The sequence below is a fragment of the Pseudomonas sp. BGI-2 genome, from assembly GCF_004310295.1.
Classification (GTDB): Bacteria; Pseudomonadota; Gammaproteobacteria; order Pseudomonadales; family Pseudomonadaceae; genus Aquipseudomonas.
The window spans coordinates 173,015-228,176 of the sequence record NZ_SISB01000003.1; the positions used below are offsets into that span (position 1 = coordinate 173,015).

Consider the following 55,162-nt stretch of genomic DNA (forward strand, 5'->3'; position numbering starts at 1 on the left):
CCATTGAACGATGTGAAGGTGCCGGCGGTGGTGGCCGGGTTTGGCCAGGCCAGTGATCAGTTGACGGTGCAGGTGGTGCGTTGGGCGGTTGAGCAAGGGCAGAAAGTCGCTCCGCCTCCCCACCCTTAAAGCCAACACAACCCCAATGTGGGAGCGGGCTTGCTCGCGAAAGCGGTGTGTCATTCAACAGTGATGTCGACTGACACACCGCATTCGCGAGCAAGCCCGCTCCCACAGGGTTTTTCTCCACAGTGGTTTTTGTGGTTAACCGAAGAACCAGTAGCAGACGCCGATGGCGCCTAGAACGCCGGCAAGCTCCGCCAGCAACGCACACCCCACCGCATGCCGTGCCCGCTGAATGCCCACCGCACCGAAGTACACCGCCAGTACATAGAACGTCGTTTCAGTACTGCCCTGAATCGTCGCCGCCACCAGCGCCGGGAAGCTGTCCACCCCGGAGGTCTTCATGGTCTCGATCAACATCGCCCGCGCGGCGCTGCCGGAGAATGGTTTGACCATCGCTGTCGGCAAAGCATCGACGAAGCGCGTGTCCCAACCGGCCCATTCCACCAGATGCCGAATCCCGTCGAGACCAAAATCCAGCGCCCCGGACGCCCGCAATACGCCGACGGCACAAAGCATCGCCACCAGATACGGCAGCAGGTTCTTGGCCACGTCGAAGCCTTCCTTGGCACCTTCGACGAACGCTTCGTAGACCTTCACTTTGCGCAATGCCCCGATCACCAGAAACAGCATGATCAACCCGAACAGCGTCAGGTTGCCGAGGATCGATGACAACCCGGCCAGAGCGGTCGCCGAGAGCGTCGCCAGCAGCGCCATGAAGCCACCGAGAGCCAGGGCACCGGGAATCAGATACGCGAGCACCACCGGGTCCCACAGCCGCAGACGCTGCATGAACGCCACCGACAGCAGGCCGACCAGTGTCGAGCAGCTTGTTGCCAGCAGGATGGGCAGAAACACCAGCGTCGGATCGGGCGCACCTTGCTGGGCGCGGTACATGAAGATCGTCACCGGCAGCAGGGTCAGGGAGGAGGCGTTGAGCACCAGGAACAGGATCTGCGCGTTGCTGGCGATAGTGTCGCTGGGGTTGAGCTCTTGCAGCGACTTCATGGCTTTAAGGCCGATCGGCGTGGCGGCATTGTCCAGGCCCAGGCCATTGGCGGCAAAGTTCAGCGTGATCAGGCCGATGGCCGGGTGACCGGCCGGCACTTCCGGCATCAGGCGCAGGAACAAGGGGCCCAGCGCCCTGGCCAGCCATTCGACGATCCCGGCCTTCTCGGCGATTCGCAGAAAGCCCAGCCAGAGGGTCAGGGTACCGAACAGCAGGACCATGACCTCGACCGATAACTTGGCCATGGCGAAAATGCTTTCCACCATCGCCGCGAAGATTCCGGCATTACCGCCGATCAGCCATTGCGCCAGCGCCGAAACGGCCGCCACGATGAAGAAGCCAAGCCACAGGCCATTGAGCATCAGTTAAATCCCCCGAAGAATGCCGCGAATGATAGCGGGGTAGCCAGAAACGACAAACCCCGGATTTCTCCGGGGTTTGTATTAACGCTATCTATCTGTAGGAGCGAGGCTTGTCCGCGAACGGGACACTGCGTGTATCTAATCAACCGCGTTATCGTTCTTCGCGGGCAAGCCTCGCTCCTACAGGGACCTGCGTCAGTTGCTGGAAATCTCGCCAGCCGGCAGTTTTTCCTTGCTGCGCCAGTGCGGCAACGAGTTCCAGTAACGCTGGCCCTTGGCATCGTCGTACATGCCTTCCCAACGGGAGATGACCAGCACGGCCAAGGCATTGCCGATCACGTTCAACGCGGTACGCGCCATGTCCATGATGCGGTCGACACCGGCGATGAACGCCAGGCCTTCGAGCGGAATACCCACGCTGCCGAGAGTGGCCAGCAACACCACGAAGGACACGCCCGGTACGCCGGCGATGCCTTTGGACGTCACCATCAGGGTCAGCACCAGCAGCAATTGCTGGCTGATCGACAGGTCGATGCCGTAGAGCTGGGCAATGAAGATCGCCGCGATGCTCTGGTACAGGGTCGAACCGTCGAGGTTGAATGAGTAACCGGTCGGCACCACGAAACTGCAAATGGCTTTCGGCGCGCCGTAGGCTTCCATCTTCTCGATCACGCGCGGCAGCACGGTTTCGGAGCTGGCGGTGGAGTAAGCCAGCACCAGCTCATCCTTGAAGATGCGCATCAGCTTGATCACCGAGAAGCCGAACAGCCTGGCGATCAGGCCCAGCACCACGAAGGCGAAGAAGGCGATGGCGACGTAAACCAGGATCACCAGTTTGGCCAGCGGTACCAGGGACGCGAAACCAAAGTTGGCCACAGTCACTGCGATCAGTGCGAAAACGCCGATCGGGGCGTAGTTCATGATCATGTGGGTGACTTTGAACATGCTTTCCGACACGCCCTGGAACATCTTCACCAGCGGATCGCGCAGGTCCGATTGCAGGCTCGACAAGCCGAGACCGAACAACACGGAGAAGAAGATGATCGGCAGCATCTCGCCGCGGGCCATGGCCGCGAAGATGTTCGACGGGATCAGGTTGAGGATGGTTTCGATGAACGCGTGTTCATGCTGAACCTCGGCAGCCGTCGCCTGGTACTTGGAAATATCCACGGTACCCAAGGTGCTCATGTCGATGCCGGTGCCCGGATGGAACACGTTGGCCAGCACCAGACCGACCACGATGGCGATGGTGGTGACGATCTCGAAGTAAATGATGGTCTTGAGGCCGATACGCCCGAGTTTCTTCGCATCGCCTACGCCCGCGATGCCGACGATCAGCGAGGAGATGACGATCGGAATCACGATCATCTTGATCAGACGGATAAAGATATCGCCTGCCGGTTGCAGGACGTTGCTGATCCACCAGGCTTTTTCGGCACTGAAATGGTTGAGCAGTGCACCGATTGCTATCCCCAGAACCAGACCGATGAGGATCTGCCAGGCGAGGCTGAGCTTTGCCTTCTTCATATCTTTACCCTTACTTGCGTTTGACTCAGGCGAATGCAAGAACTGGAACGCTCGTGGCGAAAAAGTCTGTGCATCTGCCCCCGTATAAGGTGCCCCGGAGCGCTTTATTACGGCTCTCTGGCAGGCGAAAAAAGGCGCAACTATTCCGATGCAAGGAAGCAACGTCTAATGCCGTAAACGCCTACCCTATGCCGAATCGGCATGAGCTTTTTTAATTGAAACTCGCGTCCCAACCGGTTCGAATACGACATTTCGGCAGGCATAAGTGCCGTGAACCGGCCATTTCAGAGGAGGTTGGTTGTTTTTTAAACAGTTGAATTCATGGCGAAATTTACGAAAAAGCCTACGTTTGGCAGCGAAAACTCATACGCCGAATGTCGAAGGTTTCTCGATATACGGTCGTAAAGAAACACCGCGAAACGGTTTTGCGGGGAATATGCAACACAGAGGGGAATGAGCGCAGTGCTCTAGATCAACGTTTTGCACGTTGAAGCTCTCCGCAAGTCCGTCGAGCCCCTCGGGGCTGGCGAACCTGCGTCGCAGCTTTATACCTGACCTGGCCCTTGCGCAGACACTCCATGTGCCCGTAGGTCACTCCGCCCCTGAAACAGGCAGAACGTCCCGACCCCTTGGTCATGCGCCTGCCTTCCTCGGGTGGCGCACTGGAAAGGAGCATGCTGCTCCTCTCGTGTTACAAACTCAGTACCAGTTCGGATCTTTCTTGAGTTGCTCCATCAACAGGTCCTGCATGCCCTGATCAGGCTTGCCGAGGAAGCGGTAATCGGCATGTCGCGTTGGCGACTTGTCGGCCGGCAGTCCTGCAGGCACCTCGACCAGCATCGCATAGGCATCCTTTTTGTCGAAGCTGAAGGCCACGATCAGGCGCTTGTTCAGGCACGTCGGTTGCGTTTCGCAAAGCGGCCCGACCAAGTACTTGTCGCCATCCTCTTCAACAGCATTCATTTGCTCGGCATCGCCGGACAGGTTCATCACCCATTCCGGCAGTCGCTCTTCCTTTTTAACGACTTTAGTCCAGGTTTCACGGTACTGCGGGTCCGAATTCAGCAATTCGCTGGCCCGCGTCTGGCCATCATTGGCCGCCATCGCCATGGCACTGCCGCCCAGAAACAGGGCGGCTGCCAGAGTCTTTAACAAAACGCTCATATTCAGCCTCGACCGCGACGGCCAAAGAAGAACGAAGCAATGAACATCACCAGGAACACGACAAAGAGAATCTTGGCGATACCCGTGGCGGTGCCCGCGATACCACCGAAGCCCAGCACTGCGGCGATGATGGCAATGATCAAGAATGTGATTGCCCAGCTCAACATGGTGATTCTCCTTACGCTTCTATATTAGAGATGTAGCTTGTGGTGCTTTTCCCGGCGCATCGAGCGCGCCAAGTTCGTTTGCTCAGAACACCCAACGTTCCTGACGAGGCATTTCATCCACTGGCTGAGCCTGGTCGACGTCCATCATTCGCATCGGGGCGAGATCAGCCTGGTGGCTGCTGACGGCGCTGAAGTGGGTCTGGGTTGCGCGTTGAATCGATACGTGCGGCGCCTCGGGTTGCTGGCTCTGTTCCCACAGAAGGAACCGCTGGCCGGCGATCAGCGTGATCAACAGCGCCAGAATGCCAAACAGTCCTTGTTGAATATGCAAAGGCGAGATGCGCAATGGGGCGACACGTTGGCGATTCATCCTGAAACTCCTCCCACTCTGGTGGTGATCCTGTTAGTGGGCGTCGATTCAAAATGGCCCTGATTACCCAGACTATTGCAGCCTGCATGCCAGCTTTTCAATAGAAAAAAACTGTTATAAATCAATAAGTTAGTTTTAGCTCAGAAATCACGGCGGACGCATCCTGCACGATGGACCGCGCAAGGTCGTGCGTATTGCACGATCAATTCCCGGGGACTTTGATTATTTTTGAATTGAGAGGAGGGCGTAGGTGTCAGAAAAGGACGTGGGAAGTCGCCGTAAAACTATTCTTCTGGTAAAAAACCAAAGAAATCAGCCCATTAGCTAATGGATGAGTAGACAGCTACCCTGCCATGGCTGGAAAGGATCAGAATCAACCATGCAACTTGCCCGATTTTTCCGGGACTAACCAAGATCATTCATTAAAGGAGCGCAGGAACATGGAATCAGCCACTGAGCATCAAGGCCGCATTCTGCTGGTGGATGACGAATCCGCTATTCTGCGAACCTTCCGCTATTGCCTCGAAGATGAAGGCTATAGCGTGGCCACCGCGAACAGCGCGGCGCAGGCCGATGCTTTGCTGCAACGGCAGGTGTTCGATCTGTGTTTCCTCGATCTGCGTCTGGGTGAAGACAATGGTCTGGATGTTCTGGCTCAGATGCGCATCCAGGCGCCATGGATGCGGGTGGTGATCGTCACCGCTCACTCGGCCGTGGACACCGCCGTGGATGCGATTCAGGCCGGTGCTGCCGACTACCTCGTCAAACCTTGCAGCCCCGACCAGTTGCGACTGGCCACCGCCAAGCAGCTGGAAGTGCGGCAGCTCTCGGCCCGCCTGGAAGCACTTGAAGGCGAAGTGCGTAAACCCAAGGACGGTCTGGATTCCCATAGCCCGGCCATGAAAGTGGTACTCGAAACCGCACGCCAGGTCGCCAGCACCGACGCCAACATTCTGATCCTTGGCGAGTCCGGCACCGGTAAAGGTGAACTGTCACAAGCCATTCACGGCTGGAGCAAGCGCCAGAAGAAATCGTGCGTCACCATCAACTGCCCGTCGCTGACGGCGGAATTGATGGAAAGTGAACTCTTCGGCCACAGCCGAGGCGCGTTCACCGGTGCCAGCGAAAGTACCTTGGGGCGAGTCAATCAGGCCGATGGCGGCACGTTGTTTCTTGACGAGATCGGCGATTTTCCTCTGACGTTGCAACCCAAGTTGCTGCGTTTCATCCAGGACAAGGAATACGAGCGTGTGGGCGATCCAGTGACCCGGCGCGCCGATGTGCGAATTCTCGCGGCGACTAACCTGAACCTCGAAGACATGGTGCGCGACGGTCGTTTCCGAGAAGACCTGCTCTATCGCTTGAACGTCATCACTCTGCACTTGCCGCCACTGCGCGAACGCCGGGAAGACATCCTGAACCTGGCCGACCGTTTCCTCGCTCGCTTCGTCAAGGAGTACGCGCGCCCTGCCCGTGGCTTTAGCGATGAGGCCCGTGAAGCGTTGCTGGGTTACCGCTGGCCCGGCAACATTCGCGAACTGCGTAACGTGGTGGAGCGGGCGAGCATTATCTGTCCCCAGGAACGGGTCGAGATCAGCCACTTGGGCATGGCCGAGACTCCGACCAACAACGCGCCGCGTATTGGTGCGGCGTTGAGTCTGGATGAGTTGGAGAAAGCCCACATCGGTGCCGTCCTCGCCACCGCCGACACGCTGGACCAGGCGGCCAAGACTCTCGGCATCGATGCCTCGACCCTCTACCGCAAACGCAAGCAGTACAACTTGTGAGCCTGCGATGAAACTGGCGATGAAGCTGCGGACTCGGCTGTTCCTGAGTATTTCGGCGCTGATCACCGTGGCGCTGCTCGGGCTCTTGCTCGGGCTGGTCAGCGTGATGCAGATGGCCGGCACCCAGGAAGTCCAGGTTCGTAACAACTTCGTCACGCTGGACCTGGGGTTGAAATTGCGTCAGACCCTGGGCGATCAGCTCATGATCATGATCAACGACAAGCCTGATCCCGCGGCATTCGAGGCTGCCAGGAAGCACTACCTCGAGTTGCTCGAAGAAGGCATCACCCTTCAGCAATCCGGCAACGGCAGCTACGGTTTCATACAGTCGAAGGCTGACTACCTCGACTTTCTTCAGGTCTACGATCAGACACAAGCGCCGACGCCTGCGTTGAGCGGCAATGAGGCGCTGACGGAAAAATTCAATATTTTGCGCAACGGTCTGGTCACTGAACAAAAGCGCGCACTGGATAACATCAACGATACCGAGCGTAAGGCCCGTGAACGCGCGTTGTTGATTGCCGGTCTGCTCGGGTTGGTGGGGTTGGCGGTGCTGATCATCGGTTTCGTGACTGCTCACGCGATCGCCCGGCGGTTTGGCGCTCCGATCGAAGCGTTGGTCCAGGCCGCCGACAACATCGGCCAGGGCAATTTCGAAGTGACCCTGCCGGTTTCCTCCGCCGAGGAAATGAACCAACTGACCAAGCGCTTCGGCATCATGGCGCAGGCGCTGCGTGAGCACCAGGCGATGAATATCGACGAGCTGCTCGCCGGTCAGCAACGTTTGCAGGCGGTACTCGACAGCATCGACGATGGGTTGTTGATGATCGACCGCGAAGGCCATTTGGAGCACCTCAATCCAGTGGCCCAGCGGCAGTTGGGTTGGGACTCCGATCGTCTCGGCCAAGGGCTGGGCACAGCGCTCGATCGTCCCGAACTCGATGAGCAACTGCAACTGGTACTGCGCGGCGGGACCCTGGAGCGGGCGCCGGAAGACCTGAGCGTTGAGGTCGATGGTGAATCGAGGTTACTGACTTACAGCCTGACCCCGGTCAGCCACACACAGGGCCATATCCTCGGCGCCGTGATGGTGTTGCATGACGTCACCGAACAGCGTGCCTTCGAGAGGGTGCGCAGCGAGTTTGTCTTGCGCGCCTCCCATGAGTTGCGCACACCGGTGACGGGGATGCACATGGCCTTCGGCCTGTTTCGCGAGCGGGCGAAATTTCCTGAGGACTCCCGCGAAGCCGACTTGCTGGACACCGTGAACGAAGAAATGCAGCGCTTGATGCAGTTGATCAACGACCTGCTGAATTTCTCTCGCTACCAGAACGGATTGCAGAAGCTCACGCTGGCGCCGTGTTCAATCGAAGATCTACTGGGTGAGGCTCAGGCGCGTTTTGCCGGGGCTGCGGCGCAGAAGGGCATCGAGATGCGGGTGGAAGTGCAGGGCCCGTTACCCAGATTGCAGGCTGACCAAGCGCAATTGGACCGGGTGCTCGATAACTTGATCGATAACGCTTTGCGCCATACCGCCCAGGATGGACTGATACGTCTGCAGGCGCGACGCCATGGGGAGCGGGTGATTATCAGCGTCGAAGACAACGGCGAAGGCATTGCCTATGGTCAACAGGGGAGGATCTTCGAACCCTTTGTTCAGGTTGGTCGCAAGAAGGGCGGTGCCGGGCTTGGTTTGGCGTTGTGCAAGGAAATCGTGCAGTTGCATGGCGGGCGGATGGGCGTTTATTCGCGGCCGGGGCAGGGTACGCAGTTCTACATGGCGCTGGCGGTTTAACCCCGGCAGTCTCCTCAGGCTTCATCATCCAGGCGTCGATTGCTCAGTCGGCGACCACGGGTAATCAGTTCGATGAACTGCACGGCGCTCAGTGCATGAGCAAACAGCCAGCCCTGACCGTACTTCACTCCTTCGCTGCTCAGAAATGCCGCTTGGGCTTCATGTTCGATGCCCTCGGCAATCACCCTGAGTTGCAGGGCCTGGGCCATGTGAATGATGTGTGGTGCCACGCCGCTGCTGGCGGCGTCATGGCCCAGCGCATCAATGAACGCCTTGTCGATTTTCAGGCAGTCCACCGGCAGGGTTTGCAGGTAGGCGAGGCTGCAATAGCCCGTGCCGAAATCATCGATCAACACCTGATGCCCGACATCGCGCAAGGCTTGCAGGTTTTCCCTGGCCACCACCACATCGATCAAGCCACGCTCAGTCACCTCAAAGGCAATCTGCTTCGCCGCGACCCGGTGCAAGGTCAGCAGGCGTGCCATCACCTGGCCGATACGCGGCACCATGACGTCGCAAGCTGCAAGGTTGACGGAGATGTACAACTGCGGATTGGCGCGTAGCAGTTGCCCTAGTTGTTCGAGAAGTCGCTGTAATACGAAGTCGGTCATCTGGCGGATCTGGCCGGTGTTCTCGGCCATCGGAATGAACAGGTCGGGGCTGGTCAGCGTGCCGTCCGGCCTTCGCCAGCGCAGCAAGGCTTCGGCCCCGACACAGTTGCGGCTGTCGAGATCGAAGATCGGTTGATACAGCACCTGTAATTCGCCTCGCCGTATGGCGCCGTTCAGTTCGGCGTCCAGTGACTGACGCTGGCGCACCAGCAGAAACACCATGAAACCGACTAAAACACCCAGCGCCAGACTGGCCGGCAGCAGCCACCACCACACTCCTGGCACATGCATGCCCGTGCGCGGGGTGATCAGCACTAATTGGTATTCGGGATTGTTGGTGGGCATACGGTAAATCAAGCGGGTTTGTGTCACTTGCAAGGCGTCGCGGCTTGTCAGGGGCAAGGACTCTTTGGGTGGCCAGGCCTGTGGGACACCCAGCACAGGAATCGCGCGGGTGCCATTATCGAGTACCACCAGCAGGCTGCTTTCCGGCGACAGATCGACCATGTCGGTCAAATGGCCGCGAGAGGTTGCGACCCGAAAATTGCCGCGTCCCAGCATCAGCGCCGCACGGTTTTCATCGGGTTCGGTGGTAGTGTTCAGCCAGAAACTGTAGGTGGGGCCCTTGATGTCCGGGGGGCGAATCATCGACAGCCCTCCCTGGCGAGGGCGATTTGAACAGATCCGCGATGCATCCATGTAAGTGGCTTCATAAACGAATCGGTAGTTGAAGCTGACCTGTTGCAAGGTCGCGATCATTTCATCATCGCAGCCTCGCAGCGGCTGGGCTTCCAGATCGTCGAGGCTTTCGCGTAGCTGCCCGAACAGCTGCTCCAGCCGGGCGAGGAAGCGCTCGCCCTGGGCGTTCATTTCCTGACTTTCCCTCTGCTCGACTTGATTCATCGCTAAAAACAGGCTGGCAGCCATCAATAGCGTTGCGCTCAAGGCAGCAGCCAGCATCGCCAAAAACCAGGGGCGATAAAACCAGCTACGGAGCGTCTCTCGAGCTACAGCCATTATGGATATCCGAAGAATTACCAATGAGTTATAGCTGCTGATTGAGAAAAAGCCCTTACCGTCGGGCGGGCGTCATTATTTTGTCTGATTCAAGACTTGCAGGAGCGCCGCAGTCTGAGCGTCCGGTGTGCCGTCGAATCGGGAGGGGCGAAAATGCATCTGGAAGGCCGCCAGTACGTGACGCGTGGCCACATCTAGCTCGCCCGTTTGTGGTGTGGCATAACCCAGGCGAGCCAGCTGTCCCTGATACCAACTGATGCTCGGCAGTTCTGTTACGAACCGGGCTTGTTGGCGTACGACGGCCTGCTCGTTTGGCCAGACGCCGAGGCCTTCGGCGGCCAGGCGCTTCCAGGGGAACAGCGGGCCGGGATCGAGCTTGCGCAGCGGCGCGATGTCGCTATGGCCGATGATGGAGTGAGGATTGATGTTGTAACGCTTGCTGATGTCCTTAAGTAGAAAGATCAACGACTGAACCTGATCTTCACTGTAGGGGTACCAGAGTCGGCCGGTCGGCGTGTCTTTGAAGCCAGGATTGACGATCTCGATGCCGATGGAGCTCGAATTCAGCCACGTCCGGCCTTGCCATTCGCTTTCGCCTGCATGCCAGGCGCGAAGATTTTCACCCATCAGCTTATAGATGGTGGCGCCCTTGTCGTCACCGATCAGGTAGTGGCTGCTGACTTCGCCGTGGGTCAGCAATTGCAGCGAGCTTTCGAGCGAGGCGGAGGTGTAATGCACCACCACGAACTGAATACGACTGTCGTGATTGGCTGAAGGGTGGCTGGTGTCGATCCGGGGACCGCTGGCACAGCCTGCCAGCAGAAGCAGCGACACGATAAGGGCAAGACATTTCATGGCTAGAAGGAATACACGCAAGACAGTAATGCAACAGTGTAACGTACTGCCTTGCGAGCCGAGGGCAAAAGCGCTGTTTTAAATAAAATGGAACAATTGGCTGTCAGCCTGCCTCCAGTCGATTGCGACCGGCGTTTTTTGCACGGTATAGCGCCTGATCGGCTCTTTTCAGTACCAGATCGCTGTGTTCGCCGGCTTTAAACGCAGTCACACCCATGGAAATGGTGATCGTCACCCGCTCGCCCTTGAAGTGAAAAGGGCAGGCTTCGATTGATGCGCGCAAGGATTCCAGCAGTTTCGCTCCGGCAGCCAATGGCGTAGCGGGCATTAACAGGACAAATTCCTCACCGCCAAACCGCGCAATGAAATCCGTCCCCCGCAGGCGTTTGCGCAGCACGCTGGCGATGATTTTCAGCACCTTGTCGCCTGCCAGGTGGCCGTAGTTATCGTTGATGCGTTTGAAATGGTCGAGATCGAGCATCGCCAGCAACAGGGTGTCGCCGTGTTGCTGCCATTGGTGGACTTCGTGTTCCAGTCGTTCACTCCAGGCTGCTCGATTGGGCAGGCTGGTGAGTGGATCGATCAGGGCTTTCTGGCGCTGTTCTTCAAGGTGCTCACGGTAGCCCAGCGCTTCCTGTTCCATGTGCGCCACACGTTCGGCCAAGCTATGCAAGCGTGCCGCGACTTCCTGCTCACGTTCGTCGCGCTGCTTCTGGTGTTGATCCATGGTGCCGAGCAGGCCTTCGAGATGGTTTTCCAGGACGTGCTTGAGGTCGTCCAGGTCCGCCGCTTCCTGCATGCTGCTCTGCAGGCCATCAACTTGCTCGCGGATCTGTGTATCCATCTCGCGCGCAGCAGATCGGTTGTCGGCATGGCCGTCGCTGGCCGCCTGCAAGTTGCTCTGGAACGACTCGAGGCGTTCGTTGAGTTGCTGCAGATAAGCTTCGAATTCATGCTGACCGCTGTCGGTGATCGCCAGCATCAAAGTCGCCAGATCGTCGAGGATCGGGATTAATTCATACCAGTTCAGACCGTTTTGCAGGCGATCACGCATTGCTTCTGCTTGCGGTCGATGGCGTTCGGGCAGCGTCAGGTCGTCGAGCAGGCCCAGGAGCGTGTCTTCGATGTGCTTGGCAACCGAACTGTAGGACGGCTCGGGCGAGTCGGGCAGGGCGTAGAGAATATGCTCTGGCTCGAAGTGCTCTGCATCGATGGTCGCCAATGCCGGGGTCAGTTCATCAGGGTTGATTGCCTGTTGAATTGGCTCGGCTGGCACGATGTCCGGAAGCGCTGGCTCCTGCAGTTGTTCAATGTTCGGCTGTACGTGTGGCTCTACAGTTTGCGCAGATGCAGTTTTTGGCTGAAGTACAGGCGGGACAAAGGCCACCACTTCAGGAGTGGGTGCCTCTGCGGCTGGTGCCTGCGTCTCCAGGGTTTCAGGAATGGCTGCGGCGGGTTGGGCGTCGAGTACCGTTGGCGGTACGACTGACGGCTGCTCGACCACAGAGGCGAGATCGACCGTTTCATTCGGGGTTGCGGCCAGCGGCGCGGCAACGGGTTCGACAGTCGCCGTTTGCACCGCAGGAGCGGCGATCTGCGGCGCGGCCTCATCCGTTTCCCGGTTACCGAACAGTCGCTGCAGAAAACCAGGACGATCAGGCTCTGGCGGGGTGTCCAGTTGACGCAAGGCTTTGCCTTGCAGGCCACTGAGTTCGCTGAGTAGCAGCGGAATCTCGCGCGCCTGACTGACTCGGCCATCCAGTTGTTTGGCAAAGTTCTTGAGCGGTCGGCTGACTTCGCGAGGCAGCGGCAGTGTTTGTAGCTGAGTCACCAGTGCTGTCAGTGCGGCGCTGGTCTGATTGATCCGGGTTTCCCGGCGCTGCTCGGAATCGAGTACGGCTTTTTCCAGGCGCGGAAGCAGGGCGGCCAGGCCGGCGTCCATGTCATCGGTGCGCACGACTTCGCGCATTTCCTTCATGCACTGGTCAACGGCGCGATCGGTGCCTTCTGCGGCCAGCGTACTGCGCACCAACCCACGACGCAGCAAGTCGAGACGGGCATCCCATCGGCGTTCGAGCTTTTCCTGTTGTTCGATGCTTTTAAGGTATTTCTCTTTCCAGCGCTGTGTTTCGTCGCTCATTCATGGGATCCGCGAAGGGGCAGGAATCAACGCGGGGAATGCATCGGCCGTGAGCGAACCCGGCAGACGAATCTCTACCGCGACGGGCAGGTGATCTGAAATCGGTTGTGCCAGCACCTCGACCTTTTCAAGGGTCAGGGTGGGGCTGAGCAGAATATGGTCCAGGCAGCGCTGCGGGCGCCAGCTTGGAAAGGTCGCTTCCATTTGCGGCGCGAGCAGGCCGAGGTCACGCAACGGGGAGGTTTGCAGCAAGTCACTGGCGTGGGTATTCATGTCGCCCATCAGCACCTGGTGTTTGTAACCGCCAATCAACTCGCGGATGTAAGCCAGTTGCATGGTGCGGGCCCGAGCGCCCAAAGCTAGATGCATCATCACCACTACCAGCGCCTCTGGACCCTCGCCGAAGCGCACCAGAATCGCCCCGCGACCCTTGGGCCCCGGCAGCGGATGATCTTCAATCGCCCACGGGCGCAGGCGGCTGAGCACGCCATTGCTGTGCTGGCCGAGACGACCGAGGTTGCGATTGAGTTGTTGATACCAGTAGGGGAAGGCGCCGAGCTGCGCCAAGTGCTCAACCTGATTGACGTAGCCTGATCGCAGGCTTCCGCCATCGGCTTCCTGCAAGGCGACCAGATCGAAGTCGCCCAACAGATTGCCGATCTTTTGCAGGTTGTCGGCACGCCCGGTGTGCGGCAACAGATGCTGCCAGCCTCGGGTCAGGTAGTGCCGATAGCGCTCGGTACTGATGCCGACCTGGATATTGAAACTGAGCAAACGCAAACGGCTGTCTGCGGGCAAGCCCGTCGATTCCAGATGATGCTCGTTGACCCGCGGATCATGCCGGCCAACGACGCGTTCAGTACCCCAGCGGCGCATGGCAGCCGCCGCGCTTAGTTGGCGGCAGCCTTGTTAGCCGCTCGCTCTTTGTCGACCAGTTTGTCGGCCAGTTGCAAAGCTTGTTCGGCGCCGCCGGCAGAGCCCACGTCAAAGCGATACTTGCCGTTGACGATCATGGTTGGAACGCCGGTAATTTCATATTTCTTGGCAAGCTCGCGAGCCTTGGTGATCTGGCCCTTGATAGCGAAAGAGTCGAAGGTCGCCAGGAACTTGTCCTTGTCTACGCCTTGAGTCGCCAGGAAGTCGGCCATTTCATTTTTGTCGACCAGCTTCTTGTGTTCTTTCTGAATCGCTTCGAACACCGCAGCGTGAACCTTGTTCTCGACGCCCATGGCTTCAAGGGTCAGGAACATCTGGCCGTGTGCGTCCCATGGGCCGCCGAACATGGCCGGAATACGTACGAAGTTCACGTCGGAAGGCAGCTTCTCAACCCAAGGATTGATCACCGGTTCAAAAGCGTAGCAATGTGGGCAGCCGTACCAGAACAGCTCCACGACTTCGATCTTGCCAGGCACGGCGACCGGAACCGGATTGGTCAGTTCGACGTAAGGGGCGGCGGGTGCTTCGGCAGCTTGGGCAGTCATGCCGAACAGGCTGGCAGCGACGAGTGCGGCGCTGATGATCAGATTACGCATGCTTTACTCCTGGACAATTGGGTCGCCTCGCGCGACCTGTTTTCAGACAGGTCCTGGCGGGCTTGAGTTCTGTAGTGTAACGGCAGCGGCCACAAAAAAGGGCGGCCTAAGCCACCCTTTTTATACTTGCTGCGACGGATTAATAGAGCGTTAACGTTGCAGGAGATGTACGCCCCGCGCGACGCCCTATTCGTCGGTCTTAGTGCAGGCCCTGAATGTAGCTGGACACCGCGGCGATATCTTCGTCGCTCAGCTTTTTGGCAATGCTCTGCATCGGTTTGGTATCGCCATCGTTGGCACGACCGCCTTCCTCTTTGCGGAAGTCGGTCAATTGCTTGGCAACATACTGAGCATGCTGGCCGCCCAGATGCGGGAAACCGGCAGCCGCGTTACCCTTGCCGTCCGGCGAGTGGCAGCCGGTGCAGGCTGGCAGGCCTTTGGCCAGGTCGCCACCACGGAACAGTGCTTCACCGCGAGACACGACTTTCGGGTCGGCGGCGCCAACACTGCCTTTCTGGCTGGCGAAGTAAGCGGACATATCGGCCAGGTCCTGATCGCTCAGGTTGGTGAGCAGGCCGGTCATTTCCAGAACGGTACGCTTGCCGGACTTGATGTCGTGCAGCTGCTTGTTCAGATAACGCTCGCCCTGGCCTGCCAGTTTCGGAAAGTTAGGCGCCATGCTGTTGCCATCCGGGCCATGACAGGCGCCACATACTGCGGCTTTCGCCTGACCAGCAGTTGCATCACCTGCAGCATGGGCTATGCCGGAGATCCCCACGGTCAACAGCAGACTCACGATCAATTTGTTCATCAGCTAATCCAACTACGGCTAAGGGTTAAAGAGTTATGGGCCGGGATCACTCGCTCATCCACTGGATGATGGCTCGGTAATCCTCGGCACTGCAGTCCATGCACAAACCACGCGGCGGCATCGCCTTGAAACCCTGGGTCACGTGTTGCACCAGCGTCTCCATACCTTTCGCCAACCTCGGCGTCCAAGCTTCCTGATCGCCCTTTTTGGGCGCCATGGGTAGTTGGCCGGAATGACAGGCACCACAAACACGGTTGTACACAGCTTCCGGATCCTGTGTAGCCTGAGCGCTGTAAAGCGGCATCAAGACACCGGCAGCTAGCAGCCATTTCGTCATAAAACGACCTTTTCAGGGTTGAGAGCGTTCTGCGTTCTAATGCGCAATCAAGGTCAATCGCTCTCGTGAACTTCATCCTACGCTGGGACAAAGCGCACACAAAATCTGCGGCATTATATACTGGCGTCACTGAAACGGAAACGACACCGCTTGCCGCGTCCATTCCCGGCGCCGCCCACATCGGAAATCCCATGCAACTCAAGAACCCCATCCTCGGCCTGTGCCAACAGTCCACCTTCATGCTCAGCGCTGCCAAAGTCGACCAATGTCCCGACGACGAAGGCTTTGAAGTGGCCTTCGCCGGGCGTTCCAACGCTGGTAAATCCAGCGCGCTGAACACTTTGACGCACGCCAGCCTGGCGCGGACCTCGAAAACTCCGGGTCGCACGCAGCTTTTGAACTTCTTCAAGCTAGACGATGATCGTCGTCTGGTCGACCTCCCGGGTTACGGTTACGCGAAAGTACCTATCCCGTTGAAGCTGCACTGGCAGCGTCACCTGGAAGCTTATCTGGGTGGTCGCGAGAGTTTGAAGGGTCTGATTCTGATGATGGACATCCGTCATCCAATGACCGACTTCGACCTGTTGATGCTCGACTGGGCCGTGGCCAGCGGCATGCCGATGCACATTTTGCTGACCAAAGCCGACAAGCTGACCTACGGCGCGGCGAAAAACGTCCTGCTCAAGGTCCAGACAGACATCCGCAAAGGGTGGGGCGATGCGATCAGTATTCAGCTGTTTTCGGCGCCAAAACGCATGGGCCTGGAAGACGCCTACACTGTACTGGCAGGCTGGATGGAACTGGCGGACAAAGGCTCCGAGATTGCCGAGCAATAAATCGCAGGCAAAAAAAACCCCGGACTTCTTATGGGGAGGGGGAAGTTCCGGGGTTCAAGTTCCGGACCGTTAGGGCGGGGTCCAGATATCTGCCAACACTTAACACAACATAGGAGCATCGAAGGGCTTCACCAGCCATTCAGTAACTCTGAGTGGCGGTTCACGGGTTTAGTTCCTGAGTGGGTCAAAATCCATTCGGAATAAGCCCAAGCATTTTTCGAAATAACAGCCCTTCGACCTTTCTGCCGCGGCGCTATGCCGCAGCAGAAAACGCCTTTCAGACGGCTCAGTGAGCCTCATCCCAGTTATTGCCTACGCCAACCTCGACCAGAAGCGGCACATCCAGCTTCACGGCGTCGCTCATGTGCGCGCGAATTTCATCGCGGACCTGGTCGACCAGATCTTCACGCACCTCAAGCACCAATTCATCGTGCACCTGCAGGATGACTTTGGCGTCCAGGCCCGATGAGGTCAGCCAGTTATCCACCGCCACCATGGCTTTCTTGATGATGTCCGCCGCCGTGCCCTGCATCGGGGCGTTGATCGCCGTGCGCTCGGCACCTTTGCGCAGGGCCGGGTTTTTCGCGTTGATTTCCGGCAGGTACAGGCGACGACCGAAGATCGTCTCGACAAAACCTTGCTCGGCCGCCTGGGCGCGGGTGCGTTCCATATATTCCAGAACACCCGGGTAGCGGGCGAAATAACGGTCGATGTACGCCTGGGATTGCTTGCGATCAACGCCGATCTGCTTGGCCAGGCCAAACGCGCTCATGCCGTAGATCAAACCGAAGTTGATCGCCTTGGCGCTGCGACGCTGATCGATGGTGACGTCGGCCAGTTCCACGCCGAACACTTCGGCGGCGGTGGCCCTGTGCACGTCCAGGTCATTGCGGAACGCGTGCAGCAAACCTTCGTCCTTGGCCAGGTGAGCCATGATCCGCAGTTCGATCTGCGAATAGTCCGCCGCCAGCAGCTTGTAGCCTTTAGGCGCGACGAACGCCTGACGAATCCGACGCCCTTCAGCCGTGCGGATCGGAATGTTCTGCAAGTTCGGATCACTGGACGACAAACGCCCTGTCGCTGCGACAGCCTGATGATAAGACGTGTGAATCCGCCCGGTGCGCGGGTTGATCTGCTCCGGCAAGCGATCGGTGTAAGTGCTTTTCAGCTTGCTCATGGAGCGGTACTGCATCAGCACTTTGGGCAGCGGGTAATCCTGCTCGGCCAATTCCGCGAGGACGGCTTCGGCGGTGGATGCCTGGCCCTTGGCAGTTTTGCTGAGGATCGGCAGCCCGAGCTTTTCGTACAGGATCACGCCCAATTGCTTCGGCGAGCCGAGGTTGAATTCTTCGCCGGCGATGGCGAATGCCTCACGCTCCAGAGCGACCATTTTTTCGCCCAGTTCAACGCTTTGAATGCCCAGCAGGTTGGCATCGACCAATGCGCCCTGGCGTTCGATTCGCGCGAGTACCGGCACCAGTGGCATTTCGATTTCGCTCAGGACTTTGCTCAGGCTCGGGATGGCATTGAGCTTTTCCTGCAAGGTTTGATGCAGGCGCAGCGTTACGTCGGCGTCTTCGGCGGCGTAAGGCCCGGCCAGTTCCAGCGAGATCTGGTCGAACGTCAGCTGCTTGGCGCCCTTGCCGGCAATGTCCTGGAAGCTGGTAGTGGTGTGGTTCAGGTACTTCAGCGCCAGGCTGTCCATGTCGTGGCGGGTCGCAGTGGAATCCAGCACGTAGGATTCGAGCATGGTGTCGAAGGCAATGCCTTGCACGGTGATGCCGCAGCTCTGGTCACCACCGATGGCGCAGTTGGCCAGGATGTTCATGTCGAACTTGGCGTGCTGGCCGACCTTGAGTTTGTTCGGGTCTTCCAGAATCGGTTTCAGCGCGCGCAGCACGGTGTCGCGATCGAGCTGATCCGGCACGCCCATGTAGGAATGGGTCAGCGGGATGTAGGCCGCTTCGTTGGCCTGTACAGCAAACGACAGGCCGACCAGTTGCGCTTGTTGCGCGTCAATGCCAGTGGTTTCAGTATCGAAGGCGATCAGCTTGGCGTCGTTGAGCTTCTTCAGCCACAGGTCGAAATCGGCCTGGGTGAGAATCGTGGTGTACTTGAGTTCAGTCTCGACAGCGGCTTCTTCAGCCACCGGAGCGGTGACTTCCTGGCCGGAACGCTTGGCGTCGCGCTGGTTGTCGTCGAACCAACTCTTGAATTCCAGCAGTGTGTAGAGCTCGGCGAGTTTGTCGTGATCTGGCTGACCCATTTGCAAGTCGTCGAGGCCGATATCCAGCGGTACGTCGATCTTGATGGTCGCCAGTTGATAGGAGAGGAACGCCATCTCCTTGTGCTCTTCGAGCTTGGCCGGCAGTGTCTTGGCGCCGCGAATCGGCAGGGTCGGGACGATGTCGAGCTGTGCGTACAGCTCGGTCAGGCCGCCGTTCACACCGACCAGCAGGCCCGAAGCGGTCTTCGGACCAATGCCCGGAACGCCCGGAATGTTGTCGGAAGAGTCGCCCATCAGTGCCAGATAATCGATGATCTGCTCGGGAGCGACGCCGAATTTCTCCTTCACGCCCTCCACGTCCAGCGCGCTACCGGTCATGGTGTTGACCAAGGTAATGTGGCCATCGACCAGTTGCGCCATGTCCTTGTCGCCGGTGGAGATCACCACCGGGCGGTCAGCCGCCGCGCTGCTGCGGGCCAGTGTGCCGATCACGTCATCGGCCTCGACGCCTTCGACGCACAGCAGCGGGAAGCCCAGCGCGATCACGCTCTGGTGCAGTGGCTCGATCTGCACGCGCATGTCATCTGGCATGCTCGGACGGTTGGCCTTGTATTCGGCGTACATGTCATCGCGAAACGTCCCACCCTTGGCGTCGAACACCACGGCGAACGGACTGTCCGGGTACTGCTTACGCAGACTCTTGAGCATGTTCAACACGCCTTTGACCGCACCGGTCGGCAGGCCTTTGGACGTGGTCAGTGGTGGGAGGGCGTGAAAGGCGCGGTACAGGTAAGAAGAACCGTCCACCAGGACGAGGGGGGCTTGGCTCATGAGCAGGATCAACCTTTTCGGCGGGTCCGGCGCTAGAATAGCGGGACCGTTGACGACAAAGGGACAAGGTTATCATGCGCACACTAAATCGCCTGTTGCTGGCTGGCTTGTTTGCAACCGTTCCCCTGGCTGTCATGGCGGCGGACGATGCGCCGACACCGGAGCCGGAAGTCACGATCCGCACGGAAGGTGACAAGGTCATTCAGGAGTACCGCCAAAACGGTTTCCTGTACGCGATCAAAGTCACGCCGAAGGGTGCACCGCCCTATTTTCTGGTGCGTGCGGACGGTACCGATGCAAACTTCATCCGCTCGGATCAGCCGGATATGCTGATTCCGTCATGGAAAATTTTTGAGTGGAAGTAGTTTCTTAATTTCAATCGGCGCTGGCTCAAGCAGCGGCGCCCGTACTGGCAGTTTAAACATGTCTGTGTTCACCCCGCTGGCTCGGCCCGAGCTGGAAACCTTTCTCGCCCCATACGGGCTCGGCCGCCTGCTTGATTTCCAGGGGATTGCCGCCGGTAGTGAGAACACCAATTTCTTCATCAGCCTGGAGCAGGGCGAATTTGTCCTGACTCTGGTTGAGCGCGGTCCGGTTCAGGAGATGCCGTTCTTCATCGAACTGCTCGACGTGCTGCACGAAGCCGATCTGCCGGTGCCGTACGCGTTGCGAACCACCGACGGCGTTGCCTTGCGCGAACTGGCCGGCAAGCCTGCGCTGTTGCAGCCACGTCTGGCCGGCAAGCACATCAAGGTCGCCAACGCGCAGCATTGCGCTCAAGTCGGCGAGCTGCTGGGCCATCTGCACCTGGCGACCCAGGCCAACATGATCAAGCGCAAAACCGATCGTGGCCTGGACTGGATGCTGGAGGAGGGCACGCAGTTGCTGTCCCACCTGAATGCCGAGCAAAGCGATCTGCTGCAACGGGCGCTGGACGAAATCACTCAGCAGAAAACGAAAATTCTGGCGTTGCCACGGGCCAACATCCACGCCGACCTGTTCCGCGACAACGCGATGTTCGAAGGCACGCACCTGACCGGGCTGATCGACTTCTACAACGCGTGTTCGGGGCCGATGCTCTACGACGTGGCGATTGCCTTGAATGACTGGTGTTCAGGCGATGACGGTCTGATCGACGGACCGCGAGCGCGAGCATTGCTCGGGGCTTATGCGGCGTTGCGGCCGTTCACGGCAGCCGAAGCCGAGCTGTGGCCGACCATGCTGCGCGTGGCGTGTGTGCGGTTTTGGTTGTCACGGTTGATCGCCGCGGAATCTTTCGCCGGGCAGGACGTGTTGATTCACGATCCGATGGAGTTCCAGCAGCGCTTGGCGCAGCGGCAGAAGGTCAGTACGCCGCTACCGTTCGCCCTCTAAAAGCTTCGCGGGCAAGCCTCGCTCCTACAGGTTGGTGTGATCTGTAGGAGCGAGGCTTGCCCGCGAATGGGGCGCCGCAATTCTGGAATTACAACGACTCCAGACACCCCGCCAAATCATTCCCCAACTTCTCCAGCACCTGCTCATATCCCTGAGCAGTCGCTGGCGTGTACCCGCCCAGCGCATCCAGCTCCGCCAACTTCACCGGCAGTCCGGCCACCAGCGTTTCCGCCAGGCGCGGACGCAACGGCGGCTCACTGAACACGCAAGTCTTGCCAACTTCCTGCAAGCGTGTGCGCATGGCCGCGACATGTTGAGCGCCCGGTTGCACTTCGGCTGCGACGCTGAATACGCCGGTGTGCTTAAGGCCGTAAGAATCTTCGAAATAATCGAACGCCTCGTGGAACACAAAGTACGGTTTGCCCGCGATACCCGCAAGGCGCGCCTTCAATCGCAGATCCAGAGCATCCAGACGCTCATCGAACGCCTTGAGGTTGCTCTGATAACGCGCCGCATTGGCTGGATCGGCTGTACTCAGGTCAGCAGCCATTTTGCTGGCGATTACGCGGGCGTTCACCGGGGACAACCACAAATGCGCGTCCAGGCTGCCTGGACGATGATCGTGGTCATGTTCGTCGGCTTCTTCCGCGTGGGAAAGGCTGTCTTCGGCGAAACGGCGCAGTTTCAGCCCCGGCAAATCCTGCACGGCGACGCTCGGCAGCGTACGACCGTTCAACACGCGAGGCAGGAAACCTTCCAAGTCCGGACCGATCCAGTAAACCAGATCCACCGATTGCACCTTCCGTACGTCGGAAGGGCGCAAGGCATAGTTATGCGGCGAAGCACCGGGCGGCAGCAGCACTTCCGGAATCGCCACGCCGTCCTGCACCGCAGCGGCAATCAGCTGTAGCGGTTTGATGCTGGTAAGGACTTTGACGTCAGCCTGGACCGAACCAATCAGCAGAAAACTTGCGACAAATGCGACAAAGATAGAAAAAAGTCGGGACACGATGACCACTCGAAGAGGTGAGAACGGGTAACATAATAACGTCTCTCACAAAACTCGTCGCCGCTCATGCCTAAAACACCGATTGCCAGCCGTCCCCACGATCACTCTCATTGCGTGCATAGCGCTCTGTCGGAGGCCGATGCCTTGTGCGCACGTCAAGGCTTGCGCCTGACCGCTTTGCGTCGGCGGGTGCTGGAACTGGTGTGGCAAAGCCACAAACCGCTGGGTGCCTACGACATCCTCGCGGTACTCAGCGAGCAGGACGGCCGCCGCGCCGCGCCACCAACCGTGTACCGCGCGCTGGATTTCCTGCTGGAAAACGGCCTTGTCCACCGCATCTCCTCGTTGAACGCCTTCATTGGCTGCAATTACCCGGAGCATGCCCATCAGGGTCAGTTCCTGATTTGCCGCGAATGCCACGCCGCCATCGAACTCGAACAGAAATCCATCAGCGATGCCATCGTCAGCAGCGCCAAGGATGTCGGGTTTGTCGTCGAAGGCCAGACCGTTGAAGTCGTCGGTCTCTGCTCGGGTTGCCAGGGGGCTTGATGAGCAACGCGCTGATCCGCCTCGAGCAGGTTGCCGTCACCTTTGCCGGGCAAAACGTGCTGGATAACATCGAGCTGAGCGTCGAGCCGGGGCAGATCGTCACCCTGATCGGCCCGAATGGTGCGGGCAAAACCACGCTTGTGCGCGCCGTGCTCGGTCTGTTGAAGCCGGACAGCGGCAGCGTCTGGCGCAAGCCGAAACTGCGGGTCGGTTATATGCCGCAAAAACTTCACGTCGATCCGACGCTGCCGCTGTCCGTGCTGCGCTTCTTGCGTCTGGTGCCGGGCGTGGACCGGGCCAGGGCCTTGGAAGCACTCAAGGAAGTCGGCGCCGAGCAGGTGATCGACAGCCCGGTGCAAAGTGTTTCCGGTGGCGAAATGCAGCGGGTGCTGCTGGCTCGGGCCTTGTTGCGTGAGCCGGAATTGCTGGTGCTCGACGAACCGGTGCAAGGTGTCGACGTGGCCGGTCAGGCCGAGCTCTATAGCCTGATCACACGCCTGCGCGACCGTCACGGCTGCGGCGTGTTGATGGTCTCCCACGATTTGCACCTGGTCATGAGCACCACCGACCAGGTGGTGTGCCTGAATCGTCATGTCTGCTGCTCCGGGCACCCGGAACAGGTCAGCGGTGATCCGGCGTTCGTCGAGCTGTTCGGGAAGAACGCACAAAGCCTGGCGATTTATCACCACCACCACGACCACGCCCATGACCTGCATGGCTCGGTAGTCAGCGCGGCCCCGGCGGCCCACACCCATGTCCATGGAGATAGCTGCAAGCATGGCTGATTTTCTGCTCTACGCCCTGCTTGCAGGTCTGGCTTTGGCACTGGTCGCAGGACCGCTGGGTTCGTTTGTGGTCTGGCGGCGCATGGCCTATTTCGGCGACACCTTGTCCCACGCCGCCTTGCTCGGCGTGGCATTGGGCTTTTTGCTGGATGTCAGCCCGACCGTGGCTGTCACCGTCGGCTGCTTGCTGTTGGCGGTGCTGTTGGTGACGTTGCAACAGCGTCAACCGCTGGCGTCCGACACGCTTTTGGGAATTCTCGCACCGAGCACGCTCTCTCTGGGCCTGGTCGTACTAAGCTTCATGCACGAAGTGCGGATCGACCTGATGGCTTATCTGTTTGGCGACTTGCTGGCGATCAGCCCGACCGATCTGGCCTGGATACTCGGCGGCAGCGCTGCCGTTCTGGCTTTGCTGGTGACATTGTGGCGGCCATTGCTGGCAATCACGGTGCACGAAGAACTGGCCAGAGTGGAAGGTTTGCCAGTGCCGGCGTTGCGCCTGACCCTGATGTTGCTGATCGCTGTGGTGATCGCTGTGGCGATGAAAATCGTCGGTGTGTTGCTGATTACTTCGTTGTTGATCATCCCGGCAGCTGCGGCACAACGTCACGCCCGCTCGCCGGAGCAGATGGCACTGGGCGCGAGCCTGCTGGGCATGCTCGCGGTCTGTGGCGGCTTGGCACTGTCGTGGTTCAAGGACACACCGGCAGGCCCATCGATTGTTGTGACGGCCGCCGCACTGTTTCTGCTGAGTTTTGTCCTGCCCCGTCGAGGGGTGTAGACTTGCTCGTTTTTTGCGCAAATAGAGAGTCGCAGGAATGAAGCTGTTAGCCTCCCGTTATCTGCTCCTTGTCGCATTTTCGCTGCTACTGGGCGCTTGCCAAAGCACGCCATCGGCCACCACTGAGGCGACCGATGCACGGGCTGCGGCCATCGCGCAGCTGGAGCAAAACCTGGCCAGCAGCGAGCTGGCCACCGCCGAAGATCAACTGGCGACCTTGCAGGCCCAGTCGCCCGACGACCCGTCCCTTGTGCAATATCAGCGGCAATTGGCCGAAGCCTACCTGCGCCGCAGCCAGATCGTGTTGCAAAAGGGCGATGTGAATGCGGCCGCCACGGCGCTGGCTCGGGCTCGGGCGTTAATGCCAAAGGCTCCGGCGCTGACCGGTGGGGTCAACAACGCCATCGTTAATGCGCGTAAAGCCGAGCTGGACAGGGCCGAAGCGGCGCTGTTGGCTGCTGAGGCTAAACCGCAGGCGAAAGTGATTGATCCGACCGCCGAAAGCACCACGATTGCATTGAACCTCACCGATATGACCAAGCTTCGCCGCCAACTGGATGCGATCGCCGCCGATGTGGTGAATTACCAGTGCGACGTGAGTATTCAGGCGCCGCGCACCCAGGATTACCCTTGGTTGGCTACGTTGCTGACCAAGCGGGTGAAGAAGCTGGACTCGGGGTTTGATTTGAACCTGGAAAAACAGATCCTGCGCAACATTCCAGCGCAGATGGTACTAAGTCCTCGCAAGCCCTAAAAGCTTCGCGGGCAAGCCTCGCTCCTACAGGGTCGCGTCGTTCATCACACAAGCGAACGACTCGATACTTGTAGGAGCGAGCGGTGCGGCGGTCCGACTTGCCCGCGAAGGCGTCCTCTCTAAATACTCAAATCCTTAAGCCGGAATCGCCTTGGCCTTAGGCTCCCGATCCCAAACCCGATGCTGCCCGATCGCCGCAAAAAACGGTTTGATCAACGTGGCATCAGTCCCCACGATCAACCCGGCATCCACCTCAAGCTTCAACACATCCAGCAACTGCTTCGCCTCGCCATGCAGCGCAATCGCCTTCAAGTGCTTGTACGCCTCCAACAGGTAATGCAGCGCCACGCCATCGGTGCTCAACGCCTTGATCGACGCCGCGCCACCGGGCACGAACACTGCGTCAAAGGCCACCGAAGGTAACCCTTCCATCGACGCATCCACCGGCAGTGTTTTGCCATCGGCGGTGGTCACGGGTGCGGAGATCGGGCCGAGCAACTTGGCGTGTGCCCCTTCGGCCTTCAACGCCTTCTTCATTGCATCAATCGCAGCACCATCGACACCGTTGGCCGCAAGAATCGCCACTTTTCGGGTTTTGATATCCGCCGGCAGCAGGTTGGCCTGGCTCAAGGCCGGTGAGCGGTCCGGCGAGGTTTTACGCACTTCGACGGTGCCAGCCTTTGGCGCCGGCAAGCCGAGGTTCTGTGCCACGCGCTTGGCCAGTTCCAGATCGATATTGGCCAGGATCTCATTCACCTGACGCGCCCGGATGAACTCACGCTCGACCTTGCCCAGCTCAAAGCTGTAAGCCGAGATGATGTGTTCCTGCTCGTGCTTGCTCATGCTGTGGAAAAACAGGCGCGCCTGGGAGAAATGGTCGCTGAACGACTCGCTGCGCTGGCGAATCTTGTTGGCGTCAATGCGCTCAGGGTAGCTCTCGAACCCACCGTCCTGCGCGGCGGGCGGCGTTTCTTTTGGCCAGCCGCCATCGATGGAGTTCGGTTCGTAGGCCGCGCGCCCCTTGTCGATGGTGGTGCGATGCAACGCATCCCGTTGGCCGTTATGGAACGGCGCCACCGGACGGTTGATCGGAATCTCGTGAAAGTTCGGCCCGCCGAGTCGGCTGATTTGCGTATCGGTGTAGGAAAACAGTCGACCTTGCAGCAAAGGATCGTTGGAGAAGTCGATTCCCGGCACGATATGGCCTGGGCAGAACGCAACCTGCTCGGTTTCCGCAAAGAAGTTGTCGGGGTTACGGTTGAGGGTCATTTTGCCCAGCGGGGTGATCGGCACCAGTTCTTCCGGGATCAGCTTGGTCGGGTCGAGGATATCGAAGTCGAATTTATGTTCGTTTTCTTCCTCGATGACCTGCACGCCCAGTTCCCATTCCGGGTAGTCGCCCATCTCGATCGACTCCCAGAGATCACGACGGTGATAGTCGGTGTCTTTACCGGTGAGCTTCTGCGCTTCATCCCACACCAGCGAGCAAGTACCGGCGGTAGGGCGCCAGTGGAATTTGACGAAGCGTGATTTCCCTTCGGCATTGATCAACCGGAACGTATGCACACCAAAGCCTTGCATGCTGCGCAGGCTTTTAGGGATCGCCCGGTCGGACATGGCCCAGATCACCATGTGCGCTGATTCCGGCACCAGTGAAACGAAGTCCCAGAACGTATCGTGGGCCGAGCCGCCGGTAGGAATCTCGTTATGCGGCTCGGGCTTCACGGCGTGCACGAAGTCGGGAAACTTGATCGCATCCTGAATGAAAAACACCGGCATGTTGTTGCCCACCAGGTCGAAGTTGCCTTCGTCGGTGAAGAACTTTACGGCGAAACCGCGTACGTCCCGCACGGTATCGCCCGACCCGCGAGGTCCCTGCACCGTGGAAAAGCGCACGAACACCGGGGTTTTCTTGCCCGGATCCTGTAGGAATCCGGCCTTGGTCAGGACCGAATGATTTTCATAGGTCTGGAAGTAGCCATGGGCGCCCGTGCCGCGGGCGTGAACGATGCGCTCTGGAATGCGTTCATGGTCAAAGTGCGTGATCTTTTCACGCATGATGAAGTCTTCCAGCAGCGACGGTCCGCGGGCGCCGACCTTCAAGGTGTTCTGGTTGTCCGAAACCTTCACGCCCTGATTGGTGCGCAGGGCCTGTTCGGTGGCATCGGAGCGGAATTTTTCCAGGCTATCGAGCTTGGCATTGGTGTTGCCGCGGTCCAGGGAATCGGTCCCGGCCATTGCGCTTTTGGGGGCTGCAGGCTTTTTAGTACTCATCAGTCGTAAACTCCTCGTTGCGATCCCGTAGCCAGGACTCATATGCATTCCCCAGGCACGGCACCGGGGGGCGTTTTCGAGTTGCCTTATTAGTGACTGATGAGCTTTTTAGCCGTTCCTTTTTTCTAACCTTTGATCGCGTTATTGCCAAATGGAAGGTTGAATGCGGAATAAATGCTAATAACCTCTATACGGACAGGCTAAAATGCGCGCCCGGCTAACCGCTGACCCTATTCCAACGCGCCCCACAAGGTTCGCTACGTGATCGAGTTTCAAAACGTCCACAAAACCTACCGCGTCGCCGGTAAGGATATCCCCGCCCTGCACCCGACCAGTCTGACGATTGAGAACGGTCAGGTCTTCGGCCTGATCGGTCATTCCGGTGCGGGAAAAAGTACCCTGCTGCGTCTGATCAATCGCCTGGAAGAGTCCAGTGGCGGCAAGATCTTCGTCGACGGCGAAGAAGTCACGGCGCTCGACGCCAACAGCCTGCGACGCTTCCGCCAGCAGGTCGGGATGATTTTCCAGCACTTCAACCTGCTGGCGTCCAAGACCGTGGCCGACAACGTCGCGCTGCCACTGACCCTGGCCGGTGAACTGTCGCGCAGCGAGATCGACCAGCGTGTCGCCGAGTTGCTGGCGCGGGTCGGTCTGTCCGACCACGCCAGGAAATACCCGGCGCAATTGTCTGGCGGTCAGAAGCAACGTGTCGGCATCGCCCGCGCCCTGGCAACCAAGCCGAAAATCCTGTTGTGCGACGAAGCCACTAGCGCACTGGACCCGCAGACCACTGCATCGGTCCTGCAATTGCTGGCCGAGATCAATCGCGAACTGAAGCTGACCATTGTGTTGATCACCCACGAGATGGACGTGATCCGCCGGGTCTGCGACCAAGTGGCGGTGATGGACGCTGGCGTGATCGTCGAGCAAGGTTCGGTGGCCGAGGTGTTCCTGCATCCGAAGCACCCGACCACCAAGCGCTTCGTGCAGGAAGACGAGCAGATTGACGAAAGCGAACAGCGCGACGACTTCGCTCACGTGCCGGGCCGCATCGTGCGTCTGACCTTCCAGGGCGAAGCGACCTACGCACCGTTACTGGGCACCGTCGCTCGGGAAACGGGTGTGGACTACAGCATCCTGGCCGGTCGTATCGACCGCATCAAAGACATCCCCTACGGGCAATTGACCCTGGCCGTCACCGGTGGCGACATGGAGGCGGCGTTCGCCCACTTCACCGCGGCTGACGTCCACATGGAGGTCTTGCGCTGATGGAAGTCCTGACAAGTTTCTTCGTCAATATCGACTGGTTTGAAATCTGGCTGGCCACTGGCGACACCCTGCTGATGCTCTTCGGTTCGTTGTTGTTCACCGTTTTGCTCGGCCTGCCCCTGGGCGTGCTGTTGTTCCTGTGCAGCCCGCGTCAGTTGCTGGAAGCCAAAGGCGTCTACGCGATGCTGTCGCTGATGGTGAACATCCTGCGTTCGCTGCCGTTCATCATTCTGCTGATCGTGATGATCCCGTTCACCGTGTTGATCACCGGCACGTCCCTCGGGGTCGCCGGTGCCATTCCACCGCTGGTGATTGGCGCTACGCCATTCTTCGCGCGACTGGTGGAAACCGCCCTGCGTGAAGTGGATCGCGGCATCATCGAGGCCACCCAGGCCATGGGCGCCACGACACGGCAGATCATCACCAATGCCTTGCTGCCGGAAGCTCGCCCGGGCATCTTCGCGGCGATTACGGTGACAGCGATTACACTGGTGTCCTACACGGCGATGGCCGGTGTGGTTGGCGCTGGTGGTCTGGGCGACCTGGCGATCCGTTTTGGTTACCAGCGTTTCCAGCCTGATGTGATGGTCGTGACCGTGATGTTGCTGCTGGTGCTGGTGCAAGTGCTGCAAACCGTTGGCGACAAGCTGGTTGTCCACTTCTCTCGTAAATGACAATTGAGCCGGCCATTCGCTGGCAGGCGCCGAAGACAGGCGCCTCACAAGGAGTTAGCTGAATGAAAAAACTACTCGTCGCGTTCGCTACCGTTGCAGCGTTTTCCGCACACGCGGATACCCTGACCGTCGCGGCCACCCCGGTTCCGCACGCCGAAATCCTCGAATTCGTTAAACCGGCCCTGGCCAAAGAAGGCGTGGACCTGAAGGTCAAAGTCTTCACCGACTACATCCAGCCGAACGTGCAAGTGGCCGAAAAACGTCTGGACGCCAACTTCTTCCAGCACCAGCCGTACCTCGATGAATTCAACAAGGCCAAGAGCACTAATCTGGTTGCCGTTGCCGGCGTGCATCTGGAACCACTGGGCGCTTACTCCAGCAAGTACAAAGCACTGACCGAGCTGCCAGGCGGCGCCAACGTGGTGATCCCGAACGACGCCACCAACGGCGGCCGTGCGCTGTTGCTGCTGGCCAAGGCTGGCTTGATCAAGTTGAAGGATTCGAACAACATCCTGGCGACCGTGAAGGACATCACCGAGAACTCCAAGGACCTGAAGTTCCGTGAACTGGAAGCCGCGACCATCCCGCGCGTGCTGACCCAGGTCGACCTGGCGCTGATCAACACCAACTACGCGCTGGAAGCCAAACTCGACCCGTCCAAGGACGCGCTGGTCATCGAAGGCAACGACTCGCCTTACGTGAACATCCTCGTTGCCCGTCCGGACGACAAGGATAGCGAAGACATGAAGAAACTGGTTGCTGCGCTGCACAGCCCGGAAGTGAAAGCCTTCATCCTCGAGAAGTACAAAGGCGCGGTACTGCCGGCGTTCTGATCTGCCGCTTGAACGAAAAATGGGGCGCATCGAATGCGCCCCCTTTTTTTGTGCCTTGAAACACCGACCCTGTAGGAGCCAGGCTTGCCGGCGAAGGCGTCCATGAAATCGCCTTCGCCGGCAAGCCTGGCTCCTACGGGAAAGGGGTGCTTATTTGCGTTTGAGCATCACCGGCAACTGCGCCACCAGTTTCTGGTTGTTCAACGGTGCGCGAATGAACCCACGCTGTGTCCCGTCCGGTCCGATTACCGCCAGGTTGCCGCTGTGATCGACGGTGTAGTTCGGCTTGCTGGTGTCCGCCGGAATGAACGGAATGCTCACCGCGTTGGCCAGTTTCTGGATGTCTTCAACCGACGCCGCCGTCAGTCCCTGGAACTGCGGATCGAAGTAACCCAGGTACTGCTTGAGCTGCTTGGGCGTGTCGCGATTCGGGTCGACGCTGACCAGGATGATCTGCAACTTGTCCACAGCCTCTGGCGGCAGTTCGCTTTTGATCTGGCGCAGCTGGGCGAGGGTGGTCGGGCAGATGTCCGGGCAGAAGGTGTAGCCGAAGAACAGCAGTGACCATTTGTCTTTCAGCGCGTTGACCGCCACAGGCTTGCCGTCCTGATCGGTCATTGTCACGTTCGGCAAGTTGCGGCTTTGCGGCAGCAAAATGATCCCGGCGTCGATCAGGGCCGTCGGATCGCCCTGGCCTTTGCCGGACAGCACTTTATTGATGGTCAGGCCCAGAACCAGCGCGATCAGGGCGACGAGGATAAAGACGGTTTTCTGAGTTCGAGTCATAGGTTCAACAGTAAGTAGTGGTCTACGAGCAGCGCGATAAACAGCAGGAACAAGTAGTAGATAGAGTACTTGAAGGTGTTGATCGCCGCGTGCGGCCGAGTGCCACGGTACAGCACCACGGCCCATTGCAGAAACCTCGCGCCCAGTCCCAGCGCGCAAATCAGGTAGAGCATGCCGCTCATGTGGATCACGTAAGGCATCAGGCTCACGGCCAGCAGCGCAAAGGTATACAGCAGGATGTGGACCTTGGTGTAGTGCTCACCATGGGTGACCGGCAGCATCGGAATGTCGGCCTTGGCATATTCCTCTTTGCGATGGATCGCCAGCGCCCAGAAGTGCGGCGGGGTCCAGGCGAAGATGATCAGCACCAGCAACAGTGGTTCGGCGCTGACGTGGCCGGTGGCGGCGGTCCAGCCGAGCAGCGGCGGCGCAGCGCCAGCCAGGCCACCGATGACGATGTTTTGCGGCGTCGCGCGTTTCAGGAAACCGGTGTAGACCACCGCATAGCCGAGCAGCGAGGCCAGGGTCAGCCACGCCGTCAGCGGATTGGTGAAGGCCAGCAGTATGGCTTGCCCAAGCACCGCCAATACCAGGGCAAATGTCAGTGCCGCCGTCGGCGAGACTCGACCTTCTGCCAAGGGACGTTTGTGAGTTCTGGCCATGACCGCATCGATACGCCGGTCCACCACATGGTTCACCGCCGCCGCACCGCCCGCACACAAGGCAATTCCCAGATTGCCGAACACCAGCACCGTCCACGGCACCCCGGCGCGGGTCGCGAGAAACATCCCCACCAGCGAGGTGATGAGCATCAGCACCACCACTTTCGGCTTGGTCAGCTCCAGGTAGTCACGCCAGATCGCCTGGCTGTGACGTTCGCCGATCAGAGTCGCCATGGCATCTCTCCTTTTATTGTTATGGGCCCGGCTGAATGTTTACGCGGGCTGAACCGCCAGCGTGCAGGGTGTTGCTGTTTGACCCGAACCAGGCTGGTCCGCGCGTGATAATTGACCAGCACCATTGTCAGTAGCAGCGCTGCGCCGCCGGCGTTATGCGCGACGGCGACTGGCAGCGGCAGGTGAAAGAGAACGTTGCTGATGCCCAGCGTGATCTGCGTCGCGAGGGCGATCAGCACCAGCCCCGCCAGACGTGTCATGCCGACCACTTTCAGTTGCCAGGCCAGACCCAGCAGCACGAGCGTCACCAGCAATGCCCCGATACGGTGAGTCAGATGAATGGCCGTGCGGGCATCGCTGTCCAGTTGCCCGCCGAGGTAATTGGGGCCGATGTGTTGCGTCAGGTGAAAACCGTTGGCGAAATCAGCCGGTGGCAGCCATTCCCCGTGGCAGGTCGGGAAGTCAATGCAGGCCACCGCCGCGTAGTTGGAACTGACCCAGCCACCGAGGGCGACTTGCAGGATCACCAGCAGCAATCCGGCCGTCGCCCAGTGCTGCAAGCGCCGTGGCACGGTCAGCGCCGGCAGTACGCCGGACAGGCGCAAGGTCAGCAAAAACAGCAGGCTCAAGGTCGCAAAACCGCCGAGTAAATGGCCGGTCACGACTTGCGGCCAGAGCTTGAGCGTTACCGTCCACATGCCGAACGCTGCTTGGGCGATCACCACCGCCAGCAGAAACAACGGCAACTTCACCGGTTGGCCCGGATGACGACGATGCACCCAGGCGCGACCGGCCAGCACCGAAATCAGCAACCCCAACGTGCCGGCGAAGTAGCGGTGGACCATTTCGTTCCAGCCTTTGTGGGCTTCGACGGGCGCATCGGGAAAGTGCAATTCGGCATGGGCCAACTGGGCTTCACTTTTCGGCACGCTGATAAAACCGTAGCAACCCGGCCAGTCCGGGCAACCGAGGCCGGCATGGGTCAGGCGGGTGTAGGCGCCGAGCAACACCACAATCAGTGCCAGCAAGGTGGCAAACAGCGCGAGGCGAAATCCAGGTTTGGCCATGACGATGCCCTTATCCGATGTTCGACAGTTTCAGCAGGTGACGCAGGTCGTTGAGCAGGTCCTTACCCTTGACGGTCGGGTCGTAGCGCAGCACCAGATTGCCGTGGGGGTCGATGATCCACAGTTGCGGCGCGGTCTTGTCCCCCGATGTTTTGGTGAAGGTGGTCAGGTCCATGGGATAGCGCTGCAATTGCGGGTATTCGCGGGTCAGCTTGGCGTCGTAATCGGCCGTCAGCGGTTGGGCCGCGGCCAGGGCGTGACTGGCACGCCCGGCATCGCGGCCGAGACCGATCTGGATCTGCCGCGCCAGATAAACCAGCTGCTGGCAGTCCACCGAACATTCCTTGGGCGCCGTGACCAGCAATTGCCAACGCTCCTCTTGCGCCTGCACGCCAAGGTCCGCACGGGTCTGGCCGTTGCCGATCAGTTCTCCGTGATAACTGCGGCCCTCCGGCACCCAGAACTGCAATTTGTACATGCCGGTGGCGAGGATCATCGGACCGATCACCCCAAGCAGGATCAGCATTAACTGCAAGCGGCCTTTGCGCCGACTTGCCGGCGTTTTCGCCTCAGACATGCTGGGTGGATTCATGGCCGCTCCCATGGTGTTTCTCCTTTGCGTTGTGCCAGCCGAGATAGAGATAAAGGCCGAACAGGGCGATCGACATGGCGAACCACTGCACGGCATAAGCGATGTGTTTTTCCGGCCCCATGGCCACCACCGGCCAATCGGCCTGGTAGGACGCGGGGCCGGTTTCTGCGCGTAATTCGTAGGCGAAACCTTCGCGATCGAGGGACTTCCATAGCTTGGCCGGTTCGACGGCAGTGATCAGTTGTGGCCAGCTGGTGGAGCTGGGGTCGGCGTGCAATTGGAAGGTGGCGCCGGGGGAGACGTAGACCCAGGCATCGAGACTCAACGCCTCTTTGGGTGTAGTGAATTGCGGCGGGTTGCGCCGATCCGGCCACGGCAGCCAGCCGCGATTGACCAGCAGCCAGAGCCCGGTCGCCTGATCCTGAAACGGTTGCAGCAGCTCGACGCCGACTTTGCCGTCACGCTGACGGTTATCCAGCAACAGGCTGTGCGCGGCATCGAACTGGCCGTGCAGTCGGACCCGGCGAAAGGCCGGATCCTCGGTGTGTGGCAGCTCGGTGCTGGCCATCGGTTCAGCCGCCCGGCGCTCGGTGTAGCTTTGCAACAGCGCACTTTTCTCCGCGCCCCGGCTCAATTGCCAGAACCCGAGTGACACCAGCATGGGCAGCAACAACGCGACCACCAGGGTCGGCACGATGCCCGGCCGAAAGCGCTTCATGGCGTCGCCAGAAAGTCAGTAATCGCGATAGCTATACTCAAGTGCATCGCCTTTCCCCCGGAGTCTCACCATGCTCAAAGCAGCCATCGTCCTGATGCTGATTGCCACGGTTGTCAGCCTGTTCAGCGGCCTGTTTTTTCTGGTCAAGGACGACAGCAGCTCGAACCGCCTCGTCATTGCCTTGAGTGTTCGTGTTGCGTTGGCCGCCATCACCGTCGGGTTGATCGCCTGGGGTTTTTTCAGCGGCCAGCTGGTTTCTACTGCGCCTTGGTAAAGCCTCAGAGTACGTAGACGAAAACGAACAACCCGATCCACACCACGTCCACGAAGTGCCAATACCAACTCGCCGCTTCAAACCCGAACTGGTGCTCGTTATCGAAGTGCCCGCGCATGATCCGCATCAGCATCACAAACAGAATGATGGTGCCGATGGTGACGTGGGCGCCGTGGAATCCGGTGAGCATAAAAAACGTTGCGCCGTAAATGCCGGAACCCAGGGTCAGGCCCAGTTCTTGATAGGCGTGGATGTATTCTTCGGCCTGGAAACCAAGAAATGCGCAACCGAGCAATACGGTCAGCGCCAGCCAGATTTTCAGCGCGCCGCGATGGCCCTTTTTCAAAGCGTGGTGAGCGATGGTCACGGTGACGCTGGAACTGACCAGCAGCACGGTATTGAGCAGCGGCAGGCCCCACGGGCTGATAACGTCCTTGGGCGCCGGAAAGAGTTTCGGGTCCGGGTTATTCAGCAGCGGCCAGGCGAACTGGAAGTTCGGCCAGAGCATGTGCGCCAGGCCTTTCGCGCCTTCACCGCCGAGCGCCGGACCGGACACGTGCCGCACATAAAACAGGGCGCCGAAGAACGCGATAAAAAACATCACCTCCGAGAAGATGAACCAGCTCATGCCCCAGCGAAACGAGCGATCCATCTGCGCGCTGTACAACCCTTGGCGACTTTCCTTGATCACCGTTCCGAACCAGCCGAACAGCATGTACGCCAGCAGCAGGCTGCCGACGAAAAAGATCAGCGGGCCGTGGGATTCCGGCCGCGCAGCCTTCAGGTCGTTGAACCAGGTGGCCAGGCCCAACACCGTGACGAACATACCGACGGTGGCGATGATCGGCCATTTGCTTTGGGCCGGTACGTAATAGTGTTCATGAGTTGCCATTTATTGTTCTCCTTATCGGGCACGCTCAGCCGCCAGTGTTTACAGCCACCGGTGGATGTCGGGCGGTGATATCGAACAGCGTGTAGGACAGCGTCAGGTGCTTCACTTCCTTGGGCATGTCGCGGTCAACGATGAAACGTACCGGCATCTCGATCCGTTGACCGGGCTGCAGCACTTGCTGGGTAAAGCAGAAACATTCCGTCTTGTGGAAATACGCCGCTGCATTGCTCGGCGCGATGCTCGGCACCGCTTGAGCGCTCATCGGGCGATCGGTCGGGTTATGCGCGATGAAAATCATCTCGCTCACGGCTCCCGGGTTGGCCGTCAGTTCGTCACTTTTGGGATAGAAATCCCAGGACATGTCGGCGGCATTGGTCGTCAGAAACTGCACGCGAACCTGCCGCGAAGTGTCGACCGTTTGTTCGCCATCGTACTGCCCGCCGGTCTTGCCATTGATGCCGAACGCCTTGCACATCACGTCGTAGATCGGCACCAGGGCAAACCCGAAGACAAACATCGCCACCACCACCAGCAGCAGTCGGGTGACCAGCTTCTTCATCGAAATCGAATCAGCCATCGCACGAACACTCCACCCCGAATCCTGACAAGGAAGAACACTGCCCTGTGGCGAGGGGATTTATCCCCGTTCGGCTGCGCAGCAGTCGTAAATCTATCCAACACGGTGTGCCTGATACACCAGGGTTGCAGGTTTTGGGGCCGCTTCGCAGCCCAACGGGGATAAATCCCCTCGCCACAGGGATCGCGCCAGCCGAGAGGTGTTTCATTTCACTTCCGGCGGCGTGGTGAAGGTGTGATACGGCGCCGGTGACGGAATGCTCCATTCAAGGCCTTCCGCTCCATCCCACGGTTTGGCCGGTGCTGGCGCGCCGCCGCGGATGGTCTTGATCACGATGAACAGGAAGAAGATCTGCGTGGCGCCGAACATGAATGCGCCAATCGAGGACACCATGTTGAAGTCGGCGAATTGCAGGTTGTAGTCCGGAATCCGCCGCGGCATGCCCGCCAGCCCCACGAAGTGCATCGGGAAGAACGCCATGTTCATGCCGATGAACGAGAGCCAGAAGTGCAGCTTGCCGAGGGTTTCGTCGTACATGTGGCCGGTCCATTTCGGCAGCCAGTAATAGGCCGAAGCGAAGATCCCGAAGATCGCCCCCGGCACCAGCACGTAGTGGAAATGCGCGACCACGAAATACGTGTCCTGGTACTGGAAGTCCGCCGGGGCGATGGCCAGCATCAGCCCGGAGAAGCCACCGATGGAGAACAGAATCACAAACGCCACCGCGAACAGCATCGGCGTCTCGAAAGTCAGCGAGCCCTGCCACATGGTGCTGGCCCAGTTGAACACCTTGACCCCGGTCGGTACCGCGATCAGCAGCGTGGCGTACATGAAGAACAACTCGCCCACCAGCGGGATGCCGACCACGAACATGTGGTGCGCCCAGACGATGAACGACAGGAACGCAATGCTCGCCGTCGCATAGACCATCGAGGTGTAGCCGAACAGCGGCTTGCGCGAGAAGGTCGGGATGATCGAGCTGACGGCACCGAAGGCCGGCAGGATCATGATGTACACCTCGGGGTGACCGAAGAACCAGAACACGTGCTGGAACAGCACCGGATCACCACCACCCGCGGCACTGAAGAAACTGGTGCCGAAGTGGATGTCCATCAGCATCATCGTCACGCAACCGGCCAGCACCGGCATCACCGCGATCAGCAGGAATGCGGTGATCAGCCAGGTCCAGACGAACAGCGGCATTTTCATCAACGTCATGCCGGGTGCGCGCAGGTTGAGGATGGTGGCGATCACGTTGATCGCGCCCATGATCGAACTGATCCCCATCAAGTGGATGGCGAAGATGAAGAACGTCACGCTTTCCGGTGCGTAGGTCGTCGACAGCGGAGCGTAGAACGTCCAGCCGAAGTTCGGACCGCCGCCGGGGGTGAACAGGGTCGACACCAGCAGAATGAACGCCGCCGGTAACAGCCAGAAGCTGAAGTTGTTCATCCGCGGCAGGGCCATGTCCGGCGCGCCGATCATCAGCGGGATCATCCAGTTGGCGAGGCCGACGAACGCCGGCATCACCGCACCGAAGACCATCACCAGACCGTGCATGGTGGTCATCTGGTTGAAGAATTCCGGCTGGACGATCTGCAACCCAGGCTGGAACAGCTCGGCGCGAATCACCATCGCGAACGAACCGCCCAACAGGAACATGGAGAACGCAAACCACAGGTACAGCGTGCCGATGTCTTTGTGATTGGTGGTCAGCACCCAGCGCATCAGGCCTTTGGCGGGGCCGTGGGCGTGGGTGGTGCCGGTATGAACATGGTCATCGACGACAGCAGTCATGTCCTGTCTCCTGCAAACAGATGGGCTGGGCAGGCCAGGGCGCGTAGCCCCGACCGGTTCCTTACGTGCGCAATAGACCGGGTCATTTGCTTTCCGCCTGTTTCAGCTCCAGCACTTCTTTAGGAGTGACCATGTCGCCTTTGTTGTTGCCCCAGGCGTTACGTTCGTAGGTCACGACCGCCGCGATATCGACTTCCGAGAGCTGCTTGCCGAACGCCGCCATTGAGGTGCCGGGCTTGCCGTGGAAGACAATGTTCAAGTGATCCTTGATCGGTCCGGTGGCGATTTTCGAGCCTTTGAGTGCCGGGAACATCGGCGGCAGGCCCTGACCTTCGGCCTGGTGACAGGCGACGCAGCTGGTGTGATAGACCTTGTCGCCGCGCTCTTTGAGCTCGTCGAGGGTCCATTCCTTGCTGGTCAGCTCTTTAAGTTGCAGGGCTTCGGCCTTGCGCTCGCCCAGCCATTTTTCGTAATCGGCCTTTTCCTTGACCTCGACCACGATTGGCATGAAGCCGTGATCCTTGCCGCACAATTCGGCGCATTGCCCGCGGTAGATGCCGGGCTTGTCGACGCGGGTCCAGGCTTCGTTGACGAACCCCGGAATCGCATCACGCTTGACCGCAAAGGCCGGCACCCACCAGGAGTGGATGACGTCGGCGGAAGTCACGAGGAAGCGCACCTTGGCACCAATCGGCAGCACCAGCGGCTTGTCGACCTCGAGCAAGTAATGCTCGCCCTTGGTTTCCTTGTTGTGGATCTGGTCGGCGGGGGTCGTCAAGTTGCTGAAGAACTCGACGTCCTGGCCCAGGTATTTGTAATGCCACTTCCACTGATAACCGGTGACCTGGATATCGATATCCGGCTCACTGGCGTCGTACATCTTGATCAGGGTTGCCGTCGCAGGAACCGCCATGGCCACCAGGATCAGGAAGGGCACGATGGTCCAGAGGATTTCAACGGTGGTGCTTTCATGAAATTTTGCGGCCACCTGCCCTGTGGAGCGGCGGTGGACCATCATCGACCAGAACATGGCGCCGAAGACGATGATGCCGATCACTACACAGATCCAGAAAATGGTCATGTGCAGGTCAAATACTGCGTGACTGATTTCAGTCGCTCCCGGCGCCATATTCACAGCCCATTCGGCGTGTGCCGGACTGAAAATCGACCACAACAGGAGGCCCATCCAGACGTGTGGATGTCGCATCATTGCGGGTTCCCCTTATCGTTCTTGTTATCCCGCCGGCTTTCACCTGCGGCAAGGGAGCGGCTTTTTCAGACTACGAACTTGAATCGCCGAGCCTTGCTGCGTGTGCAGTCGGGCGTCATCAGCTAACTCCATTCCCACCCGAGTATAGACAGCGACTGCTACCTCGCAACGTGATGGCGTAAATGATCTGAAACAGCTGGGACTTGCGTTCAAGGTCAAGAAAGGAGAAGGATGCAGACGAGTGGCGGCAAATCGATATAACGGAGGCGTCTCAAGGATGAAACAATTATGACAAATGCGTCTTAGCATTTTTCATAAGCAAGCTAAGTTATGTCTTCCCTATTTCATTGCCTTTGTTTCCTGGAGTTTTCATGAACACCGCCGCATTGCGCGAGCAGATCCAAAAAGCCCAACAACACGAGGCCGAGACCGGCCTGCTGACTCGTCAACTGGAAAGCAAACTGCCTCATCTGCACCCGTCGATCCAATTGCCGGAGGCTGATGCCAACGGCGTGCTGACGCGTTTTGTCGCCGCCTACATCGAAGAAGTTCCTGATCTGCTGGATGCAGCCAATGAAGTCGCCAGGGAAGCGGGTATCGAGTCACAGATCAAACCGGTACTGAAAATTGCTGAACAGTACTTTCTCCAGCCGCCGACGATCATGGCGGGGCACATCGGGCTCGACAGTCTGCTGGACGAAGCCTATCTGGCGCATCGGTTTGTCGAAGAGGTCAATGACCTGTACATCAAGCACTTTGGCCAGCCACTGATCCCATTGGACATGACTGTCGCCAACCTGATTGCTCACCAGCTCATCGGTGAGGAGTTCGCCAACCAACTGGATGAAGTGGTGCACCACGCGGTGGACAACATGCTCAACGATGAAAGCTTTGCGCTGGAGTCGGTGGAAATCTACCGTGAAAAGCTCAGCAGCCCGGACACCGGGGCCGCGTGGAAACGCTGGCCGTGCATGTCCCGCCGGTTAGGCGTGGGCCTGGAGCTGGATCAGCCCGCCGCCTGACGCAACATCCCCCTGTAGGAACAGGCTTGCCCGCGAAGGCGTCCTCAAGTACGCCAGAAGCTTCGCGGGCAAGCCTCGCTCCTACAGGGGGGCCGATCTACGCGGCTGAACCGACTCCGGTCGTCGTACGTAATCGCCCTTCAAGCCTGCGCTTCAACCCCCGCGCTTCAATCAGCAGCTTCGACCCCTTGGCCGCATTGGCCCGGCCCCACTCCTCAAGCAATTCCAGGCACGAGTGATCGATGTAGCTCAGGTTATTGAGCGGCACATGCACCGTCGCGCCTGCGGGAATGGTCCCCAACACCTGGGTCAACGCCGGCACCTTGAGAAAGGTCGCTGCACCGGTCAGTCGCAACTCCATCTCACCCTCCGCCGGCAGGTCGATCAGGCTGATTTTCAGCCGTGAAGCCTTCCAGGCCAATTTGGCCAGGGTCAGCCCGAAGCCGATCAGCACGCCGGTCAGCAGGTCGGTGAAGATGATTGCCAGAGCAGTCGCCGCGTAAGTGAACATCGGCATCCGGCCATAACGGCCCAGGCCGCGAAAGGCCTTGAGGTCGACCAGTTTGAAACCGGTGTACACCAGAACACCCGCCAGGCTCGCCACAGGAATGCTTTGCAGCACGCTGGACAGCAGCAATACGAAAGCCAGCAACCACAGGCCGTGGAAGATCGCCGACATTCGTGTGGTGGCGCCGGCCTGGACGTTGGCCGAACTGCGCACGATCACGCCGGTCATGGGCAGCGCACCGAGCAGACCGCAAAGCATGTTGCCGACGCCCTGTGCTGACAATTCCCGATCAAAGTCGGAACGCTGGCCACTGTGCATGCGGTCCACCGCTGCTGCTGAGAGCAAAGTTTCAGCGCTGGCGATGAAGGCTACAGCGAAAGCAGCGATCAGCAAGGTCGGGTCGGCGAGATTGAGCAAGTCGGCAGGCTTCAGCCAGTCGATGGCCTCCGCCAGATTGGCCGGGACTTCCACGCGTTTGACCTGCAAGGCGAGCATCAGGCTGGCGACGGTCGCCAAGCCTACGCCAAGCAGCGCGCCGGGAATGAAACGCAGGGAATGAGGGCGGAATTTCTCCCACAGCCACATCACCGCAATCGTCGACAGCCCCAGCAAACCGGCTTGCCAGCCCAGGGAGGGCAAGGCCTGAATCACGGCCGCCGGGAAGGTTGCCAGGTTATCCAGTCCCGAGGGTTTGGGCACGGCGTCGAGCATCACATGCACTTGTGAGAGCACGATCAATACGCCAATCCCGGCGAGCATGCCGTACACCACCGCAGGCGCCGTGACCCGAAACCAGCAGCCCAGCTTCAAGCGCCCGGCCACCAGTTGCAGAAAACCCGCCAGCAGCAAAATGGGCCCGAGCATGGCAATGCCATGCTGGCGCACCAGTTCGAACACCAGAACCGCCAGACCCGCCGCCGGGCCACTGACTTGCAGCGGTGAGCCGGCAAGCCAGCCCACCACCAGACCACCGATGATCCCGGTGATCAAACCCTTGGCCGGCGGCAGGCCCGAGGCAATGGCGATGCCCATGCACAAGGGCAGGGCGACCAGAAACACAACCACGGACGCCAGCAGCTCCCGTGGCAGAACAGCTTTAAGTTGAGCAGCACGCATGGTGACTCTCCCGAAGTTTTCTTCAGGCGTGGCAAAGCCAGGCTGCTTGATCAGCAGCCCCGGCTAAACCACACAAGGATTTAGGAGGATTTAGAAGCGCGCTTTAGGCGTCGCCACCGGAATCGGATGGCTGCCATCGAGCGGCAGGAAACACCCTTTGTCGGCGTCGTAAGCTTTGATTTCGCTGGTTTCGATGCTGTAGACCCAACCATGGATAAACAGCTGACCGTTGGCCATGCGCGAGGCCACGGAAGGGTGGGTGCGCAAATGCTGAAGCTGGGCGATCACATTCTCTTCGGTGAGGACGTGCATGCTTTCGCTTTCGTCAGCGCAATGGCAGTTTTCCTGGACCATGGTTTTCGCCACTTCGGCATGACGCAGCCAGGCTTTGACCGTGGGCATTTTTTCCAGGCTTTGCGGGTTGAGCACGGCGCGCATCGCGCCACAGTCGGAGTGCCCGCAAATGATGATGTGCTGAACGCCGAGGGCCAGGACCGCGTATTCGATGGCCGTGGAAACACCGCCGTTCATTTGCCCGTAAGGCGGCACAACGTTGCCGACGTTGCGGGTCACGAACAGGTCGCCGGGGGCGCTTTGAGTGATCAGTTCAGGAACGATGCGCGAATCGGCGCAGGCGATGAACATCGCTCGGGGGCTCTGGGCCGTGGCGAGTTTTTTGAAGAGTTCTTCCTGCTGGGGGAAAACCTCGTGATGAAAATGCAAAAAGCCGTCAACGATATGCTTCAGCGCTGCATCGGCGGTTTCCGCCTCGGGTTGGGCTGAAGCCGACGCAGCCAACGGCTGTTTATCCTTGTCACTCATGATTCATCCTCTTTGGCGGAGTCAGGGAATTGTCCCGTTTTGTCCGGTGTGAAGCCAGTGGCTGTTTAAAAAACATCCAGGCCGAACATCTCGACCCATCAGTCACTCGATGAACAAGGTATCTGCCGAAACTTAACTCAAACTGAATCAAGCGCTCTAGGACATGTGTTCCAGGTCACGAAAAACGTGACCAGCCTAATGGCCAAGCGCTTTCCCACTACTCAACAATAGGCCAATTGTCTTCAAATCAAAGACATCTGGCGACCCGGCGGACAGAAGGCATTGCAGTCCAGGTCGAATCCTTCCCGACGATTGAGCCCCAAACGTTTGATGGCTTTGGCAAAGCGTTGCGCCAACAGATCGGCAAACGGCCCTTCACCGCGCATCCGCGCGCCAAACCGACTGTCGTAGAGTTCCCCGCCACGGCTCTGGCGGATCAGGCTCAACACATGGGCAGCCCGCTGCGGATAGTGGGCGGCCAGCCATTCTTCGAACAACGGCGCCACTTCCAGCGGCAGGCGCAACATCATGTAGGCCGCACTCTGGGCGCCGGCGGCATGCGCCTCGGCGAGCAGGCTTTCGAGTTCGCTGTCGTTGATCATCGGAATCATCGGCGAACACAGCACGCCCACCGGGATCCCGGCTTCGCGCATCACACGAATGGCTCGCAGCCGGGCCTTGGGCGTAGCCGCGCGCGGTTCGAGAATGCGTTTGAGTTCATCGTCGAGGGTGGTGAGGCTGATCATCACCGCCACCAGCCTTTGCTCGGCGAGTTCGGCCAGCAGGTCCAGATCCCGAAGAATCAGCGAGCCCTTGGTGATGATGGTCACTGGATGGCGGTAACGCAGCAGCACTTCAAGGGTCTTGCGGGTGATTTTGTGTTCGCGCTCGATCGGCTGATAGGGATCGGTGTTGGAACCCAGGTTGATTGGCGCGCATTGATAGCCGCGTTTGGACAGCTGTTCTTCCAGCACATCGGCGGCGTTAGTCTTGGCGATAAGCTTGGTTTCGAAATCGAGCCCGGGTGACATGTCCCAATAGGCGTGGCTGGGGCGCGCATAGCAGTAGATGCAACCGTGCTCGCAGCCGCGGTAGGGATTGATCGAGCGATCAAAAGGCAAGTCCGGGGAGTTGTTGCGGGTGATGATGGTTTTCGCCGTTTCGATGCGCACTTCCGTGCCCTGCGTGACCGGCGCTTCCTGATACCAGCCGTCATCCTCGGCCACCGAGCGATTCGGGGCGAAGCGGTTGTGCGGGTTGGTTGCGGTGCCGCGGCCGCGAGGGGGCAGAGGGATAGCCATCGACAGGATCCTTGAGCTGTATGTTCATACAGTATAGGGGCGCAGCCGGATAGGCCAGTGCCGTTCGGCGCCTGAAAATTGTTAATTATTGTCTAGTTGTTCGTTACTGGTGAGCTCCTTGTAATTATGAGAAACAGATAGACAGTCGCTTAGTTGTTATCAGTCGGTAGTATGCGCTGCACACGAAGTTGTCGTGTTCTAACTATTAAAAGGATTTAATCAATGTCGAATTACAATCAGCGCGGTATCTTTCTTCAACGGTTGCCCCCGTCTATCGTTAGTCCGAAAGAGGTTCGGGTTTCCATGCAGTTTGCTTTGAAGGAAGAGGGTTTCGACCCGGAAAACCGCAGCGCCACTCACTCCCTGCTGGATTCGACCTTCCGCGAGGCTGTGTCGAATGACGGCGGCGTGACCTTCACAATGGGAAACACCCCTGATGTGGACGGTGATGGTGATATCGACGCGCAGGACAAGACTGTTCTGATTGCGCTGGCGAAAGCGTATTCGAAAATCACCAATCCTTGATGACTATCGAGCACATGCAACTTTGAAGTATGGGTATGAGTGTGCCTGACTTGGGTTGAATTAAGCGGTACGGAAATCCGTATCGCTTTTTTGTTGCTCGTTACTTGCCCCTGAAAAAACAAGGTGTAAACGGCCCAGTTCACGATTCTTTGACAGCTGACTCACAGGACTTTGACTGTTTAGTGTCGAAACTATGTGGCATCTAACCACCTTCTCCCCATACGGTCGTCCGAGCATGTCCCGATTGCGCCTTTTACCTGCGACATTCCTGTTGTCGCTGGCCGCCCTTTTCAATCTGACACTGGCCTGCGCAGATGAAACCGGCCCACCCCGCCCGGCGGAATGGGCTCAATCGGTCGAGGTGCAATACAACCTCTATCAAATGTCCCCGACGCTTTACCGCAGCGCTTTGCCCGACGCCGGTGCCGTACCGTTGTTGAAGAAACTCAACGTTGCCACCGTGATCACTTTTCTGCCCGAGTCGGATTCAAGCTGGTTGTCCACGCCAGGCATTGCTCAGGTGCAGCTGCCTTATCGCACCAATCACGTGGACGACGCACAAGTACTCAAGGCCCTTCGCGCCATCCAGACCGCTGAATCCAATGGCCCGGTGCTGATGCACTGCAAACACGGTTCGGACCGCACCGGCCTGATGGCGGCGATGTATCGGGTGGTGGTGCAAGGCTGGAGCAAGGAAGACGCTCTGAACGAAATGACCCAGGGTGGCTTCGGTGACAGCATCCATTTCAAGGATGGCGTGCGTTACATGATGCAGGCCGATGCCGAAAAACTTCGGACCGCGCTAGCCAACGGCGATTGCAGCACCAGTCCGTTTGCGGCCTGCTCGATGAAGAGTTGGTTCAAATCTGCCCACGTTGAATAAGCATTGGCTCAACTGGCAGCGGTGGCTGGCACAGACACGAAAAAATTGTCGGCGATCGGCCGTCCGAGGAATTCTTCCAGGGCGACCAGCAGTGAGCGCGAATCGCCCGGTGAAAAAAAGGCTTCGCGAAAGGCCCTGCCTGTTTGCGGGTTGAACACCCACTCGTGCTGAAACCGTTTGAACGCCTCGGTCGCCAGTACACCCGACCATTTGTAGGCGTAAACCGACGCCGCGTATCCGGTCACCATGTAATCGAAGCTGTTGGCGAATCGACAGTAGGGCGGCAGTTGCAGGTGGGGAATCTCGCGCAGCACGTCGTCGAAGATTTGCTCAACGCTGCGTCCATCACCTTGGCTGCGGTGCAATTCGAAGTCGAATAATGCGGTCATTAACAGCTCGGCGGTTTGCCGAGTGGTCTGGGTGTGAATGGCGGTCAGCGCTGCGTCGACTCGCGCTTCGCTCAGGCGCTCGCCGGTCTGGTAATGAGCGGCCAGCCACAGCAGAAACTCACCCGACAGGCACCAAAGCTCGAACAATTGCCCCGTGAACTCTGCGGTGTCGCGTCCCAGCTGTGTAATACCCGACAGACGATGGTGAGGTGAGCGGGTAAGAATGTGCTGCAAGCAATGGCCGAACTCATGGAACAAGACGCGCAGGTCCTGATGGGCGAGAAGGCAAGGATGCTCAACATTCCCGGGCGTGAAGTTGCCATGAAGCACAGTGATCGGCAGCGTCAATCGACCTTCGGCGTCCAACCGCCGATTGCGTGGTGTGGCGGTCCAGGCGAAGTCCGGCGCTTCATCCCGATGAAAAGGGTCGAGGTAAATGTGCCCGACGACTTGGCCATGCTCGCTGATCTCGAACAGGCGCACGCTGTCATGCCAGTGGCTGAATACCGACTGCTCGACGATCTGTATGCCAAACATGCGCTCGCTGAACAGACAGAGCCGTTGCAATGTCCCGTCCAGCGGGAAGTACGTTCGCAGGTTTTTCAGCGCCCCGCCGAGACGTTGCTGGCGCAATTGCTCGGCGAGAAATTCATGGTCCCAAGGGTGGACCTCAGTCATACCGCGCTCAAGAGCTAACGCCTTGAGCGCCTGTACCTCCTGTTCGAAGTCGGGTGTCACCTGCATGATTTGCCGCCGCAGGAAACCGGTCACTTGCTCGGTGGATTCTGCCATTTCCGTTACAAGGCTGAGTTGCGCGAAGTTCTCATACCCCAGCAACCTGGCTTTCTGGTGACGCAGCGACAACAGGAACTCCAGCACCGGACCATTATCGAATTGCCCGGCGTGGGGGCCTTGATCGGAAGCTCGCGTGGAGTAGGCGACAAAGTATTCTTCGCGCAGGGATCGGTCTTCGGCATACGCCATGACTCGAGTGTAGGTGTCTTGGTCCAAGCGCATCAGCCAGCCTTCATGCCCTGCCTGTTGTGCGTTGAAAGCCAGACGCTCCAGTGTCGCCGCGGACAAACCGTTCAATTGCGTGACGTCGTCGATGCGCTTGCTCCAGGCTGCGCTGGCGCGTTCTAGGTTGCTCAGGAACATGCTTTGCAGCACACCGATGTCGCGATTCAGCCGACCCAGCTTCTGCTGTTGTTCGATGGGCAAGTGGATGCCGGACAAGCGAAACCGGCGCAGAACTTTGTGCAAAACCGCTTTGCGCGGCTCATCGTAATTCACCGCGGCCGGACTCTGCGCCAGCCGCTGATAAACCCGGAACAGTGCCTGATTGCTCATCTTTTCAGACTTGTACTGCGCGGCGGCATCGCTGCAAGTCGCGCTGGCCAGGTCCCAAGCCTTGCCCTCGCGTTTCACCATTGAGAGGGTTTCGATCACGCTCATGATCTCATCGAGGCGCGCATCGGTTTCATCAACGGCCAATACCAGATCGTCCCAGTTCGGGATTGCGGATTGGCTCGCGACAATCTCGGCAATGGCCTGGCGATTGTCAGCAATGAGGGTGTCGATGGCGGGCACCAGATGCTCGGCACGGATGTCCGTCCAAGGCGGCAGGTCCCAGTGCTGCAGCAGCGGATTGGTATCAGGCATGGCGTCTTCCTTGAATAGGGCTGAAGGAATCAGCCTAAGGAGGAAGCGCAGGGGAAGGGTGGTAAATAGATACCACCTTCCACCCCGTCAAAGGGTGGAAGGTGGCGTTGACTCACTGTTGCTCGTCAGGCTTTTTCTTTAGCTTCGGGTTCGGGAAGAACTGCACGGCCTGAACCTTGGCGTCCGGCACCTTCAGCGCCGACGTATTGACCCGCGTGCCCAATTCCTTGGGCACCGACAGGCCTTGTTCATTGAGCGTGTCCGAATAACCGCAGGCCACGCATTCGCGATGCGGGACCTCGTCTTCGTTCCACATCATCAACTTGTCCGGTTCGCTGCATGCCGGACAGACCGCCCCGGCGATAAAGCGCTTTTTCGTGATCACAGGCCCCTCACTCATGCTGCCGCGTCCTCACTCAGGCCGCTATGGCGCAAGAGTGCGTCAATCGATGGCGCACGGCCCCGGAAGTCGACGAACAGCACCATCGGCTCCTGAGAACCACCGCGCGCCAGGATTGCTTCGCGGAACGCACGACCTGTTTCGGCATTCAGTACGCCGTCTTCTTCGAACTTCGAGAAGGCGTCGGCCGACAGCACTTCAGCCCACTTGTAGCTGTAGTAACCCGCCGCGTAACCGCCGGCGAAAATGTGGGCGAAGCTGTTCGGGAAACGGTTGTAGGCCGGAGGACGCATCACCGACACCTCGTCACGCACACCTTCGAGCAGTTGCAGCACGCTGCGGCCGTCGCCGTGGGTGGCGTGCAGTTCGAAGTCGAACAACGAGAATTCCAGCTGACGGACCATCATCAGGCCGGACTGGAAGTTCTTCGCCGCGAGCATCTTGCCCAGCAGGTCCTGCGGCAGCGGTTCGCCGGTTTCGTAGTGACCGGAAATCAGCGCCAGACCTTCCGGCTCCCAGCACCAGTTCTCCATGAACTGACTTGGCAACTCGACCGCATCCCAAGCCACGCCGTTGATGCCCGATACGCCAGCGTGTTCAACACGGGTCAGCAGGTGATGCAAGCCATGACCGAATTCGTGGAACAGGGTGGTGACTTCATCGTGAGTCAGCAGGGCCGGTTTGCCACTGTCGGCCGGGGTGAAGTTGCACACCAGATTGGCCACCGGGCTTTGCAGCTCGCCGCTGATCGTGCGGCGACGGTCACGGGCGCCGTCCATCCAGGCACCACCACGCTTGTTGGCGCGGGCATAGAGATCGAAGAAGAAGCGGCCGACGTGCTGGCCGTTTTCCTTGATTTCAAACAGGCGAACATCCGGGTGCCAGGCGTCGAAGCCTTTGAGTTCGGCAATCTCGATGCCGTACAGGCGCTGAACGATCGCGAACAGGCCGCCCAGCACTTTGTCGATCGGGAAGTAAGCGCGCAGTGCTTCCTGGGCAACGCTGTAACGTTGTTCGCGAAGCTTCTCGCCATAGAAACCGCTGTCCCAGCTTTGCAGGTCCGGGCAGCCTTGTTCGGCGGCGTAGGCCTTGAGCTGTTCCAGGTCCTGAGCAGCGAACGGTTTGCTGCGTTTGGCCAGGTCGCGCAGGAAACTCAGCACCTGATCGCTGGATTCGGCCATTTTGGTGGCCAGGCTCAGTTCCGAGAAACTGGCGAAGCCCAACAGTTTTGCAAGCTCCTGGCGCAGGTCGAGGATTTCTTCCATGACCGGGCCGTTATCGTTCTGACCGGCGTTCGGGCCTTGGTCCGACGCGCGGGTGCAGTAGGCGGCGTAGACTTCCTCGCGCAGGGCACGGTCCTGGGCGTAGGTCATCACCGCGTAATAGCTCGGGAATTCCAGGGTGATCAGGAAACCGTCCAGATCTTTGGCCTGGGCCGCGGCGGCCATTTGCGCCTTGGCCGAGTCGGTAAGACCGGCGAGGGTGGCTTCGTCGGTCACGTGCCTGGTCCAGGCTTGGGTCGCGTCGAGCAGCTGGTTGGAGAAGCGGCTGCCCAGCTCCGACAATTTGCTCTGCACTTCGGCGTAGCGCTTTTGCTCTGCTTCCGGCAGGTCGATACCCGACAGACGGAAGTCACGCAGCGAGTGTTCCAGGATAGTTTTCTGCGCCACGTCGAAACCGGCGGCTTGCGGGCTGTTAGCCAAGGCTTCGAAGGCTTCGAACAACTCACGGTTCTGGCCCAACTCGGTGGAGTAGGCGCTCAACGCTGGCAGGCAGGACTCGTAGGCTTCGCGCAATTCAGCGCTGTTGCACACGGCATTCAGGTGGCTGACCGGGCTCCAGGCCGCGCCCAGACGATCGTTCAGTTCGTCCATCGCCAGCACCAGTCCGGCCCAGGTCGGTTGTTTGCCCTGGGTGTCGAGGATCTCGATAATGGCGGCGCGGTTGTCAGCCAGGATCTGTTCAATGGCCGGTTGCACGTGTTCGGCACGGATCGCCGAGAACGGCGGCAGGTCGTAGGACTGCAAAAGAGGGTTGTTCACGCTCACGGTTGGCACCTTGGCTGGAAGAAACATGCGGCCATCTTAATTACAATCGACGCTCACCGCAGCAATCGGCAACAGAGAGAAACCCTATCGTGACCCTTCGCAAGTATCAGAACCACACGCCACTGCTGGGCAAAGGCGCTTTTGTCGACGGCTCGGCGGTGGTGATCGGCGACGTCGAAATCGGTGAAGACAGCTCCGTATGGCCGCTGACGGTGATTCGTGGCGACATGCACCGCATCCGAATCGGTGCGCGCACCAGTGTCCAGGATGGCTGCGTGCTGCACATCACCCACGCCGGGCCGTTCAATCCCGATGGCTTTCCCTGCTTGATCGGAGACGACGTGACCATTGCCCATAAAGTCATGCTGCATGGCTGCAGCGTCGGCAACCGGGTTCTGATCGGCATGGGCAGCATCGTCATGGACGGCGCGGTGATCGAGGATGATGTAATTGTCGGCGCCGGCAGCCTGGTGCCGCCGGGCAAGCGTCTCGAAAGCGGCTTTCTGTATGTCGGCAGCCCGGTGAAGCAGATCCGTCCGCTGACAGACAAGGAAAATGCCTTTTTCACCTACAGCGCGGCGAACTACGTGAAGCTCAAGAATTTGCACCTGGCTGAAGGCTACGACCAGCTCTGACCCGCGCCCTTATTCAGGATTCAACATGCATTACCAAACCGTTTTGTTTGACCTCGACGGCACCCTGACCGACCCGCGCGAAGGAATTACCCGTTCGATCCAGTTCGCCCTGAGCAAACTGGGCATTGATGAACCCGACCTGACCAGGCTCGAACACTTCATCGGCCCGCCATTGTTGCAAGCGTTCATGCAGTTCTACGACTTCGACGAGCCCAAGGCCTGGGAAGCGGTGAACCTCTACCGCGAACGCTTCAAGGTCACCGGCCTGTACGAGAACCGTGTGTTCGACGGCGTCACACCGCTGCTGGAAACCCTCAGCGGGCAAGGTCGGCAGTTGTACATCGCAACCTCTAAACCATGGGTTTTCGCCCGCGAAATCGCCCGGCACTTCGACTTTGCCCAGCACTTCAAAGTGATTTACGGCAGCGAACTGGACGGGACACGCACCAACAAGGTTGAGTTGATTGCTCACCTGATCGCCGAAGAAGGTCTGGACCCGGCCAACACCCTGATGATCGGCGACCGAAAACACGACCTGATCGGCGCGCGCAGTAATGGGCTCGATGCGGCGGCGGTAGGTTATGGTTTTGGCAGCCGGGAAGAATTGAGCGCAGAAGCGCCGGCCTTTCACTTCGAAACGCTGGACGAGATGCATCAGGCGTTTTTGCAACGCTAATTAGATCGCCTTCGCGGGCAAGCCTCGCTCAGGTCGATGTGATCTGTAGGAGCGAGGCTTGCCCGCGAGAAGGCGTCCTTCCAGACACATCCTGAGCAACAGTTATCACTCCAATTCCTTCTAATCGTCCTAGCCTCAAAGACTAAGGCCACGATCAAGGAGGATCATCTTTGCCAGGGTTAAAAAATGCTCATCGATTGCGCACTGGGCGATATTCGGAGTCCGGACAGATCTACCTGCTGACCGCCGTGGTTTTGAATCGGGAACCGTTATTCCGCGACTTCAAGAGTGGGCGATTGGTAGTAGACGCTCTGAGAACTGCCGAGCGAGAAGGGTTTGCGACGTCACTGGCCTGGGTCGTCATGCCCGATCATTTCCATTGGCTGATCGAGTTGCATAATACTCAGTTACCCAAGTTGATGGCTCGAACCAAATCACGCATCGCAGTGACGCTAAATCGCTCGTCAGGACGCCAAGGTCCGGTTTGGCAACATGGTTATCACGATCGAGCCGTTCGTAAGGAAGAAGATCTACAGGCGGTTGCTCGCTACATCGTCGCCAATCCGTTGCGAGCGGGCCTGGTCGAGAAGGTAGGGGATTATCCGCTGTGGGATGCGATCTGGTTGTGAAGTTTGAAGACGCCTTCGCGGGCAAGCCTCGCTTCTACAGGATTATGTAGCCTCACCCAGCTCCTGTAGGAGCGAGGCTTGCCCGCGAAGAGGCCCGCTCAGCCACCGAAGTTTAATGGTCCAGCCAATGCCTTCAAAGCTACCTTGCGCTCAATCACCGGAAACGCACCAAGCTGCTCGACGGCCGCATAAAACTTCAACCAGTCCCCACCGACCTGCTTGAACAGCGCCGCAAACGCCGGTACCCATTGGTCGTACAAACCAAACGGCAACAACCGGGCATTGTTCATCGGTGCATTGATCCACGCGTCGTAGCGCTTGTCGCCGGCCCATTGGCTGTCGCGCAGTTGTCGATACTCATGGCGCAGCTGTTCGAACTCCGCCGCTTTGCGTTGGCGCATCTGGTCGGCGGGTATCGGCAGGGCGTAGAGCTTTTCAAGCCGAGTGCGAGTATCCAGAACCAATTGAATGAACTGGTCCCGTTGCTGCGCCTGCGCACCGTTGTCGGGTGCCAGACCGCGCGATGCACGCCATTGCCGGGTGCCTTCCTGTTCGACGAAGGTGGCGAAAGACTCGTTGAACTCCGTGTCGTCTTTTACATAGAAGCGCTGATGGGCGAGCTCGTGGAAGATCAACGTCGCCAGCCGCTCGTCGCCCCAACCCATCATTGAGCTGATAATCGGATCATTGAACCAGCCGAGCGTCGAATAGGCCTCGACGCCGCCAATCGACACGTCCATACCTTGCAAACGCTGCAAGGCAGCCTCGCCGCGGGCGGCACTCTGGCTGTAATAACCGCGGTAGGCAACACAGCCAGCGACGGGGAAACAATGGTTTTGCGGTGTCAGGGAAAATTCCGGCGTGGCAAAGACGTTCCAGACCACGAACGGCCGGCCAATGTCGGCGTATAGGCGGTAGCTCTGGTTATCCGGCAGATGCAGCTGCTGGCTAGCGAATGTCCGGGCCTTTTGCGACTGGGTCAGATGCGCACGCAGCATCGGATCGCGAGACGGATCGGCAAGCACCTCGGCCACCGGCTCCCTGGCTCGCAGCAGTTGCAACTGACCACTGGCCAATTGGCTGTAATAGCTGACGCCCGCGCAACCGCTGAGCAATAAAAGCAATACACCCGGAAACAAAACGCGCAAAACGCGATCAAGTAACCCAAGGCTTGGAAGCGGCCTGATCAAAATAAAATCATCCCTGGAGAGTCTGCCCGCAAGACTATCCCGCCTGACTGGAGCTCCGCCATGCGCAAATTGATGCTAACGGGAGACTTGTTGATGCTGACCGGCTGTGCCGGATTTGGATTACCCCACCATGATCCGGCTCAAGCGTGGATCGACCTGGAATCACAACAAGAAGACACCGCGTTGCAAGCGCTGGAAGTCGATGACAAGAGATCCACCGACAAGCGCTATTTCGAGGTTCATCCGGGCAGTCATGAGCTGACGGTTCGTTACCAGTTCCCGGTCCAGCCCACCAACATCGGCCCCGACGCGCAGCCTCTATGGCGTGACTGCCAGTTGAATGTGAAATTCAACGACTTCAACGCCGGTGAGCGGTATCAGCTGCAAGCGGGGAATATCGGTTTCCGGCCGTGGGCAAAGCTCTATGATCAGCAACGGAAAGTGATTGGCCAGGGTACACCGGCGGGCTGCCAACGCAGCTGATCAGCGCTATGCTGAATGACCATCCTTTGGGACATTCATCATGCGCAGGTTGATGCTGTTGCTCGCTGCAAGTGTGGTTGCAGGCTGCCAGAGCCCGTTACCGGCGGTAAATCCGCAGATGGCCTGGGTCGAGTTCTCGACGCCATTCCCCAACGATAAATTGCTGATGGCTGAGCGACTGGACAAGCAACGAATGCGCGACGGGCGTTTTTTCCAGGTCACGCCCGGCAGCCATGAGCTGGTGGTCAGATTCGACTTTGAAGTGCCCGGTGGTGGGGGCATGGGCATGATGAGCTCCCCCGTGGAACGGCTGTGCTACCTGACCGTCAACTACGATCATTTCGAAGCCGGCCAGCGCTATGTGCTGGAGGGCCGTTCAATGGCATTCACCCCCGGCGCCCGATTGTTCAACGCCAAGCGGGAGATCGTCGCTGAAGATCGGCAGGCCTATTGCGTCCCGTGAGGTGAATCAGCGGTCGTTTTTCTGGTAGATGATTTTCTTGGTGCCGTTTTCGCAGCTGCCGACGACCATGTTCTGATCGTGCACTTCGTCATTGGTGACGATTTCCAGGGTGTAGGACGAGACGTTATTGGCCTGGATCTTGGCCTCGATCTCGGCCTTGAGCTCTTCACAGGATTTCGGTGCCGCCAGGGCCGAAGTGGCCAGTGCGCAACAGATAATCGCCAAGGCAAAACGTTTCATGGTTGAAGCTCCATTGAGGCAGCGCGCAGGGTACTGCATTTCGGCTGCTGTCATTTATTCGACCACAATTTTGCGAGGCGAGTTCTGACATCGCTCACAAAGCTTATGTTTTTTGCCGTAGGTATTGAGTCGTTTACAAGATCGCTTTCGCGAGCAGGCCCGCCCCCACATTGGGTACTTGTTTCAAAGGTGGGAGCGAGCTCGCGAAAGCGTCAGTGCATTCAGCGCCTGATTATCAGCTGACCAACGTCGCATCCAGACTGATCTTCGCGTTCAGCACTTTGGACACCGGGCAGCCTTCTTTGGCCTTGTTGCTCAGTTCCTCGAACTGCGCCTGTGTGGCCCCGGGGATTTTCGCCTTGAGGATCAATTTCACCGCAGTGATCGAAAAACCACCGTCGACCTGATCCAGGGTGACTTCAGCGTTGGTATCGATGCTGTCAGCCTTGAGACCGGCATCGCCCAGGATCATCGAAAACGCCATGGAGAAGCAGCCCGCATGGGCTGCGCCGATCAGCTCTTCCGGATTGGTGCCTTTGCCGCCTTCGAAACGTGCCTTGAAGCCGTAGGGCGCTTCTCTGAGTACACCGGTTTCAGTGGAGATCGAGCCGATACCGGTTTTCAGGTCACCTTCCCAATGAGCCGATGCTTTCTTCGTAATAGCCATGTCTGCCTCCTCAAGATCCGGTGCGAACGTCGCACCTTCGTGGTTTTCGGTTGCTAGGGTTCTGAGGATAGACGGTGGTGCAAAGTTCACCTGATCTCATTAGTCCTACCATTTCCGTAGGAAATTTAGTCCTGGCTATTGAAACTCGGGTATATGCCCTCATTGCATGAAGCACGCTTATAGATTCGGCAGGTTTTCGTTCGCGAGAAAAAACCTGCGCCCTCAATTGGAGAAGCAGGCATATGAAACGACTGTCCGATATCAAGTTCTCGACCCTTGATCTGGTGCCCGTGCGAGAGAACGGCAGCGCGGCCCAGTCGCTGCGCAACTCCCTGGACCTGGCGCAGCACGTCGAAAAACTCGGCTATAACCGCTTCTGGGTTGCCGAACACCACAACATGGATGGCATCGCCAGTTCGGCAACCTCGGTACTGCTCGGCTACCTGGCTGGTGGCACTTCGACCATTCGTGTCGGGTCGGGTGGCGTAATGCTGCCCAACCACGCGCCGCTGGTGATCGCGGAGCAATTCGGCACCCTCGAAAGTCTGTATCCAGGGCGGATCGATCTGGGGCTGGGCCGCGCCCCCGGTTCCGATCAAATGACCGCCCGTGCCTTGCGTCGTGAACGTTCCGGCAGTGCCGACGAGTTTCCGGAAGACGTCGCCGAGCTGATGCGTTACCTCGGCCCGCGCACGCCGGACCAGCGGATCATCGCGATGCCGGGCACCGGCACCAACGTCCCTGTCTGGCTGCTGGGCTCTAGCCTGTTCAGTGCTCAACTGGCCGGTGAGCGCGGTTTGCCCTACGCCTTCGCTTCCCATTTCGCACCGCGCTTCATGCATGAGGCGATTCGCGTCTACCGCAATCACTTCAAGCCTTCAGCGGTGTTGG

The 55,162-nt window shown here is 59.0% G+C and carries 56 protein-coding genes (2 of these 56 cut by a window edge); 23 read left to right on the top strand and 33 right to left on the bottom strand.

Annotated features, from left to right (window positions below):
* Positions 1–129, top strand: the end of a protein-coding gene (locus EYC95_RS03255; RefSeq protein ID WP_131059082.1) for an ABC-type transport auxiliary lipoprotein family protein. The gene continues 498 nt to the left of window position 1, outside the view; only the last 129 of its 627 coding nucleotides appear in the window; the start codon falls outside the window, past its left edge; its stop codon occupies positions 127–129.
* Positions 130–264: 135 nt separating this feature from the next.
* Here the strand turns inward: EYC95_RS03255 and EYC95_RS03265 are convergent, their stop codons facing one another.
* From EYC95_RS03265 to EYC95_RS03290, 5 genes are all read right to left on the bottom strand, one after another.
* Positions 265–1,494: a nucleoside recognition domain-containing protein gene (locus tag EYC95_RS03265; protein ID WP_131059083.1), complete on the bottom strand. Its 1,230-nt coding sequence runs from the start codon at positions 1,492–1,494 to the stop codon at positions 265–267.
* A 195-nt stretch (positions 1,495–1,689) separates the two neighbouring features.
* The gene (gene gltP / locus EYC95_RS03270) at positions 1,690–3,021 is read right to left on the bottom strand and encodes a glutamate/aspartate:proton symporter GltP (RefSeq protein WP_131059084.1); all 1,332 of its coding nucleotides are present in this window, start codon (positions 3,019–3,021) and stop codon (positions 1,690–1,692) included.
* Positions 3,022–3,720: 699 nt separating this feature from the next.
* Complete coding sequence (locus EYC95_RS03280) at positions 3,721–4,185, bottom strand: inhibitor of vertebrate lysozyme family protein (RefSeq protein WP_131059085.1); 465 nt, start codon at positions 4,183–4,185, stop codon at positions 3,721–3,723.
* A gap of 2 nt (positions 4,186–4,187) precedes the next feature.
* Positions 4,188–4,352: a DUF1328 domain-containing protein gene (locus EYC95_RS03285; RefSeq protein WP_003177151.1), complete on the bottom strand. Its 165-nt coding sequence runs from the start codon at positions 4,350–4,352 to the stop codon at positions 4,188–4,190.
* 82 nt (positions 4,353–4,434) lie between these two features.
* Positions 4,435–4,722, bottom strand: coding sequence for a hypothetical protein (locus EYC95_RS03290; RefSeq protein WP_131059086.1), 288 nt, complete (start codon positions 4,720–4,722; stop codon positions 4,435–4,437).
* 440 nt (positions 4,723–5,162) lie between these two features.
* On the opposite strand from EYC95_RS03290, the gene algB reads away from it, so the two are divergent.
* Both algB and EYC95_RS03300 read left to right on the top strand, forming a co-directional pair.
* On the top strand, positions 5,163–6,509 hold the full coding sequence (gene algB / locus EYC95_RS03295; RefSeq protein ID WP_010465602.1) for a sigma-54-dependent response regulator transcription factor AlgB: 1,347 nt from the start codon (positions 5,163–5,165) through the stop codon (positions 6,507–6,509).
* A 7-nt stretch (positions 6,510–6,516) separates the two neighbouring features.
* Entirely contained in the window at positions 6,517–8,304 is a 1,788-nt protein-coding gene (locus EYC95_RS03300; protein ID WP_131059087.1) for an ATP-binding protein, read from the top strand.
* 14 nt (positions 8,305–8,318) lie between these two features.
* On the opposite strand, the gene EYC95_RS03305 is transcribed toward EYC95_RS03300, so the two are convergent.
* From EYC95_RS03305 to EYC95_RS03340, 7 genes are all read right to left on the bottom strand, one after another.
* Positions 8,319–9,932 carry an EAL domain-containing protein gene (locus tag EYC95_RS03305; RefSeq protein WP_131059088.1) on the bottom strand — a complete coding sequence of 538 codons (1,614 nt, stop codon included), beginning with the start codon at positions 9,930–9,932 and terminating at the stop codon, positions 8,319–8,321.
* A 75-nt stretch (positions 9,933–10,007) separates the two neighbouring features.
* Entirely contained in the window at positions 10,008–10,787 is a 780-nt protein-coding gene (locus tag EYC95_RS03310; protein WP_131059089.1) for an N-acetylmuramoyl-L-alanine amidase, read from the bottom strand.
* 103 nt (positions 10,788–10,890) lie between these two features.
* Positions 10,891–12,927, bottom strand: a complete 2,037-nt coding sequence (locus EYC95_RS03315) for a GGDEF domain-containing protein (protein ID WP_131059090.1) — start codon at positions 12,925–12,927, stop codon at positions 10,891–10,893.
* On the bottom strand, positions 12,928–13,803 hold the full coding sequence (locus EYC95_RS03320; RefSeq protein ID WP_131059091.1) for an endonuclease/exonuclease/phosphatase family protein: 876 nt from the start codon (positions 13,801–13,803) through the stop codon (positions 12,928–12,930).
* 14 nt (positions 13,804–13,817) lie between these two features.
* Entirely contained in the window at positions 13,818–14,459 is a 642-nt protein-coding gene (locus EYC95_RS03325; protein WP_131059092.1) for a thiol:disulfide interchange protein DsbA/DsbL, read from the bottom strand.
* Between the two features lie 199 nt (positions 14,460–14,658).
* Entirely contained in the window at positions 14,659–15,270 is a 612-nt protein-coding gene (locus EYC95_RS03335; RefSeq protein ID WP_131059093.1) for a cytochrome c4, read from the bottom strand.
* A gap of 46 nt (positions 15,271–15,316) precedes the next feature.
* On the bottom strand, positions 15,317–15,607 hold the full coding sequence (locus EYC95_RS03340) for a cytochrome c5 family protein (protein WP_128874650.1): 291 nt from the start codon (positions 15,605–15,607) through the stop codon (positions 15,317–15,319).
* Positions 15,608–15,798: 191 nt separating this feature from the next.
* Between EYC95_RS03340 and yihA the strand changes: the two genes are divergently transcribed.
* The gene (gene yihA, locus EYC95_RS03345) at positions 15,799–16,443 is read left to right on the top strand and encodes a ribosome biogenesis GTP-binding protein YihA/YsxC (RefSeq protein WP_046055303.1); all 645 of its coding nucleotides are present in this window, start codon (positions 15,799–15,801) and stop codon (positions 16,441–16,443) included.
* Positions 16,444–16,729: 286 nt separating this feature from the next.
* On the opposite strand, the gene polA is transcribed toward yihA, so the two are convergent.
* On the bottom strand, positions 16,730–19,501 hold the full coding sequence (polA, locus tag EYC95_RS03350) for a DNA polymerase I (RefSeq protein WP_131059094.1): 2,772 nt from the start codon (positions 19,499–19,501) through the stop codon (positions 16,730–16,732).
* 74 nt (positions 19,502–19,575) lie between these two features.
* Here polA and EYC95_RS03355 point away from each other — a divergent pair, with 74 nt between their 5' ends.
* Both EYC95_RS03355 and EYC95_RS03360 read left to right on the top strand, forming a co-directional pair.
* Positions 19,576–19,866, top strand: coding sequence for a DUF2782 domain-containing protein (locus EYC95_RS03355; RefSeq protein WP_034149452.1), 291 nt, complete (start codon positions 19,576–19,578; stop codon positions 19,864–19,866).
* Between the two features lie 58 nt (positions 19,867–19,924).
* On the top strand, positions 19,925–20,875 hold the full coding sequence (locus EYC95_RS03360; protein ID WP_131059095.1) for a homoserine kinase: 951 nt from the start codon (positions 19,925–19,927) through the stop codon (positions 20,873–20,875).
* An 88-nt stretch (positions 20,876–20,963) separates the two neighbouring features.
* On the opposite strand, the gene EYC95_RS03365 is transcribed toward EYC95_RS03360, so the two are convergent.
* Positions 20,964–21,884 (bottom strand): zinc ABC transporter substrate-binding protein, encoded by a 921-nt coding sequence (locus tag EYC95_RS03365; RefSeq protein ID WP_131059096.1) that lies wholly within the window; start codon positions 21,882–21,884, stop codon positions 20,964–20,966.
* Between the two features lie 66 nt (positions 21,885–21,950).
* Here EYC95_RS03365 and zur point away from each other — a divergent pair, with 66 nt between their 5' ends.
* Genes zur through EYC95_RS03385 form a run of 4 tightly spaced genes read left to right on the top strand, consistent with a single transcriptional unit; the run spans position 21,951 to position 24,753 of the window.
* Positions 21,951–22,433, top strand: coding sequence for a zinc uptake transcriptional repressor Zur (gene zur / locus EYC95_RS03370; protein ID WP_131059097.1), 483 nt, complete (start codon positions 21,951–21,953; stop codon positions 22,431–22,433).
* Complete coding sequence (gene znuC, locus EYC95_RS03375; protein WP_131059098.1) at positions 22,433–23,218, top strand: zinc ABC transporter ATP-binding protein ZnuC; 786 nt, start codon at positions 22,433–22,435, stop codon at positions 23,216–23,218. The genes zur and znuC overlap by 1 nt, the downstream gene beginning before the upstream one ends.
* Positions 23,211–23,999 carry a zinc ABC transporter permease subunit ZnuB gene (gene znuB, locus EYC95_RS03380; RefSeq protein WP_017341765.1) on the top strand — a complete coding sequence of 263 codons (789 nt, stop codon included), beginning with the start codon at positions 23,211–23,213 and terminating at the stop codon, positions 23,997–23,999. The genes znuC and znuB overlap by 8 nt, the downstream gene beginning before the upstream one ends.
* Positions 24,000–24,036: 37 nt before the next feature.
* Complete coding sequence (locus EYC95_RS03385) at positions 24,037–24,753, top strand: PA5502 family lipoprotein (RefSeq protein WP_131059099.1); 717 nt, start codon at positions 24,037–24,039, stop codon at positions 24,751–24,753.
* A gap of 135 nt (positions 24,754–24,888) precedes the next feature.
* On the opposite strand, the gene katE is transcribed toward EYC95_RS03385, so the two are convergent.
* Positions 24,889–27,027, bottom strand: a complete 2,139-nt coding sequence (gene katE, locus EYC95_RS03390) for a catalase HPII (protein ID WP_131059100.1) — start codon at positions 27,025–27,027, stop codon at positions 24,889–24,891.
* A gap of 261 nt (positions 27,028–27,288) precedes the next feature.
* Between katE and EYC95_RS03395 the strand changes: the two genes are divergently transcribed.
* From EYC95_RS03395 to EYC95_RS03405, 3 genes are all read left to right on the top strand, one after another.
* A complete protein-coding gene (locus EYC95_RS03395) occupies positions 27,289–28,296 on the top strand; it encodes a methionine ABC transporter ATP-binding protein (RefSeq protein WP_131059101.1) in 1,008 nt (335 codons plus the stop codon).
* The gene (locus EYC95_RS03400; protein WP_131059102.1) at positions 28,296–28,970 is read left to right on the top strand and encodes a methionine ABC transporter permease; all 675 of its coding nucleotides are present in this window, start codon (positions 28,296–28,298) and stop codon (positions 28,968–28,970) included. The genes EYC95_RS03395 and EYC95_RS03400 overlap by 1 nt, the downstream gene beginning before the upstream one ends.
* 62 nt (positions 28,971–29,032) lie before the next feature.
* Positions 29,033–29,803: a MetQ/NlpA family ABC transporter substrate-binding protein gene (locus EYC95_RS03405; RefSeq protein WP_131059103.1), complete on the top strand. Its 771-nt coding sequence runs from the start codon at positions 29,033–29,035 to the stop codon at positions 29,801–29,803.
* A gap of 150 nt (positions 29,804–29,953) precedes the next feature.
* On the opposite strand, the gene EYC95_RS03410 is transcribed toward EYC95_RS03405, so the two are convergent.
* The 5 genes from EYC95_RS03410 to EYC95_RS03430 are packed head-to-tail and all read right to left on the bottom strand — an operon-like array spanning position 29,954 to position 33,862.
* Positions 29,954–30,589: an SCO family protein gene (locus EYC95_RS03410; RefSeq protein ID WP_131059104.1), complete on the bottom strand. Its 636-nt coding sequence runs from the start codon at positions 30,587–30,589 to the stop codon at positions 29,954–29,956.
* On the bottom strand, positions 30,586–31,485 hold the full coding sequence (gene cyoE, locus EYC95_RS03415; protein WP_131059105.1) for a heme o synthase: 900 nt from the start codon (positions 31,483–31,485) through the stop codon (positions 30,586–30,588). The genes EYC95_RS03410 and cyoE overlap by 4 nt, the downstream gene beginning before the upstream one ends.
* Entirely contained in the window at positions 31,473–32,552 is a 1,080-nt protein-coding gene (locus EYC95_RS03420; protein ID WP_131059106.1) for a heme A synthase, read from the bottom strand. The genes cyoE and EYC95_RS03420 overlap by 13 nt, the downstream gene beginning before the upstream one ends.
* Positions 32,553–32,562: 10 nt before the next feature.
* Positions 32,563–33,156, bottom strand: a complete 594-nt coding sequence (locus tag EYC95_RS03425; protein WP_131059107.1) for a hypothetical protein — start codon at positions 33,154–33,156, stop codon at positions 32,563–32,565.
* Positions 33,122–33,862, bottom strand: a complete 741-nt coding sequence (locus tag EYC95_RS03430; RefSeq protein WP_131059108.1) for an SURF1 family protein — start codon at positions 33,860–33,862, stop codon at positions 33,122–33,124. Before EYC95_RS03430 ends, EYC95_RS03425 begins: the two co-directional genes overlap by 35 nt.
* A gap of 70 nt (positions 33,863–33,932) precedes the next feature.
* Between EYC95_RS03430 and EYC95_RS03435 the strand changes: the two genes are divergently transcribed.
* Positions 33,933–34,136: a twin transmembrane helix small protein gene (locus EYC95_RS03435; protein WP_094469789.1), complete on the top strand. Its 204-nt coding sequence runs from the start codon at positions 33,933–33,935 to the stop codon at positions 34,134–34,136.
* Between the two features lie 4 nt (positions 34,137–34,140).
* Here the strand turns inward: EYC95_RS03435 and EYC95_RS03440 are convergent, their stop codons facing one another.
* The 4 genes from EYC95_RS03440 to coxB all read right to left on the bottom strand — a co-directional run bounded on the left by EYC95_RS03440 (position 34,141) and on the right by coxB (position 38,612).
* Positions 34,141–35,028, bottom strand: coding sequence for a cytochrome c oxidase subunit 3 (locus tag EYC95_RS03440; protein ID WP_131059109.1), 888 nt, complete (start codon positions 35,026–35,028; stop codon positions 34,141–34,143).
* A 25-nt stretch (positions 35,029–35,053) separates the two neighbouring features.
* Positions 35,054–35,605 carry a cytochrome c oxidase assembly protein gene (locus EYC95_RS03445; protein WP_131059110.1) on the bottom strand — a complete coding sequence of 184 codons (552 nt, stop codon included), beginning with the start codon at positions 35,603–35,605 and terminating at the stop codon, positions 35,054–35,056.
* Positions 35,606–35,809: 204 nt separating this feature from the next.
* Positions 35,810–37,402 carry a cytochrome c oxidase subunit I gene (gene ctaD / locus EYC95_RS03450; protein ID WP_131059111.1) on the bottom strand — a complete coding sequence of 531 codons (1,593 nt, stop codon included), beginning with the start codon at positions 37,400–37,402 and terminating at the stop codon, positions 35,810–35,812.
* An 82-nt stretch (positions 37,403–37,484) separates the two neighbouring features.
* Entirely contained in the window at positions 37,485–38,612 is a 1,128-nt protein-coding gene (coxB, locus tag EYC95_RS03455; RefSeq protein ID WP_131059112.1) for a cytochrome c oxidase subunit II, read from the bottom strand.
* Positions 38,613–38,983: 371 nt separating this feature from the next.
* Between coxB and EYC95_RS03460 the strand changes: the two genes are divergently transcribed.
* On the top strand, positions 38,984–39,634 hold the full coding sequence (locus EYC95_RS03460; protein WP_131059113.1) for a hypothetical protein: 651 nt from the start codon (positions 38,984–38,986) through the stop codon (positions 39,632–39,634).
* A gap of 97 nt (positions 39,635–39,731) precedes the next feature.
* Here the strand turns inward: EYC95_RS03460 and EYC95_RS03465 are convergent, their stop codons facing one another.
* From EYC95_RS03465 to EYC95_RS03475, 3 genes are all read right to left on the bottom strand, one after another.
* Positions 39,732–41,258: a SulP family inorganic anion transporter gene (locus EYC95_RS03465; RefSeq protein WP_131059114.1), complete on the bottom strand. Its 1,527-nt coding sequence runs from the start codon at positions 41,256–41,258 to the stop codon at positions 39,732–39,734.
* 90 nt (positions 41,259–41,348) lie between these two features.
* Positions 41,349–42,080, bottom strand: a complete 732-nt coding sequence (locus tag EYC95_RS03470) for a carbonic anhydrase (RefSeq protein WP_131059115.1) — start codon at positions 42,078–42,080, stop codon at positions 41,349–41,351.
* 242 nt (positions 42,081–42,322) lie between these two features.
* The gene (locus EYC95_RS03475; protein ID WP_131059116.1) at positions 42,323–43,381 is read right to left on the bottom strand and encodes a PA0069 family radical SAM protein; all 1,059 of its coding nucleotides are present in this window, start codon (positions 43,379–43,381) and stop codon (positions 42,323–42,325) included.
* Positions 43,382–43,603: 222 nt separating this feature from the next.
* On the opposite strand from EYC95_RS03475, the gene EYC95_RS03480 reads away from it, so the two are divergent.
* Together EYC95_RS03480 and EYC95_RS03485 are read left to right on the top strand one after the other, a co-directional pair.
* Complete coding sequence (locus tag EYC95_RS03480; RefSeq protein WP_131059117.1) at positions 43,604–43,906, top strand: hypothetical protein; 303 nt, start codon at positions 43,604–43,606, stop codon at positions 43,904–43,906.
* 235 nt (positions 43,907–44,141) lie between these two features.
* Positions 44,142–44,789: a tyrosine-protein phosphatase gene (locus EYC95_RS03485; protein WP_131059118.1), complete on the top strand. Its 648-nt coding sequence runs from the start codon at positions 44,142–44,144 to the stop codon at positions 44,787–44,789.
* 8 nt (positions 44,790–44,797) lie between these two features.
* On the opposite strand, the gene EYC95_RS03490 is transcribed toward EYC95_RS03485, so the two are convergent.
* From EYC95_RS03490 to prlC, 3 genes are all read right to left on the bottom strand, one after another.
* Complete coding sequence (locus EYC95_RS03490) at positions 44,798–46,840, bottom strand: M3 family metallopeptidase (protein WP_131059119.1); 2,043 nt, start codon at positions 46,838–46,840, stop codon at positions 44,798–44,800.
* A 112-nt stretch (positions 46,841–46,952) separates the two neighbouring features.
* Positions 46,953–47,240, bottom strand: coding sequence for a YheV family putative zinc ribbon protein (locus tag EYC95_RS03495; RefSeq protein WP_131059120.1), 288 nt, complete (start codon positions 47,238–47,240; stop codon positions 46,953–46,955).
* Positions 47,237–49,315, bottom strand: coding sequence for an oligopeptidase A (gene prlC, locus EYC95_RS03500; RefSeq protein WP_165557420.1), 2,079 nt, complete (start codon positions 49,313–49,315; stop codon positions 47,237–47,239). Before prlC ends, EYC95_RS03495 begins: the two co-directional genes overlap by 4 nt.
* A gap of 62 nt (positions 49,316–49,377) precedes the next feature.
* Between prlC and EYC95_RS03505 the strand changes: the two genes are divergently transcribed.
* The 3 genes from EYC95_RS03505 to EYC95_RS03515 all read left to right on the top strand — a co-directional run bounded on the left by EYC95_RS03505 (position 49,378) and on the right by EYC95_RS03515 (position 51,228).
* Entirely contained in the window at positions 49,378–49,923 is a 546-nt protein-coding gene (locus tag EYC95_RS03505; RefSeq protein ID WP_131059122.1) for a gamma carbonic anhydrase family protein, read from the top strand.
* Positions 49,924–49,948: 25 nt separating this feature from the next.
* Positions 49,949–50,599 carry an HAD family hydrolase gene (locus EYC95_RS03510; RefSeq protein WP_131059123.1) on the top strand — a complete coding sequence of 217 codons (651 nt, stop codon included), beginning with the start codon at positions 49,949–49,951 and terminating at the stop codon, positions 50,597–50,599.
* A 170-nt stretch (positions 50,600–50,769) separates the two neighbouring features.
* Complete coding sequence (locus EYC95_RS03515) at positions 50,770–51,228, top strand: transposase (RefSeq protein WP_131059124.1); 459 nt, start codon at positions 50,770–50,772, stop codon at positions 51,226–51,228.
* Between the two features lie 98 nt (positions 51,229–51,326).
* Here EYC95_RS03515 and EYC95_RS03520 read toward each other — a convergent pair whose 3' ends face one another.
* Complete coding sequence (locus EYC95_RS03520; RefSeq protein ID WP_131059125.1) at positions 51,327–52,418, bottom strand: aminopeptidase; 1,092 nt, start codon at positions 52,416–52,418, stop codon at positions 51,327–51,329.
* A 60-nt stretch (positions 52,419–52,478) separates the two neighbouring features.
* Between EYC95_RS03520 and EYC95_RS03525 the strand changes: the two genes are divergently transcribed.
* Both EYC95_RS03525 and EYC95_RS03530 read left to right on the top strand, forming a co-directional pair.
* Positions 52,479–52,901, top strand: a complete 423-nt coding sequence (locus EYC95_RS03525; RefSeq protein ID WP_131059126.1) for a hypothetical protein — start codon at positions 52,479–52,481, stop codon at positions 52,899–52,901.
* A 40-nt stretch (positions 52,902–52,941) separates the two neighbouring features.
* The gene (locus tag EYC95_RS03530) at positions 52,942–53,364 is read left to right on the top strand and encodes a hypothetical protein (protein ID WP_131059127.1); all 423 of its coding nucleotides are present in this window, start codon (positions 52,942–52,944) and stop codon (positions 53,362–53,364) included.
* A 6-nt stretch (positions 53,365–53,370) separates the two neighbouring features.
* Here the strand turns inward: EYC95_RS03530 and EYC95_RS03535 are convergent, their stop codons facing one another.
* Both EYC95_RS03535 and EYC95_RS03540 read right to left on the bottom strand, forming a co-directional pair.
* The gene (locus EYC95_RS03535) at positions 53,371–53,604 is read right to left on the bottom strand and encodes a DUF1161 domain-containing protein (RefSeq protein ID WP_109627134.1); all 234 of its coding nucleotides are present in this window, start codon (positions 53,602–53,604) and stop codon (positions 53,371–53,373) included.
* A gap of 235 nt (positions 53,605–53,839) precedes the next feature.
* Positions 53,840–54,271, bottom strand: coding sequence for an OsmC family protein (locus EYC95_RS03540; RefSeq protein WP_131059128.1), 432 nt, complete (start codon positions 54,269–54,271; stop codon positions 53,840–53,842).
* A gap of 242 nt (positions 54,272–54,513) precedes the next feature.
* On the opposite strand from EYC95_RS03540, the gene EYC95_RS03545 reads away from it, so the two are divergent.
* Positions 54,514–55,162 carry the 5' portion of an LLM class flavin-dependent oxidoreductase gene (locus EYC95_RS03545; RefSeq protein WP_131059129.1) on the top strand. 353 nt of this gene lie beyond the right edge of the window, so 649 of the gene's 1,002 nt are visible here — the first part of the coding sequence; it begins with the start codon at positions 54,514–54,516; the stop codon falls past the right edge of the window.

Coding starts and splice junctions, on each gene's coding strand:
- coxB (WP_131059112.1), bottom strand. CDS start 38,612: ATGATGCGACATCCACACGTCTGGATGGGCCTCCTGTTGTGGTCGATT.
- znuC (WP_131059098.1), top strand. CDS start 22,433: ATGAGCAACGCGCTGATCCGCCTCGAGCAGGTTGCCGTCACCTTTGCC.
- EYC95_RS03475 (WP_131059116.1), bottom strand. CDS start 43,381: ATGGCTATCCCTCTGCCCCCTCGCGGCCGCGGCACCGCAACCAACCCG.
- EYC95_RS03525 (WP_131059126.1), top strand. CDS start 52,479: ATGCGCAAATTGATGCTAACGGGAGACTTGTTGATGCTGACCGGCTGT.
- gltP (WP_131059084.1), bottom strand. CDS start 3,021: ATGAAGAAGGCAAAGCTCAGCCTCGCCTGGCAGATCCTCATCGGTCTG.
- EYC95_RS03325 (WP_131059092.1), bottom strand. CDS start 14,459: ATGCGTAATCTGATCATCAGCGCCGCACTCGTCGCTGCCAGCCTGTTC.
- EYC95_RS03360 (WP_131059095.1), top strand. CDS start 19,925: ATGTCTGTGTTCACCCCGCTGGCTCGGCCCGAGCTGGAAACCTTTCTC.
- EYC95_RS03435 (WP_094469789.1), top strand. CDS start 33,933: ATGCTCAAAGCAGCCATCGTCCTGATGCTGATTGCCACGGTTGTCAGC.
- EYC95_RS03315 (WP_131059090.1), bottom strand. CDS start 12,927: ATGAGCGACGAAACACAGCGCTGGAAAGAGAAATACCTTAAAAGCATC.
- EYC95_RS03490 (WP_131059119.1), bottom strand. CDS start 46,840: ATGCCTGATACCAATCCGCTGCTGCAGCACTGGGACCTGCCGCCTTGG.
- EYC95_RS03420 (WP_131059106.1), bottom strand. CDS start 32,552: ATGGCCAAACCTGGATTTCGCCTCGCGCTGTTTGCCACCTTGCTGGCA.
- EYC95_RS03300 (WP_131059087.1), top strand. CDS start 6,517: ATGAAACTGGCGATGAAGCTGCGGACTCGGCTGTTCCTGAGTATTTCG.
- EYC95_RS03405 (WP_131059103.1), top strand. CDS start 29,033: ATGAAAAAACTACTCGTCGCGTTCGCTACCGTTGCAGCGTTTTCCGCA.
- EYC95_RS03535 (WP_109627134.1), bottom strand. CDS start 53,604: ATGAAACGTTTTGCCTTGGCGATTATCTGTTGCGCACTGGCCACTTCG.
- ctaD (WP_131059111.1), bottom strand. CDS start 37,402: ATGACTGCTGTCGTCGATGACCATGTTCATACCGGCACCACCCACGCC.
- EYC95_RS03470 (WP_131059115.1), bottom strand. CDS start 42,080: ATGAGTGACAAGGATAAACAGCCGTTGGCTGCGTCGGCTTCAGCCCAA.
- EYC95_RS03425 (WP_131059107.1), bottom strand. CDS start 33,156: ATGGGAGCGGCCATGAATCCACCCAGCATGTCTGAGGCGAAAACGCCG.
- yihA (WP_046055303.1), top strand. CDS start 15,799: ATGCAACTCAAGAACCCCATCCTCGGCCTGTGCCAACAGTCCACCTTC.
- EYC95_RS03530 (WP_131059127.1), top strand. CDS start 52,942: ATGCGCAGGTTGATGCTGTTGCTCGCTGCAAGTGTGGTTGCAGGCTGC.
- EYC95_RS03265 (WP_131059083.1), bottom strand. CDS start 1,494: ATGCTCAATGGCCTGTGGCTTGGCTTCTTCATCGTGGCGGCCGTTTCG.
- EYC95_RS03335 (WP_131059093.1), bottom strand. CDS start 15,270: ATGAACAAATTGATCGTGAGTCTGCTGTTGACCGTGGGGATCTCCGGC.
- EYC95_RS03495 (WP_131059120.1), bottom strand. CDS start 47,240: ATGAGTGAGGGGCCTGTGATCACGAAAAAGCGCTTTATCGCCGGGGCG.
- znuB (WP_017341765.1), top strand. CDS start 23,211: ATGGCTGATTTTCTGCTCTACGCCCTGCTTGCAGGTCTGGCTTTGGCA.
- EYC95_RS03465 (WP_131059114.1), bottom strand. CDS start 41,258: ATGCGTGCTGCTCAACTTAAAGCTGTTCTGCCACGGGAGCTGCTGGCG.
- EYC95_RS03460 (WP_131059113.1), top strand. CDS start 38,984: ATGAACACCGCCGCATTGCGCGAGCAGATCCAAAAAGCCCAACAACAC.
- zur (WP_131059097.1), top strand. CDS start 21,951: ATGCCTAAAACACCGATTGCCAGCCGTCCCCACGATCACTCTCATTGC.
- EYC95_RS03430 (WP_131059108.1), bottom strand. CDS start 33,862: ATGAAGCGCTTTCGGCCGGGCATCGTGCCGACCCTGGTGGTCGCGTTG.
- EYC95_RS03510 (WP_131059123.1), top strand. CDS start 49,949: ATGCATTACCAAACCGTTTTGTTTGACCTCGACGGCACCCTGACCGAC.
- polA (WP_131059094.1), bottom strand. CDS start 19,501: ATGAGCCAAGCCCCCCTCGTCCTGGTGGACGGTTCTTCTTACCTGTAC.
- EYC95_RS03310 (WP_131059089.1), bottom strand. CDS start 10,787: ATGAAATGTCTTGCCCTTATCGTGTCGCTGCTTCTGCTGGCAGGCTGT.
- EYC95_RS03480 (WP_131059117.1), top strand. CDS start 43,604: ATGTCGAATTACAATCAGCGCGGTATCTTTCTTCAACGGTTGCCCCCG.
- EYC95_RS03540 (WP_131059128.1), bottom strand. CDS start 54,271: ATGGCTATTACGAAGAAAGCATCGGCTCATTGGGAAGGTGACCTGAAA.
- EYC95_RS03440 (WP_131059109.1), bottom strand. CDS start 35,028: ATGGCAACTCATGAACACTATTACGTACCGGCCCAAAGCAAATGGCCG.
- EYC95_RS03485 (WP_131059118.1), top strand. CDS start 44,142: ATGTCCCGATTGCGCCTTTTACCTGCGACATTCCTGTTGTCGCTGGCC.
- algB (WP_010465602.1), top strand. CDS start 5,163: ATGGAATCAGCCACTGAGCATCAAGGCCGCATTCTGCTGGTGGATGAC.
- prlC (WP_165557420.1), bottom strand. CDS start 49,315: ATGTTTCTTCCAGCCAAGGTGCCAACCGTGAGCGTGAACAACCCTCTT.
- EYC95_RS03385 (WP_131059099.1), top strand. CDS start 24,037: ATGAAGCTGTTAGCCTCCCGTTATCTGCTCCTTGTCGCATTTTCGCTG.
- EYC95_RS03280 (WP_131059085.1), bottom strand. CDS start 4,185: ATGAGCGTTTTGTTAAAGACTCTGGCAGCCGCCCTGTTTCTGGGCGGC.
- EYC95_RS03445 (WP_131059110.1), bottom strand. CDS start 35,605: ATGGCTGATTCGATTTCGATGAAGAAGCTGGTCACCCGACTGCTGCTG.
- katE (WP_131059100.1), bottom strand. CDS start 27,027: ATGAGTACTAAAAAGCCTGCAGCCCCCAAAAGCGCAATGGCCGGGACC.
- EYC95_RS03400 (WP_131059102.1), top strand. CDS start 28,296: ATGGAAGTCCTGACAAGTTTCTTCGTCAATATCGACTGGTTTGAAATC.
- cyoE (WP_131059105.1), bottom strand. CDS start 31,485: ATGGCGACTCTGATCGGCGAACGTCACAGCCAGGCGATCTGGCGTGAC.
- EYC95_RS03290 (WP_131059086.1), bottom strand. CDS start 4,722: ATGAATCGCCAACGTGTCGCCCCATTGCGCATCTCGCCTTTGCATATT.
- EYC95_RS03410 (WP_131059104.1), bottom strand. CDS start 30,589: ATGACTCGAACTCAGAAAACCGTCTTTATCCTCGTCGCCCTGATCGCG.
- EYC95_RS03340 (WP_128874650.1), bottom strand. CDS start 15,607: ATGACGAAATGGCTGCTAGCTGCCGGTGTCTTGATGCCGCTTTACAGC.
- EYC95_RS03355 (WP_034149452.1), top strand. CDS start 19,576: ATGCGCACACTAAATCGCCTGTTGCTGGCTGGCTTGTTTGCAACCGTT.
- EYC95_RS03285 (WP_003177151.1), bottom strand. CDS start 4,352: ATGTTGAGCTGGGCAATCACATTCTTGATCATTGCCATCATCGCCGCA.
- EYC95_RS03320 (WP_131059091.1), bottom strand. CDS start 13,803: ATGCGCCGCTGGGGTACTGAACGCGTCGTTGGCCGGCATGATCCGCGG.
- EYC95_RS03305 (WP_131059088.1), bottom strand. CDS start 9,932: ATGGCTGTAGCTCGAGAGACGCTCCGTAGCTGGTTTTATCGCCCCTGG.